The organism is Pseudodesulfovibrio sp. zrk46, from assembly GCF_012516435.1.
In the GTDB taxonomy this organism is placed as follows: Bacteria; Desulfobacterota; Desulfovibrionia; order Desulfovibrionales; family Desulfovibrionaceae; genus Pseudodesulfovibrio.
This window is the reverse complement of record NZ_CP051216.1, coordinates 2,918,555-2,976,225: the sequence shown is the minus strand read 5'-3', so window position 1 is coordinate 2,976,225 and position 57,671 is coordinate 2,918,555. Positions and strand designations below refer to the sequence as shown.

At 51.5% G+C, this 57,671-nt stretch carries 56 protein-coding genes (2 of these 56 running past the window's edge); 17 read left to right on the top strand and 39 right to left on the bottom strand.

Annotation, left to right across the window (positions count from 1 at the left end; all coding sequences use genetic code 11):
* The 3 genes in view from folE2 to HFN16_RS13395 are tightly spaced (at most 12 nt apart) and all read right to left on the bottom strand, a layout consistent with a single transcriptional unit that may run on beyond the window.
* Nucleotides 1-31: the start of a GTP cyclohydrolase FolE2 gene (folE2, locus tag HFN16_RS13405; protein WP_168891238.1), read on the bottom strand. The gene continues 740 nt to the left of window position 1, outside the view; only the first 31 of its 771 coding nucleotides appear in the window; it begins with the start codon at nt 29-31; its stop codon lies off the left edge, out of view.
* Nucleotides 31-450, bottom strand: a complete 420-nt coding sequence (gene nikR / locus HFN16_RS13400; RefSeq protein WP_168891237.1) for a nickel-responsive transcriptional regulator NikR — start codon at nt 448-450, stop codon at nt 31-33. The genes folE2 and nikR overlap by 1 nt, the downstream gene beginning before the upstream one ends.
* Nucleotides 451-462: 12 nt before the next feature.
* Entirely contained in the window at nt 463-1,158 is a 696-nt protein-coding gene (locus HFN16_RS13395) for a methyltransferase domain-containing protein (RefSeq protein WP_247648338.1), read from the bottom strand.
* Between the two features lie 317 nt (nt 1,159-1,475).
* On the opposite strand from HFN16_RS13395, the gene gcvH reads away from it, so the two are divergent.
* From gcvH to HFN16_RS13365, 6 genes are all read left to right on the top strand, one after another.
* Nucleotides 1,476-1,856, top strand: a complete 381-nt coding sequence (gene gcvH / locus HFN16_RS13390; protein ID WP_168891236.1) for a glycine cleavage system protein GcvH — start codon at nt 1,476-1,478, stop codon at nt 1,854-1,856.
* A gap of 134 nt (nt 1,857-1,990) precedes the next feature.
* Nucleotides 1,991-3,325, top strand: coding sequence for an aminomethyl-transferring glycine dehydrogenase subunit GcvPA (gene gcvPA / locus HFN16_RS13385; RefSeq protein ID WP_168891235.1), 1,335 nt, complete (start codon nt 1,991-1,993; stop codon nt 3,323-3,325).
* Complete coding sequence (gcvPB, locus tag HFN16_RS13380) at nt 3,325-4,767, top strand: aminomethyl-transferring glycine dehydrogenase subunit GcvPB (protein WP_168891234.1); 1,443 nt, start codon at nt 3,325-3,327, stop codon at nt 4,765-4,767. The genes gcvPA and gcvPB overlap by 1 nt, the downstream gene beginning before the upstream one ends.
* On the top strand, nt 4,757-6,121 hold the full coding sequence (gene lpdA, locus HFN16_RS13375; protein WP_168891233.1) for a dihydrolipoyl dehydrogenase: 1,365 nt from the start codon (nt 4,757-4,759) through the stop codon (nt 6,119-6,121). The genes gcvPB and lpdA overlap by 11 nt, the downstream gene beginning before the upstream one ends.
* The gene (locus HFN16_RS13370) at nt 6,118-6,564 is read left to right on the top strand and encodes a YhcH/YjgK/YiaL family protein (protein WP_168891232.1); all 447 of its coding nucleotides are present in this window, start codon (nt 6,118-6,120) and stop codon (nt 6,562-6,564) included. The genes lpdA and HFN16_RS13370 overlap by 4 nt, the downstream gene beginning before the upstream one ends.
* Before the next feature lie 172 nt (nt 6,565-6,736).
* Nucleotides 6,737-7,504: a transporter substrate-binding domain-containing protein gene (locus tag HFN16_RS13365; RefSeq protein ID WP_168891231.1), complete on the top strand. Its 768-nt coding sequence runs from the start codon at nt 6,737-6,739 to the stop codon at nt 7,502-7,504.
* 55 nt (nt 7,505-7,559) lie between these two features.
* On the opposite strand, the gene HFN16_RS13360 is transcribed toward HFN16_RS13365, so the two are convergent.
* The 3 genes from HFN16_RS13360 to HFN16_RS13350 form a co-directional block, all read right to left on the bottom strand.
* Nucleotides 7,560-8,108 (bottom strand): hypothetical protein, encoded by a 549-nt coding sequence (locus tag HFN16_RS13360; RefSeq protein WP_168891230.1) that lies wholly within the window; start codon nt 8,106-8,108, stop codon nt 7,560-7,562.
* 293 nt (nt 8,109-8,401) lie between these two features.
* The gene (locus HFN16_RS13355) at nt 8,402-8,920 is read right to left on the bottom strand and encodes a hypothetical protein (protein WP_168891229.1); all 519 of its coding nucleotides are present in this window, start codon (nt 8,918-8,920) and stop codon (nt 8,402-8,404) included.
* A 101-nt stretch (nt 8,921-9,021) separates the two neighbouring features.
* A complete protein-coding gene (locus HFN16_RS13350) occupies nt 9,022-10,773 on the bottom strand; it encodes a chloride channel protein (protein WP_168891228.1) in 1,752 nt (583 codons plus the stop codon).
* Nucleotides 10,774-10,958: 185 nt separating this feature from the next.
* Between HFN16_RS13350 and HFN16_RS13345 the strand changes: the two genes are divergently transcribed.
* Together HFN16_RS13345 and HFN16_RS13340 are read left to right on the top strand one after the other, a co-directional pair.
* Nucleotides 10,959-11,483, top strand: a complete 525-nt coding sequence (locus HFN16_RS13345) for a hypothetical protein (RefSeq protein ID WP_168891227.1) — start codon at nt 10,959-10,961, stop codon at nt 11,481-11,483.
* Between the two features lie 12 nt (nt 11,484-11,495).
* Nucleotides 11,496-12,809, top strand: a complete 1,314-nt coding sequence (locus tag HFN16_RS13340; protein ID WP_168891226.1) for an L-serine ammonia-lyase, iron-sulfur-dependent, subunit alpha — start codon at nt 11,496-11,498, stop codon at nt 12,807-12,809.
* Between the two features lie 83 nt (nt 12,810-12,892).
* Here the strand turns inward: HFN16_RS13340 and mnmA are convergent, their stop codons facing one another.
* Nucleotides 12,893-13,921: a tRNA 2-thiouridine(34) synthase MnmA gene (gene mnmA, locus HFN16_RS13335; RefSeq protein ID WP_168891225.1), complete on the bottom strand. Its 1,029-nt coding sequence runs from the start codon at nt 13,919-13,921 to the stop codon at nt 12,893-12,895.
* 127 nt (nt 13,922-14,048) lie between these two features.
* On the opposite strand from mnmA, the gene HFN16_RS13330 reads away from it, so the two are divergent.
* Nucleotides 14,049-15,788 carry a C69 family dipeptidase gene (locus HFN16_RS13330; RefSeq protein WP_210772193.1) on the top strand — a complete coding sequence of 580 codons (1,740 nt, stop codon included), beginning with the start codon at nt 14,049-14,051 and terminating at the stop codon, nt 15,786-15,788.
* Between the two features lie 79 nt (nt 15,789-15,867).
* Here HFN16_RS13330 and gatA read toward each other — a convergent pair whose 3' ends face one another.
* The 8 genes from gatA to HFN16_RS13290 all read right to left on the bottom strand — a co-directional run bounded on the left by gatA (nt 15,868) and on the right by HFN16_RS13290 (nt 26,045).
* The gene (gatA, locus tag HFN16_RS13325; RefSeq protein WP_168891224.1) at nt 15,868-17,325 is read right to left on the bottom strand and encodes an Asp-tRNA(Asn)/Glu-tRNA(Gln) amidotransferase subunit GatA; all 1,458 of its coding nucleotides are present in this window, start codon (nt 17,323-17,325) and stop codon (nt 15,868-15,870) included.
* 23 nt (nt 17,326-17,348) lie between these two features.
* Nucleotides 17,349-17,633, bottom strand: a complete 285-nt coding sequence (gene gatC / locus HFN16_RS13320) for an Asp-tRNA(Asn)/Glu-tRNA(Gln) amidotransferase subunit GatC (RefSeq protein ID WP_168891223.1) — start codon at nt 17,631-17,633, stop codon at nt 17,349-17,351.
* An 80-nt stretch (nt 17,634-17,713) separates the two neighbouring features.
* A complete protein-coding gene (locus tag HFN16_RS13315; RefSeq protein WP_168891222.1) occupies nt 17,714-19,744 on the bottom strand; it encodes a hypothetical protein in 2,031 nt (676 codons plus the stop codon).
* 264 nt (nt 19,745-20,008) lie between these two features.
* A complete protein-coding gene (gene dnaK, locus HFN16_RS13310; RefSeq protein ID WP_168891221.1) occupies nt 20,009-21,937 on the bottom strand; it encodes a molecular chaperone DnaK in 1,929 nt (642 codons plus the stop codon).
* Between the two features lie 115 nt (nt 21,938-22,052).
* Nucleotides 22,053-22,679, bottom strand: a complete 627-nt coding sequence (locus HFN16_RS13305) for a nucleotide exchange factor GrpE (protein ID WP_168891220.1) — start codon at nt 22,677-22,679, stop codon at nt 22,053-22,055.
* A gap of 200 nt (nt 22,680-22,879) precedes the next feature.
* A complete protein-coding gene (locus tag HFN16_RS13300) occupies nt 22,880-23,218 on the bottom strand; it encodes a hypothetical protein (RefSeq protein WP_168891219.1) in 339 nt (112 codons plus the stop codon).
* The gene (locus tag HFN16_RS13295) at nt 23,190-24,680 is read right to left on the bottom strand and encodes a tetratricopeptide repeat protein (protein ID WP_168891218.1); all 1,491 of its coding nucleotides are present in this window, start codon (nt 24,678-24,680) and stop codon (nt 23,190-23,192) included. Before HFN16_RS13295 ends, HFN16_RS13300 begins: the two co-directional genes overlap by 29 nt.
* Before the next feature lie 159 nt (nt 24,681-24,839).
* A complete protein-coding gene (locus tag HFN16_RS13290) occupies nt 24,840-26,045 on the bottom strand; it encodes an aminopeptidase (RefSeq protein WP_168891217.1) in 1,206 nt (401 codons plus the stop codon).
* Nucleotides 26,046-26,132: 87 nt separating this feature from the next.
* On the opposite strand from HFN16_RS13290, the gene HFN16_RS13285 reads away from it, so the two are divergent.
* A complete protein-coding gene (locus HFN16_RS13285; protein ID WP_247648337.1) occupies nt 26,133-27,149 on the top strand; it encodes an alpha/beta fold hydrolase in 1,017 nt (338 codons plus the stop codon).
* Here HFN16_RS13285 and HFN16_RS13280 read toward each other — a convergent pair.
* From HFN16_RS13280 to HFN16_RS13260, 5 genes are all read right to left on the bottom strand, one after another.
* Nucleotides 27,146-28,303, bottom strand: coding sequence for a multidrug effflux MFS transporter (locus HFN16_RS13280; RefSeq protein ID WP_168891216.1), 1,158 nt, complete (start codon nt 28,301-28,303; stop codon nt 27,146-27,148). The genes HFN16_RS13285 and HFN16_RS13280 overlap by 4 nt on opposite strands.
* A 116-nt stretch (nt 28,304-28,419) precedes the next feature.
* Nucleotides 28,420-29,283, bottom strand: coding sequence for a transporter substrate-binding domain-containing protein (locus tag HFN16_RS13275; protein WP_168891215.1), 864 nt, complete (start codon nt 29,281-29,283; stop codon nt 28,420-28,422).
* A gap of 106 nt (nt 29,284-29,389) precedes the next feature.
* Entirely contained in the window at nt 29,390-31,987 is a 2,598-nt protein-coding gene (gene clpB, locus HFN16_RS13270; RefSeq protein ID WP_168891214.1) for an ATP-dependent chaperone ClpB, read from the bottom strand.
* Between the two features lie 153 nt (nt 31,988-32,140).
* A complete protein-coding gene (locus HFN16_RS13265; protein WP_168891213.1) occupies nt 32,141-32,476 on the bottom strand; it encodes a chaperone modulator CbpM in 336 nt (111 codons plus the stop codon).
* 8 nt (nt 32,477-32,484) lie between these two features.
* Nucleotides 32,485-33,471, bottom strand: a complete 987-nt coding sequence (locus HFN16_RS13260) for a DnaJ C-terminal domain-containing protein (RefSeq protein ID WP_168891212.1) — start codon at nt 33,469-33,471, stop codon at nt 32,485-32,487.
* A gap of 150 nt (nt 33,472-33,621) precedes the next feature.
* On the opposite strand from HFN16_RS13260, the gene HFN16_RS13255 reads away from it, so the two are divergent.
* Complete coding sequence (locus HFN16_RS13255) at nt 33,622-34,179, top strand: BON domain-containing protein (RefSeq protein ID WP_168891211.1); 558 nt, start codon at nt 33,622-33,624, stop codon at nt 34,177-34,179.
* Here the strand turns inward: HFN16_RS13255 and HFN16_RS13250 are convergent, their stop codons facing one another.
* Nucleotides 34,180-34,791: a PHP domain-containing protein gene (locus HFN16_RS13250; RefSeq protein ID WP_168891210.1), complete on the bottom strand. Its 612-nt coding sequence runs from the start codon at nt 34,789-34,791 to the stop codon at nt 34,180-34,182.
* Nucleotides 34,792-34,923: 132 nt separating this feature from the next.
* Between HFN16_RS13250 and HFN16_RS13245 the strand changes: the two genes are divergently transcribed.
* On the top strand, nt 34,924-36,234 hold the full coding sequence (locus tag HFN16_RS13245; RefSeq protein WP_168891209.1) for an alkaline phosphatase family protein: 1,311 nt from the start codon (nt 34,924-34,926) through the stop codon (nt 36,232-36,234).
* Between the two features lie 6 nt (nt 36,235-36,240).
* Nucleotides 36,241-36,807 carry an adenylyltransferase/cytidyltransferase family protein gene (locus HFN16_RS13240; protein ID WP_168891208.1) on the top strand — a complete coding sequence of 189 codons (567 nt, stop codon included), beginning with the start codon at nt 36,241-36,243 and terminating at the stop codon, nt 36,805-36,807.
* Here the strand turns inward: HFN16_RS13240 and HFN16_RS13235 are convergent.
* Nucleotides 36,768-37,511: a rhomboid family intramembrane serine protease gene (locus HFN16_RS13235; RefSeq protein WP_168891207.1), complete on the bottom strand. Its 744-nt coding sequence runs from the start codon at nt 37,509-37,511 to the stop codon at nt 36,768-36,770. The genes HFN16_RS13240 and HFN16_RS13235 overlap by 40 nt on opposite strands.
* Nucleotides 37,508-39,178 carry a dephospho-CoA kinase gene (gene coaE, locus HFN16_RS13230; protein WP_168891206.1) on the bottom strand — a complete coding sequence of 557 codons (1,671 nt, stop codon included), beginning with the start codon at nt 39,176-39,178 and terminating at the stop codon, nt 37,508-37,510. The genes HFN16_RS13235 and coaE overlap by 4 nt, the downstream gene beginning before the upstream one ends.
* A 178-nt stretch (nt 39,179-39,356) precedes the next feature.
* On the opposite strand from coaE, the gene upp reads away from it, so the two are divergent.
* From upp to HFN16_RS13210, 4 genes are all read left to right on the top strand, one after another.
* Entirely contained in the window at nt 39,357-39,983 is a 627-nt protein-coding gene (gene upp / locus HFN16_RS13225) for a uracil phosphoribosyltransferase (protein WP_168891205.1), read from the top strand.
* Nucleotides 39,984-40,164: 181 nt separating this feature from the next.
* Nucleotides 40,165-41,535, top strand: coding sequence for a uracil-xanthine permease family protein (locus HFN16_RS13220; protein ID WP_168891204.1), 1,371 nt, complete (start codon nt 40,165-40,167; stop codon nt 41,533-41,535).
* Between the two features lie 234 nt (nt 41,536-41,769).
* On the top strand, nt 41,770-42,528 hold the full coding sequence (locus HFN16_RS13215) for a glycosyltransferase family 2 protein (protein WP_168891203.1): 759 nt from the start codon (nt 41,770-41,772) through the stop codon (nt 42,526-42,528).
* A gap of 90 nt (nt 42,529-42,618) precedes the next feature.
* Nucleotides 42,619-43,455, top strand: a complete 837-nt coding sequence (locus tag HFN16_RS13210) for a mechanosensitive ion channel domain-containing protein (RefSeq protein WP_168891202.1) — start codon at nt 42,619-42,621, stop codon at nt 43,453-43,455.
* A 165-nt stretch (nt 43,456-43,620) separates the two neighbouring features.
* Here HFN16_RS13210 and hisA read toward each other — a convergent pair whose 3' ends face one another.
* From hisA to HFN16_RS13130, 16 genes are all read right to left on the bottom strand, one after another.
* On the bottom strand, nt 43,621-44,349 hold the full coding sequence (gene hisA, locus HFN16_RS13205) for a 1-(5-phosphoribosyl)-5-[(5-phosphoribosylamino)methylideneamino]imidazole-4-carboxamide isomerase (protein WP_168891201.1): 729 nt from the start codon (nt 44,347-44,349) through the stop codon (nt 43,621-43,623).
* A complete protein-coding gene (locus HFN16_RS13200) occupies nt 44,346-44,999 on the bottom strand; it encodes a hypothetical protein (protein WP_168891200.1) in 654 nt (217 codons plus the stop codon). Before HFN16_RS13200 ends, hisA begins: the two co-directional genes overlap by 4 nt.
* Nucleotides 44,999-45,586 (bottom strand): imidazoleglycerol-phosphate dehydratase HisB, encoded by a 588-nt coding sequence (gene hisB / locus HFN16_RS13195; protein WP_168891199.1) that lies wholly within the window; start codon nt 45,584-45,586, stop codon nt 44,999-45,001. The genes HFN16_RS13200 and hisB overlap by 1 nt, the downstream gene beginning before the upstream one ends.
* A 122-nt stretch (nt 45,587-45,708) precedes the next feature.
* Nucleotides 45,709-46,935, bottom strand: a complete 1,227-nt coding sequence (tatC, locus tag HFN16_RS13190; protein ID WP_168891198.1) for a twin-arginine translocase subunit TatC — start codon at nt 46,933-46,935, stop codon at nt 45,709-45,711.
* Between the two features lie 6 nt (nt 46,936-46,941).
* Nucleotides 46,942-47,280 carry a Sec-independent protein translocase protein TatB gene (gene tatB, locus HFN16_RS13185; protein WP_168891197.1) on the bottom strand — a complete coding sequence of 113 codons (339 nt, stop codon included), beginning with the start codon at nt 47,278-47,280 and terminating at the stop codon, nt 46,942-46,944.
* Between the two features lie 64 nt (nt 47,281-47,344).
* Entirely contained in the window at nt 47,345-48,889 is a 1,545-nt protein-coding gene (gene guaA, locus HFN16_RS13180; protein ID WP_168891196.1) for a glutamine-hydrolyzing GMP synthase, read from the bottom strand.
* Nucleotides 48,890-49,227: 338 nt separating this feature from the next.
* Nucleotides 49,228-50,682 carry an IMP dehydrogenase gene (gene guaB, locus HFN16_RS13175; protein WP_168891195.1) on the bottom strand — a complete coding sequence of 485 codons (1,455 nt, stop codon included), beginning with the start codon at nt 50,680-50,682 and terminating at the stop codon, nt 49,228-49,230.
* Nucleotides 50,683-50,832: 150 nt separating this feature from the next.
* Nucleotides 50,833-51,540, bottom strand: a complete 708-nt coding sequence (locus HFN16_RS13170) for an ABC transporter ATP-binding protein (RefSeq protein WP_168892361.1) — start codon at nt 51,538-51,540, stop codon at nt 50,833-50,835.
* A 1-nt stretch (nt 51,541) separates the two neighbouring features.
* A complete protein-coding gene (locus HFN16_RS13165) occupies nt 51,542-52,336 on the bottom strand; it encodes an ABC transporter ATP-binding protein (RefSeq protein WP_168891194.1) in 795 nt (264 codons plus the stop codon).
* Nucleotides 52,329-53,630, bottom strand: coding sequence for a DUF3382 domain-containing protein (locus HFN16_RS13160; protein ID WP_168892362.1), 1,302 nt, complete (start codon nt 53,628-53,630; stop codon nt 52,329-52,331). The genes HFN16_RS13165 and HFN16_RS13160 overlap by 8 nt, the downstream gene beginning before the upstream one ends.
* Nucleotides 53,631-53,698: 68 nt before the next feature.
* Entirely contained in the window at nt 53,699-54,601 is a 903-nt protein-coding gene (locus HFN16_RS13155; RefSeq protein WP_168891193.1) for a branched-chain amino acid ABC transporter permease LivH, read from the bottom strand.
* Between the two features lie 80 nt (nt 54,602-54,681).
* Nucleotides 54,682-55,842 (bottom strand): branched-chain amino acid ABC transporter substrate-binding protein, encoded by a 1,161-nt coding sequence (locus tag HFN16_RS13150; protein ID WP_168891192.1) that lies wholly within the window; start codon nt 55,840-55,842, stop codon nt 54,682-54,684.
* Between the two features lie 192 nt (nt 55,843-56,034).
* The gene (locus HFN16_RS13145; protein ID WP_168891191.1) at nt 56,035-56,682 is read right to left on the bottom strand and encodes a tetratricopeptide repeat protein; all 648 of its coding nucleotides are present in this window, start codon (nt 56,680-56,682) and stop codon (nt 56,035-56,037) included.
* Nucleotides 56,672-56,818 carry a CcmD family protein gene (locus HFN16_RS13140; RefSeq protein ID WP_168891190.1) on the bottom strand — a complete coding sequence of 49 codons (147 nt, stop codon included), beginning with the start codon at nt 56,816-56,818 and terminating at the stop codon, nt 56,672-56,674. Before HFN16_RS13140 ends, HFN16_RS13145 begins: the two co-directional genes overlap by 11 nt.
* A 73-nt stretch (nt 56,819-56,891) precedes the next feature.
* The gene (gene ccsA, locus HFN16_RS13135; RefSeq protein WP_168891189.1) at nt 56,892-57,554 is read right to left on the bottom strand and encodes a cytochrome c biogenesis protein CcsA; all 663 of its coding nucleotides are present in this window, start codon (nt 57,552-57,554) and stop codon (nt 56,892-56,894) included.
* Between the two features lie 3 nt (nt 57,555-57,557).
* On the bottom strand, nt 57,558-57,671 hold the end of the coding sequence (locus HFN16_RS13130; protein WP_168891188.1) for a heme exporter protein CcmB. It continues 564 nt past the right edge of the window; the window shows 114 of its 678 coding nt (coding positions 565-678); the start codon falls outside the window, past its right edge; its stop codon occupies nt 57,558-57,560.

Genomic DNA, 57,671 nt, shown 5'->3' with positions numbered 1-57,671 from the left:
TCTCCGCCTGATGCTTCTGTACGTCTTCCATTAAATCAGGTCCTTGCCTGTGGTAGTAAGGGCGAGGTTGCCGTGTTTGACACCCTTGGTGGAAATAAGCTTTTGACCAAGAGTTTTGATTGCCTCACCGTCGCCTTTCAGAATTATCACCTCAAGACAGTTGTGGTGGTCGAGGTGGACATGCAGCGAAGACTGAATCACATCGTGATGGTCGTGCTGAATCTCGGTCAATCGCTGGGAAAGACCAGACTTGTGGTGATCGTAGACCAAGGTCAGTGTACCAGCCTGCTCACCTTCGGTTTCTTCCCACTCACGCTGCACCAGGGTATTTCGGATGAGGTCACGAATGGCTTCGGAACGAGTCTGGTAACTACGCTCTTCACAGTGCTGATCGAACTTGTCCAGCAGGTCAGAATCGAGAGAGACGCCAAATCGAATTGTTTTACCCATGCTTCCTCCTAATTAAGGAATTACAATTTCCCAGAGATTGACTGTAGCGTTTTGCCCACACAGGGCCACCTTCTCCACGGTCAACTTTTCAGGCACAAAGCCCTCTTCACGCAACTCATCCCATACAGGACGGGATACAGTGCGAACCGGTTCACCGATCCAAATCTTTCCACCAGGCGCAAGGGCATGGCGAAACAGCTTGATCAGCGGCTCGAAAAATCGTTTTTCATAAAGCACATCACCGCCCCATATGAAATCAAATGCTCCTGGCTGAACAGCAGGCTGCCGCCAATCCATAAGCATCCACAGAGGCTGCGGCACACCATTAAGCTCCGCGTTGTGATGAGCAAAACGGACAGCTGGCCATTCATAGTCGAAAGCGACCACCTCAGCACCAACAGACGCCGCAATCATGCCGGTCACCCCAAGACCACATCCCAAATCCAGACACGGACGCCCATTAAGGAGATCGGCATTACGCAGGATGTGACGTCCTAACAGAACGCTGGCAGGCCAGACTTCAGCCCAATATGGCAATCGTTCATCAGCGTCTAAATCCGCGTCATCCATAGAGTCCCAAAGGGCCTCCATGTCGGCAGCGCGATCAATTAGCCAGGTTCGTCCTTCGACCTCAACTTCAATCCGCGAACCAGGGTCCGGGGTGCTTAGACTTTTTCCAGCCATGCTGTTTAATTCATCATTATTCATACGCGAGCCACCAACTACACCCACAACGTGCCATCGTCAACACAGTTCGTAATACGTTTTAACGAATATGACAACGTAAAACGCACATATTTGTCACTACTACAAGATGATAAGCACCCATAATTTCAGTATCAAAAATTGTACATTATTCTATTTTTTGTCATAATTTTGACAGTTATAATAGACAAATCACGCAACCTTGTTTTTAGAGTAGAAAGCGTCATTTTTTTTACTATTTTCAACATTTTCATACCGTGTTAATGACTCCGTCAAAAGTGACTGATGGCAATTTTTTTCCATTATAAAGGAGTAGAGATATGATTCCCGAAGATCTGAAGTACGCCAAGTCCCACGAATGGGTGCTGGTTGAGGGTGATGTTGCCACTGTCGGCATCACTCACTTTGCCCAGGAACAGTTGGGCGACCTGACCTTTATCGAGATGCCCGAAGTTGGTGACACCTTCGAACAGGGTGCTGAAATGGGTTCCGTCGAATCCGTCAAGGCTGCCAGCGAAATTTACGCACCTGTGTCTGGCGAGGTCATCGAGATCAATGAAGAACTGGAAGACGCTCCAGAGAAGGTCAACGAAGAACCTTACGGTGACGGCTGGATTCTGAAGTTCAAGATCAAGGGCGAGCCCGAAGGCCTGCTGGATGCAGAAGCCTACGCCGCGGTCGTTGAGTCCGAAGGCCACTAGCACACGCTATCAAGGCCGAGGCTGTTGTCTCGGCCTTTTTTAATACGTCATTCCTAATAATAGGTTGCAATGCAGCTAATCCCCACAAACGGGGACTCTACAGTTGTTGCCGACAACCTCAAGGGAGAGAGAAAATGCCCTACGTTCCCCATACTGAAGAAGAAGTAAGGGAGATGCTCGCCACCATCGGCGTAAACTCCATCGAGGATCTTTTTGCTGAGATCACCGAGGATATGCGCCCCCAGAGCTTTGACCTTCCAGAAGGTCTGAGCGAAATGGAAGTACTCAACAAACTTGAAGCCATGGCAAACAAAAATGCCACGGACCGAGTAAGCTTCCTGGGTGCAGGCTTCTATGATCATTATATACCTGCTGCCGTAGACGCACTGACCATGCGCGGTGAATTCTACACTGCATATACCCCTTACCAGCCAGAAGCTTCTCAGGGGACGCTCCAGGCTATCTTCGAATACCAGACCGCCGTCACCCGCCTGCTTGGCATGGAGTGCTCCAACGCCTCTGTTTACGATGGTGGCACCGCTCTGTACGAAGCCCTGATGATGGCTGTGCGCAAGACGAAACGTCGTAAGATTGTGGTATCCGAAGCACTGAACCCCATCTACCGGGTCATGCTCGACTCCTACACCACCAACCTCGATATCGAGTTCATCACTGTACCTCACAAGAGCGGCATGACTGATATCGATGGCATCAAGGCTGCCATCGACGATGACACTGCTGCAGTGCTGGTTCAGAACCCGAACTTCTTTGGCTCCATCAACGACTTCACCGAGTTGTTTGCCGCCGCCAAGGCCAAGAAGGCCGTATCCATCATCTCCAGCTACCCGGTGCTCCAGAGCCTGCTCAAAACACCCGGCGAAATGGGTGCTGACATCGCAGTAGCTGAAGGCCAGTCCCTTGGTCTGCCCCTCTCCTTTGGAGGCCCTTACCTCGGCATCATGACCTGTACCAAAAAGATGGTACGCCAGATGCCCGGCCGCGTAGTTGGTCGCACCGAGGACAAGGACGGCAAAACTGGTTACGTTCTGACCCTCCAGGCTCGCGAACAGCACATCCGCCGCCAGAAAGCCACCTCCAACATCTGCTCCAACCAATCCTTGTGCGCTTTACGCGCTCTGGTTCACATGTGCGCCCTTGGCGAACTCGGTATGAAGCGTGCCGCTCGTCTCTCCATTGAACGAGCTCACATATGCGCTGAACGCCTCACTGCCATCGACGGCGTGGAGATGCTCACCAAAGGCCCCTTCGGCAACGAATTCGCCGTAACCCTTCCGGTAAATGCATACGACGCCATCGCCAAGCTCACCGAGCGAGGCTTTGTCCCCGGCTTCCCGCTGGGTCGCTACTACGAAGGACTGGAAAACGGCCTGCTCGTGGCCTGCACCGAAAAGACCAGTGAAGAACAGATCGGCATCTTCGCCGAGATGCTCAAAGGAGCGCTCAAGTAATGAAGACCATCTTTGAAAAATCCGTAGCCGGACGCGAAGGCTGCTGGCCTTGCGAAGGTATGGCTGAAGAAGCATACATCCCCAACGAACTTCTGCGTGATGGCGACATTGGTCTGCCCTCAGCCTCCGAACTGGACGTCGTTCGTCACTTCACCAAGCTCTCTCAGCGCAACATGGGCGTGGACGGTAATTTCTACCCCCTCGGCTCCTGCACCATGAAGTACAACCCCAAGTTCACTGAAACCGTTGCTGCTATGCCTGGTTTCACCCGACTGCATCCGGTACTGCCCCAGCTCCAAGGCGCTGGTGGTCTGTGTCAGGGCGCCCTTGAGGTAATGTACGAGACCGAGAAACTGCTGTGCGAAATCACCGGCATGGCAGCATATACCCTGCACCCCATGGCAGGCGCCCACGGTGAGCTGACCGGTGTCATGCTCATGGCTGCCTACCATCGCGACAAGGGCAACAAGAAGACCAAGATGATCGTGCCCGACTCCGCGCACGGCACCAACCCAGCATCAGCAGCCATCGCTGGCTACGACATCGTCTCTGTTGAATCTGTGGACGGCATCGTATCCCCCGAGGCTCTCGCCGAAGTGCTGGACGATGAAGTCGCTGGCATGATGATGACCTGCCCCAACACTTTGGGACTTTTCGAGACTCATCTTCCCAAGATCGTTAAGATGCTCCGCGAAGTAGATGCACTGCTCTACTATGATGGTGCAAACCTCAACGCCATCATGGGCAAGATGCGTGTGGGCGATGTCGGCTTCGACATCATTCACTGGAACGTGCACAAGACTCTGGCAACCCCGCACGGCGGTGGCGGCCCCGGCGCAGGACCGGTTGGCGTCTCTGAACGCCTGGTGGACTTCTTGCCCATCTCCCGCGTTTCCAAGTTGGAAGACGGCCAGTTCTTCCTCGACTACGACTACCCGAAATCAATCGGCTACGTAGCCCCGTTCTATGGCAACTTCGGTGTTTACCTGAAGGCTTACGCTTACATGCTCCGCCTCGGCGGTGTTGGCCTGACCCGCGCCACTGAGAACGCAGTTTTGGCCGCCAACTACATGCGCAAGCGTCTGTCCACTCACTTCGACATCCCCTACGATCGCATATGCATGCATGAATTCGTAGCCTCCGCTAACCGTCAGACCAAGAACGGCGTCCGCGCCCTCGACATTGGCAAAGCGCTGCTCGACAAGGGGCACCACGCTCCCACTGTCTACTTCCCGCTCATCGTACCGGAAGCAATCATGGTCGAACCCACGGAGACAGAAAACAAAACTACTCTCGACCAGTTCTGCGACGATCTGATCGCCATTGCCGAACTGGCCGAATCCAACCCGGAAGTCATTCAGGAAGCTCCGGTTACTCTGCCCGTCAAACGACTGGACGAAACCAAGGCCGCACGTGCCATGGAGCTGACAGATGACTTATGATCTCGTTGTCATAGGCGCGGGTCCAGGCGGATTTGATGCCGCTGTTGAAGCTGCCGGTTATGGCCTTAAGGTCGCGCTGGTTGAGAAAAACTTCCTCGGCGGCACCTGCCTCAATTGGGGCTGCATTCCGACCAAGCTCTGGCTTGGTGCTACTTCCGCTATTGAGGAGTTGCACAACCAATCCAAGATGAAAGTCGCTTCCGGTGAAGTAAACGTGGACTTCCCTGCTCTTCAGGGACGTGTACAGAAGCACTTGACCGGGACCCGTAAAGCTATGGGCATGCAGCTCAAAAAGCTCGGCATCGACCTGATTGAAGGAACGGGCAAGCTGGCTGGTGAAGACAAGGTCTCCGTTGTCACCGAAGAAGGCGACAAAGAACTCGAATACAAGGACCTGATCATTGCGACCGGGTCCAAGCCCATTTTCTTCCCTGGCCTTGAGCCAGATGGCAAGTGCGTGCTCGATTCGAACATGTTCCTCGCCATGGAAGAGATGCCTAAGTCGCTCATCGTTGTGGGTGCAGGATTCATCGGCTTGGAAATGGCTCAGGTGGCTCATCGCTTCGGCTCAAAAGTCACCGTCATTGACGCCATGGACCGCGTTGCACCGCTTGAAGATCCGGAAGTGTCCAAGGCACTCCGTTCTATCTTCAAACGTTGGAAATGGGATATCCAGCTTGAGAAGCGCGTAGCAGGTGTTCGTACTGTTGATGGCAAAGGCGAACTTACTCTCGATACCCGTGACAAGTTCGAAGCTGAGAAAATTCTGGTGGCAGTCGGCCGAGGCCCTGTCACTCAGGACATCGGCCTCGAAGAAGCAGGCATCGAGATGGAGTTCAACAAGGTCGTAGTGGACGAAAATCTGCAGGCTGCTCCCCACATCTACGCCATCGGCGACTGCAACGGTCAGATTCAGCTGGCTCACGCTGCGTCTCATCAGGCGCATTATGTTGCTGCCCGCATCGCTGGCAAGACTGATGCCGCTTATGAAGCCGGCCCGATTCCCAGCGTGCTCTATGGTTCTCCCGAAGTCATGCGCGTGGGGCTCACTGAAAACGAAGCATTCCTGGCTGACTACCAAACGACTGAGACCTCTAAGGCACAGCTGGCCGCCAACCCCATGGCTCAAGCGCACGCCTCCACTCAGGGATTTGTCAAAGTCGTCTGGTCCGCAGGAAAAGTCGTTGGCGTCACCGCTGTCGGTCACGACGTTTCCCGCCTCTGCATGGCCGCCACCATGATAGTACAGCAAGGCTGGACTGCTGAGGACATTCACAAGACCATCTTCCCGCACCCGTCCTTAGACGAGTCGCTACTGATGGCCTTGAAAGCCGAGAGGACAAAAATACAATGATCATCGATGTGCTCGAAAACGCGGATTTCTATACAAGCCTAAATCCACATCTGGCTACCGCCTTTGCCTTCTTGCGCCGCCCGAACCTCGCCGATTTGCCTGAGGGCAAACATGAGGTTGATGGCGTCAATGTATGGGCAGTGGTTGCCAAGGGCATAGGACGAAAGCCGGGTGAAGCGCTTATCGAGACACATGACGATTATCTGGACGTCCAATTCGTCCTGAAGGGTGTGGATAATATCGGATGGAAGGCTCGTAAGGATCTTGGCCCCGTGGTCGAAGCTCGACCTGCCACTGACGTTGCATTCTATGCGGATACGCCGAGCAGCTGGTCCCAAGTTGGTCCCGGCTCTTTTGGCATCTACTTCCCTAACGATGGACATTTACCCATGATATCAGACGAATGGCTTCACAAGGTCATCATGAAAGTAGCAGTAAAATAGCTACTTCCATACTAAAATCAAAAGGCGTCTCTGCAAGGAGACGCCTTTTTTTATGACGTCACTTTACACAAATTAATACAACACGTAGTCTTTGTTCTAACTATCCACTTTTGTCTGGATAGACATTTCTACAGCAGAGACAAGTGTAAAAAACGGAGAAGGAGGAGATAAGATGAAAAGCCTGATTATTTTGGCAGCCTCCATCGTACTCACGTTCAGCATCGCACGAGCAGACGATACTCAACTCGACTTCGTAACAATCACATGGGAGCCATACGCAGGAGAAATTATTCCCGGATACGGGATCGCCTCAACCATCATCTCGAAGGCATGCGCCAGAGTTGGTCTGACTGCCAAATTCCACTTTCTGCCATGGACCCGGGCCATGGATGAGACCAAGGCGGGCGACTTCGACGCTCTCTACAATGCTTATTACAGCCCACAAAGGGATGAGGATTATGGTGTGTCAGAATGCTATTTCCAAACGATCCTCACCCTCTGCACCAAATCTAGCAATAGCATTGATTATGACGGCACTACACAAAGTCTTCACAAGTATCGACTGGGAGTGGTCAGGGGCTTCGTCAATACAAAGGCGATTGACAGCGACAAGGAACTGAACAAAGACGAAGCAGAAAACGACGTTTTGAACTTACGCAAGCTCCTGCATGACCGAGTAGATCTGATTGTCATCGACAAATACCAGGCACTTCATCTAGTCAAAAACAGCCCGATAATTGAAGCAGACATGGCCGACATTCGCTTCATTTATCCAGCGCTAGAGCAAAAATCATTGCACGTAATGTTTTCAAAAAACAGAACTGGATGGCAACAAAAGCTGGAGCTTTTCAATAAAGGTCTCAAAGAAATCAAAAAAGACGGCACACTCAAGGCCATACTACTCTCTTACGGTTTTCCAACACAACCAATGGAAGAATAGAAAGACAGAAAGAAAATCGGGAAGCCTTGATTGTAGACTTCCCGATTTTTTCCAATCAGCCCATAGGCTGAAATACCGTTTGAGGTGTTCCCTCCACTGCCTCAAGACGGACTGCAGCCAAACGCCGCTTTTCCAACATCTTAAGCACCGGATCGATTTGCGCCCCTAACATATAGGCAGGAATCGAAACGGTATTACCGCTACTCAGCCAAGCCAAAGAGTATAGCAAGCGCCCTACTCCTGATGGAAACCTCGCACGCGCGGCCTTGTTAATCTCTACACGCAAAGTTCTCGCCCCCGGGATACCGCCTTGACGAAACGCAAGGACCTCGCCAAACCGCACCATGGCATACCCAAAAGGGGTGTAGACCGAAAAACGATCATCCAGCACCTTGAGCATCGGTTGTCTGGTGGCGGCTGCCACGGTTTTTAGAACATTGATAGTAAATGCCACCATACAAAAAAGCATGACGGCCATTTGCAGTCCTTTATCATTAAAATTAAGGAATGCAGCAACAGCCAACCCAACGAAAACAGCGGAACGCACTACGCAACTGCGCACACTACGTTCATTGGGATAGATTTGAATAGGAACGTACAACATAGGTGTACCTCGTTCGGTAATAAGTCCAGCGAACAGAACCGTCCGCTCCCGAAACCAGGCACTCCTCCCGCTGGCCCAATCGGCCGAGTCCTGAACACAACTTAAGAATGGAATGGACGACGCCATCCCCTGAATAAGAAACGCATGAAGGCGGCGCACGAAGCAGTCGTACGCGCTGTGTACGCATAGGTAGGAATTGAATAACAGACATTGTGCTCCTCCAGATAGTTGGAGGAAGCAGCCTTGAGCAAGGTGACTAACTATAGATCAGAGACGCAGAAATCGCAACAAGCCTAGTGGACGGCCCGCCCTTCAGGTTCGTGAGTGAAAAATCCGCTATGTTGAGGCATTTCAAGCGCCATCAAACCTTCAAAGGAAAGGCCGGGGCCACACCAAAGACTTCCTGTCGGTTTAAACTGACGAGCAAGACGTTTGGCATGATCCAAGGCGGTAGATATCTGCTGAAGGTAGTCTTCCTTGGTGAAATGGAATTCAGCATCATGCGCCCAGTCAGGCTTTGGTTCATTGGGAGGCCAGGAAATGGGATTTTTCAACCGCCAAATCACTTTTTCTGGAGTATGAGACACCATCACACCATCATCGATTCCCTGACAGGCAGGATTTCCACAGTCACAGGTGTAGATGAACGTCTCTCCCGACATGGTTGCTGAATTTACTAACGCCACCGGGTCAACGTAGACATTAACCTCATGCAGATACTGCCCGTCCACAGACAGGTTGAAATCGATATAGGCATCATCCGGATATTTCTCATCCAGAGAAAGGGTGGCGGTAATCCTGATTTCGTTCATTCAGCTAATTCCTTGCGTGATTTGCCGCATGGGTGCGGCTGACGGCACGCCATTAGCATATTACCCAGCGCACGACAACGACTAGCCACAGCCCCTCCTTGCTAGTCAGGCTTAAGAATCTCGTCCTTGATCAGAGCTGAGTTGTAGGCCGCGTTGATATCGGATTCAGTCAAGGTGCCAACCAACTTACGACCAGAACCGGAAGAGAGTACCGGCAATTGAGATACGCCGCGTTCGGTGATTCTATCCAAAGCATCCTGCAAAGTATCATCCGTAGAAACCACCACCAGATCACGAGTCGAAAGATCATGAGCAATAATCAATTGGAACAACTCCTCTTCATCCAGCACAGTTCTTATGTCACGAAAAGAGATAATGCCCGTTAATTTCTCTTCCTGATCGATCACATGTAAATAAGAAGCGTTCTGAGTCTTAAATGTCCAGATGATCTGTTCCAACGGCATGGACTCTGGAATGGAAACCACATTGCGACTCATGACCTCCTTCACCATGATGTGCTCAAGTAAATGTCGATCCCGGCCGGCCTCAATATCAATACCTCGACGCAACAGCTTGGTCGTATAAATGGAAGCCCGCCGTATTGTCGAATTCATAACCGTAGCGGTGATACATGTGAGCATCAGCGGCAGGATAATCGAATATGTACCCGACATTTCAAAAATGATCAGAATAGCAGTAATGGGAGCATATGTAGTTCCAGCAACCACACCGCCCATGGCAACAAGAGCATAGGCTCCGGGCAAAGCAGTCTGCCCCGGCAACAACGTGTGCAATACAAGGCCAAAAGCGCCACCGGTCATGGCCCCCATAAATAACGAAGGCGCAAAGATTCCGCCCGACCCTCCTGACCCTAGTGTTATGGACGAAGCTAAAATCTTTACAAATATGAGCACGAACAACAGCTTTAACTCCATCGAGTTGTTCAGCGCCTGATTCATTGCACCATAGCCTACACCAAACACCTCGGGGAAAATGGCAAAAACACAGCCGAGCAGTGCACCACCGATAGCAGGCTTAATCCAGTCCCTGATAGGAATGGCCTCAAACCAGTCCTCGAACTTGTACAGAATCTTGGTAAATGCCAACGCCACAAAACCTGTAATCACACCAAGAATAGGGTAAAAACAGAACTCCCAAAGTGAGACGATGGAGTAGGCAGGAATTTGAAAATGTGGAAAGTCACCGAAATAATATCGAGAAATGGTAGTAGCCGTGACCGACGACAATACAACGGGCGAGAATTGCATGACGCCGAAGTCACCAATAATGATTTCAAGGGCAAACAACACACCTGCAATAGGAGCATTGAAAGTAGCGGCAATTCCTGCTGCTGCGCCACACCCCACCATAGTCCGCATGTGAACACTCGGCACTTTGAAGAGTTGCCCCACGGACGACCCAATGGACGAGCCGATCTGAACCATGGGCCCTTCACGGCCGACCGAGCCACCAGAACCTATGGTAACGGCAGAAGCAAAAATTTTGGCAGCCGCCACTCTTTTCCGGATACGTCCTCCTCTGAGAGCGATTGCCTGAATAACCTCTGGCACTCCATGACCTTTTGCCTCACTGGCAAAATAGCTGACCACTAGTCCGACGACCACCCCGCCAACAGTAGGCATTACGATCTTCATCCACAACGGTATCTCGTCTGCAAACAAAAGCATATCACCGGAATGATGGTAGAAGATCCACTGCATGCTTTTCAGAACATATTTGAAAAGTACAGCACCATACCCAGCAAGAACGCCGATAAGAATGGCGAGGAACAGGTACTGAACATTGGGCCGCTTGAGACGCTCGAACAGGGGTTGGCCTGTCGTGTCGGGCATGGAAACTCCAGGGTTCGCGTTACGCACCGTGTTGACAATGGATGCGCCCGATATATTTCACCGTATTAACAACATACCCCGACTCGCTATTCCGTGCAACGAGAAGACGGAAAACTTGAGTCAATGCGTGAAAAAAGGTACTCAGACCGTCCCTATAGTAAACGAACCTTTTCAGGAGACTATACATGCCCAAATACTCAATCAATCCGCTTAAGCCCATGCCGGAATTCGACATTATGTACTTCATGGAAATTGCTGGTGAAAGCCGCATTCCTCAAGACATCATGGACGACTTCCAACCTTTCTGGGACAAATGGTCCCGCGAAAACCTCAAGGCCTACGAACTGGAGAACTCCGAAGGTGAAGGCAAATTCCTGCTTATTTTCCTTGATGAAGATGCCGAAGCTTCCATCGAGGGCATCTGGCAAGACTCGCCGACTCACGGTCTCTGGTTCCACGCTCTGGCTATCACCATGGTCATGAGTTCCGCTCAGGGTTTCGTACCGGAACTGCAGGATGGCAACTGCGCTCCTCTTCCCCGTCCGGGCGAAGGCGTACAGGGTGCATTCGCCGAACTGGGGCTCACTTGGAACGAAGAAGGTACCGTCAACCGCAAATACGCTGTTCTGACCCCCTACCCCTACACGGGCGGCTGTGAAATATGCTACATGAGTGAGACTTGTCCCAAGTCCACCGTCAAAAAACAGTAGCGAGGTAGCACCATGACCTTTACGGCCAAAGACGTTCTGAACCTTCAGGTTGCTCCAGCACTCGGGTGTACCGAGCCCGTGGCCATCGCTCTCGGCGCAGCAGCGGCAATGTCCCTGCTCCCCGGAGGCGATTTCGATTCCATTGAGCTGTCGTTAGACCCCAACGTATACAAGAACGCCCTTGCCGTTTCCATTCCCGGCACAAGTGGTCTGTCCGGTCTGGACATGGCCGCCGCACTTGGTGCAGTGGGAGGCGATGCAGACTTACGCCTTGAGGTACTAGCCTCTATCACTGACGATCATGTCAAAGAGGCCAAACAGCTCATCGCCGACAAGAAGGTCACGGTTCACCTCCTCAAGGAGCAGCGTGGTCTCCTCGTTAAGAATGTCATCAAATCCGGCAACGACGTGGCCGAATGTATCATCGAAGGTCTGCACGATAATATCGCATCCATGACCCTCAACGGTGCTGCTGTTGAAAGCCCCCTGCTGGCCGAACCGACCGAACAAGGCGAAAGCCCTGTAGCGGCCATGGAAGCATGGCTCAAGTCTCTCTCTCTGACCGACCTCATGGCAATGACCGATGAGTTGGATCAGGAAGATCTCGACTTCCTTCGTGAAGGTGTGGACGTTAACATGAGATTGGCAGATCAAGGCCTCAAGTATGGCCTTGGCCTCGGCGTTGGCAAAACTCTGGAACGATTGGTTCGCCAGGGGCTGATCAAAAAGGACATGATCCTCGCAGCCCGCATCCTGACGTCTGGCGCATCCGATGCACGCATGTCCGGCGCACCGCTGCCCGCCATGTCTTCTGCCGGGTCTGGCAATCATGGTCTCACCGCTATTCTGCCTATCTGGGCTGTGAAAGATTACGTGGAAGTGGACGACAAGACGGTTCTCGAAGCAATTGCTCTCTCCCATATAGTCACCGCATACGTTAAAGCGCACACCGGCCGTCTTTCCGCAATCTGTGGGTGTTCTGTAGCCGCAGGCGCAGGCGCCACAGCAGGTATCACTTTCCTGCTCGGCGGTGATGCACGCCATATCGCTGGTGCGATCAAAAACCTGCTTGAAGACCTGGCAGGTATCATTTGTGATGGCGCCAAAGCGGGCTGTGCTCTCAAGCTGGCCACCGCAGCAGGCACTGCTGTTCAGGCCGCACTCTTCTCGCTTCATGGCGTGAACGTGCACCACACCGACGGTATCATCGGCACCTCTTCCGAGGACACCATGCGCAACATCGGCACACTTGCTACCGATGGAATGATCGAGACCGATCAAACGATCCTCGACATCATGCTGCGAAAGCAGTTCTCAGACGTATAGTCAACGCTACTATTTACACAGAAAAAGAAAGCCCCCTTGAACGCATATGTTCAAGGGGGCTTTCTTAAGTAAAAAAATCTTCTTTACAAAATCACTCCACCACCAAGGACTGTACCATCTTCTGTGTAAACTGCAGCCACCTGTCCGGGAGTCGGACGAGTGTGGGGCTCAATAAAATGGAAATGAAGTTTGCCATCTCGCATTTCCACATTGGAAGGCTTGGCTTTCTGACGATACCGGGTTTGGACCATGACTGTTTCAGGCCAAAGAGAAGGATCAGCCATTAGGTTCACTTGGGCAGCCACACAACCATCAGCACTCAACTGATCCTTGGTGCCTACGATGAGAGTATTCCGCTCAACGTCCTTATCAAGAACATACAAAGCTTCCTTCCACGCAATGCCGAGTCCGCGCCGTTGCCCTTGAGTATGGCGCCATAATCCCTTGTGTTTGCCCACAACAGTGCCATCTGTAAGAACCGCTTTACCACCACCGGACATTTTTTCATTGGCGAGCAGAAAAGCCTGGTAGTCATCCTTTGGCACGAAGCAAATCTCCTGACTCTCGCTGGGGATAGGCGGTTCAAGATCGTGTTCGGCTAAAATATCAAGGACATCCCTTTTGAATGTCTCCGCCAACGGGAAATGGGCCTTGCGCAAAGTTTCTATAGGAACAAGAGAAAGAAAGTAGCTCTGGTCTTTGGACAAGTCAGTACCACGAACGAGCATAGATCCAAGCCCTTCGCGCTCCTCCATACGGACGTAATGCCCGGTAGCGATCTCATTCGCCCCCAGCTTCTGCATGGCATCAAAGAGAACACCAAACTTCATGCGCGGATTGCACACGGCGCACGGATTAGGGGTCAAACCGGCCTTGTAATCAGCGATGAAAGGCTTCACCACCTGACGGTTGAACTCCTCATGCAAATCCAAGGCATGAAAAGGTACGCCCATTTTTTTGCAAACGGCATCCAAGCCCGTTGCAACCTTCTCCCACTCCGGCCCGGGCTGAAGAAAGTGTCCATGCACGGCCACGACGTCATGCCCCTGTTCCTTCAGCAGCACTAAAGAAAGCAGGCTATCCATACCACCGCTGACGCCTACGCCGATCATATTATTCGCTCCTGTTGTTTCATGAGGTCACCTTAAAGGAGCGTGGCATTTAAGAAAAGGGTTTATAACGTACATCGGGTGTGAATATGATATGCTCAGTTATTCCTTTCAATCATAGGAGCAAAGCATGAATAACCGACACAGCCATATCTGCGCCTTAGTTCTGATCATGACACTGATCTCGCCCCAGGCCTTAGCCTGCACCACCATGATCATCACTCCGGGGGCCAGCGCTGACAATTCAATGATGGTGACCCATTCCGACGATGATGAACTAGGCGACCAAAGAATCATTTTTGTTCCGGCAAAACAGCAAACTGGCTCTCGAAAAATCTATTCCGACTCAATGAGCTATCCCCGAATCATTACTGATGACCGTGGTCCCGGTTACGCAACCGAAGGTGACCCAACCAAACCACTGGCTATGATCCCATATGACGAAATATGGGACCTTCTGGGACGCAAACAGGAAACGTCCTTCGCATACTTCGATGGCAACTACGGCATCATGAATGAAGCAAACCTGATGATAGGGGAATGCACAAACGGAGCGAATTATGAGCCTAGACCAGTTCCTCAACGTACGTCCAAGCAGCCCCAACGCATTTTCTATAGTTCTGAACTATCCCGTATCGCATTAGAGAACTGTGCCACTGCACGTGAAGCCGTAAAACTCATGGGAGCGCTCCTGGATAAATACGGATACTTCTCCACAGGTGAAACACTCTTGGTTGGTGATGAAAATGAAGCATGGGTCTTTGAAATGTGTGCTCTTCCAGACAAGAAATATCACTCTGCGTGGGTAGCCAAACGAGTCCCGGACGGCGATTACTTCGTGGCTGCCAACACATTTCGTATCCGCGATGTGATCAAGAACGATCCTGACAACTTTCAATATTCGAAACTTCTCATTCCGGGCCTCAAAAAACTGGGCTGGTGGGATGAAAAAAAACAAGGCCCTGTGGATTGGCTTCGAGCTGTCAGCCCGGGAGAGTACAACCACCCTTATTACTCCCTGCGTCGCATATGGCGGGCTATGGACCGCGTCAATCCTGACCTCGGCCTGTCTCCTTGGGTGAAGGATACCTATACTCGAGCCTACCCATTCTCCATCCGGCCACGCGCCAAGCTTTCTGTTAAGGACGTGTTTTCCCTCTACCGCGACCACTATGAGGGTACGCAATTTGACCTGACCAAGGGCATCGCAGCCGGTCCTTATGGAGATCCACACCGTTTCGTTGGCCCTTACGACGGCAATCAGAATAATGTCACTAAAGAGAAGAAATATTACGGAGCATGGGAGCGGGCCATTTCCGTTTTCTATCAAGGATACACGTACGTTTGCCAAACACGTCCGAAAGCTCCTGAGTCCACCAAGGGAGTTCTCTGGTTTGGACCGGATGTATCTTATACGACGGTATTTACGCCCTTCTTCTCCAAGATGCTGCAACTCCCCAAACCTTATCAAAAAGGTGACCCACAAAGATTCGACCCAGCATCAGCCTGGTGGCATTTCGATCTACTAGGTAATTGGTCACGCCTTAACTTCCAGCGCATGACCCGTGTGGATATCCAACCTATTCAGCAAGAATTGGAAGACAAAGCAGTCCGCGGCGTAGAAGCAATGGATATGGTGGTAGCTGACAAAACTCCTAAGCAAGCAAAAGAACTCATCACGGAATTCGGATACAACAACGCCAAGAAGGTACTGGATCGTTGGCGCGATCTAACCTTTACTCTCTTTGCCAAATACTCTGATGGATACATCAATTTGCCGGAGAAGGAAGCCACTCCTATTGGATACCCTGCGACGTGGCTAAAAGAAACCAATTACTGGAATGGACCAACAACATACGACATGAAGTAAACAATCAAATTACAATAATAAAGGCTGGTTGCAAATCGACATTTGCAACCAGCCTTTAATTAAATCTTTCAACTGTAATTTACAGTGCCGCCATGGGCATGGGATCAAGATGACGCTCCAGACATTCGGCGATGGACAGCATCTTGTCTTCGCAGAATGCAGGTCCCATGAACTGAAGACCAACAGGCATACCGGAGTCCTTACCAAGACCAACCGGTAAACTCATACCGGGCAGTCCTGCCAGGTTGCAGGAGATGGTGAAGATATCCATCAGGTACATCTGCAACGGGTCAGCCTTGTCGCCAGCCTTAAAGGCAGTGGTCGGACAAACAGGACCGGCAATCAAATCGCACTGCTCGAAAGCTTTGTCGAAGTCTTCACGCAACAAGCGACGGACCTTGGCCGCCTTGTTGTAGTAGGCGTCGTAGTAACCGGAGGAAAGTACGTAGGTACCCATGATGATACGACGCTGAACCTCATCGCCGAACCCTTCAGTACGGCTGGAGGTGTACATGTCGACCAGTTCCTCGGCATCTTTATTACGATGGCCAAATCGAACGCCGTCAAAACGAGACAGGTTGGAGGAAGCCTCGGCCATGGCGATGATGTAATAGGTAGCGATAGCGTAGTCAGTCAGGGAAAGCTTCACAGGAACAGTCTTAGCACCCAGGGCTTCCATCTTTGCGACAGCAGCCTTACAAGCTTCTTCGACTTCAGTGTCGAGGCCCTCACCCCAATACTCTTCGGGCAGACCAATAGTCACACCATTCAGATCTTCACGACCAAGAGCGGCGAGGTAGTCCGGCACTTCAACATCCACAGAGGTGGAATCCTTGGGATCGTGTCCGGCGATAACCTGCAGCACCCGAGCGGAGTCTTCAACGCTTCGAGTCATGGGACCGATCTGGTCCAAAGATGAACCGTATGCGATCAAACCAAAACGAGACACACGACCATAGGTGGGCTTGAGTCCAACAATACCACAAAATGAAGCAGGCAGACGGATAGAGCCACCGGTATCGGTACCAAGAGCTGCATAGCACTGACCGGCAGCAACGGTTGCACCGGAGCCACCGGAAGACCCGCCAGGGACACGATCGGTATCCCACGGATTCGCGGTCTGCATGAAAGCAGAGTTCTCAGTGGAAGAACCCATTGCAAACTCGTCCATGTTGGACTTTCCGATAATTACGGCACCAGCTTCTTTCAGCTTTGCCACGGCGGTACCATCATAAAAAGGTACGAAATCTTCAAGAATCTTGGATGCGCAAGTGGTCTTGGTGCCTTTGGTTGCCAACAGGTCCTTGAGAACGATGGGCACACCCCAGAGAGGCTTGTTGGCATCGGGGCCAGCTGCATCCAGAGTTTCAGCCTCTTTCATGGCCTCTTCACCCATTACGGTGATAAGAGCCTTTACCTGTGGCTCAGTAGCCTCAATGCGGCTCAGGCAGTCTTTGACAGCCTCGGCCACCTTCACTTCTCCGGACTGGAGCAGTCCAGCCATTTCGGAGAGGGTTTTCATATACAGATCAGACATGAATATATCCTGGAATTAGCGAGTTAGACGATTCTCGGAACAATGAAGAATTGGCCGTCCTGCTTGGGGGCGTTTGAAAGCACCTCTTCGCGGCTGTACTCCTTACGGACCTCATCCTTGCGCAGCACAGTGGTATGCTTCACCGGGCTGAACATGGGCTCAACGTTCTCCGTGTCCAGTTCACCCAGCTTGTCCATGTAATCGAGGATGTCGCCGAGCTGTCCGGCGAACAATTCCAGTTTGTCCTGCGGCAGATCGAGGCGCGAAAGCTTCGCAACCTTTGCCACTTCTTCGGGACTAATTTTCATTATGATACTCCTTGCGGGATTGCCTTCGACGTCACGCCAAATGGGAGTCAAGGCTTCTCTCTATTCAACTAAACGACAAACTAGAAAATGCTATTTTCCTGTTTGGCTTTTTCTTCTTCCATACGCTTTTCATAGGCCTCCACACGCTTTTCACGGCGGGCTTTGGCACGAACTACGCGGGCAGTAATCTTGTCAGCGTTCACCAACTGCTTTCCGTTGCGAACCGGACTGAAGAGAAACAACTCCTGACTGCCCACACCAGATTCATCCCAAGTCATGGGAGCCATGCTGAAATCCATATCCTGTGCGGCAGCGATGCGCTTATTAACCTCATCCGCATCCCACTTGGAAGGCATGGCTCCTAACTTCCCAGCAAAACGGAGAAAGTCATAGCCAAGTGCCACCCAAAAGTCAGCGTGTCCCAGACCTTCCTCGGTCAGAGCACTCTGAAGGGTACGGCCTCCTTCGCTATACTCCCACCACGCACCTGGGCAAACAGCGAGACGGTAGTAATGTTCATCAATGTCCTTCGCGCTATCCAAAGCTCGGCTCCACAGTCCGGGACCAAGAAAGACCAACTGGTCTCCTTCGTAGAAAAAGAAGTTGGGCAGCAGAGTCTGGGCCTGATTCCAGCCGTCGGGAAGGAAGACTGCACCAAAATCGGGCTGCTTCAAAGGAGCATCTTTGTTCTCGCTAAAATCAGCCGGAACTTTGAGCAGCTTACCAACCCGCTTACCCCATTTCTTGAGATCGCGGGAAGGATAAGACTGCATCCCCTTGATGCGGCCACCCAAAGGATAGGCTTCACGATAGAAAGTCTCTGCCATGGTGCGGCCGAACTTCTCTTCAGGGTAGAAAATTGCCAAATCCTTAATATTCAACTCGTTCACAGCCAGCTTGACCAAGCTACGGACCTCATCATTACGGCTGGTGAAGAAACGCCATGCATCTTTACCTTCTTCCAGATCTCCAAGAGTGGCGAGAAATGTGAAAAACGCACGTTGATCCAGCACTCGATCGCCAGGGGCAGCAGACTCATATAATTTCTTAAACGCATTAACTCGCAAAGGACCACCCACAACAGAGTAGTGACCGGGCAATTCAGCCAAACGCTTATCCCACCCCGTAACCTCAGTGTTAATGACGCGCATGTCGATGTCTATGCCTTCCTGAGCAAGACGCCATTGAGCGAGTCCGGCCCCACGCAAAATCTTAACGCCAACTTTTGCGTAAGGACCAGTAATAGGCAAGGCCAGAGCAAGTCCGATACGCGGCAAGCCGTACTCTTCTTCCAGCTCGGCGAGCTTATTTTCCAGAGGAGCAATGTCGGCCAAGTCTGCGTTGGCAGAAAGGTTACGCAGATTGCGCCATGCGGCAGACCACTGTTCTTTATCAGAGGCAAGTCGGACTTCCTTTTCAAAGCCAACCAAAGCATAGGGGAAGCGCCACAGGTTCTCGGCAGTCACCTGCTCGGCCAACGTGGTAACGATTTTGTCGCTATCCAAGCTTATCTGCTGAAGAAAGGCCTGCTCCATCCCCATACGGGAAGCGCGATCCGGAGCCTGCTTGTAAAAACCATCCAAGACGTCCAAGGCACGCTCATAGTCACCCTTCTCCATGAAGTAACCATTGAACCACTTGGCTACTTCCACACGGGTTCCCCACGGAACGGCCTTGTTTTCCAACACCCACTTGAGATGATTCTGAAGTCGCTCGGTCTTGCCCAACACGTTCATGGTGTTGAGATATGTCCGCTCCCACATGGGATTGTTCAGAGCAGCAGAATCGAGATTGGCCCATTTTTCCAAAGCGATACGGGCCTGATGATAATGCTTGTTCTGATAAGAAGCTTCGGCCAATCGGGTATAGATGATCGGCAACTCGCTTTTGACGAGATCCTGTCGCTCTAAAAGCTTACTGTAGTAGAGTTCGGCAGCCTCGTAATGCTTACTGTTCCATGCAGCATCAGCCTCGACTAACAGATTAGGAGTGGACAACATGTCCACACTCTTCAGAGTAGGTTGTTTCGGAGCACAACCCCATGCAAACATGATGAGAAAAGACATAAGCGCAGCGAGGCGCAGGAAATCATATCGTTTTTGTCGGCGCATTGTAGTCTCGTATAAGCAGTCTTGGCAGCCAGGAATAATCAGACAGGAACCTGCCTGACGGCAAAACCAAATGATTTCGCCTACGGCAGAAGGGCTCACACCCTTAGAACCTTCTTTGCACCATTGGTGCGGGCATATCAATAAGCACCCTACAATTGCACAACAACAGGGATGCTTCTCTTCGTTTCCCCAAAAGAAAACCCGGCCCGTATAATACGGGCCGGGTAATCCTATACTTCTCTTGGCTTGCTAACGCAAGTTGCTTTACTTGACTTCGGTGTAGTCGGCATCGACCACATCGTCGTCATCTTTGGCAGCACCTGCGCCAGCATCAGCACCAGCTGCGCCTGCGGCACCAGCGGCACCCATGTCGGGGCCTGCGCCTTCTGCAGACTGCTGTGCGTACAGCTGTTCAGCCAGCTTATGGGAAGACTGAGCCAATTCTTCGGTCTTGGCCTTAATCTCGTCGAGATCATCAGTCTCGAGAGCCTTCTTCAAGGTCTCGATCTTGCCTTCGATATCAGCCTTCAGTTCGGCGTCAACCTTGTCACCGAGGTCACGCAGGGACTTCTCGGAGGTGTAAACAAGGGTGTCAGCCTGATTGCGAGCTTCAATGAGCTCCTGCTTCTTCTTATCGTCGTCAGCATGGGCCTCGGCGTCCTTAACCATCTGATCGATTTCCTCATCGGAAAGACCGGAGGAAGCAGTGATCTGGATGGACTGTTCACGGCCAGTACCCATGTCTTTAGCGTTAACGTGAACGATACCGTTGGCGTCGATGTCGAAGGAGACTTCGATCTGCGGGACACCACGAGGTGCCGGCGGCAGACCGGTCAGCTCGAAGTTACCGAGCAGCTTGTTGTCTGCAGACATCGGACGCTCACCCTGGAAGACACGGATGGACACGGAGGGCTGGTTGTCAGCCGCAGTGGTGAACACCTGAGACTTCTTGGTCGGGATGGTGGTGTTCCGGTCGATGAGACGAGTCATCACTCCACCCATGGTTTCGATACCGAGGGACAGCGGAGTAACATCGAGGAGCAGAACGTCCTTAACATCACCAGCCAGGATACCACCCTGAATGGCTGCGCCCATGGACACAACTTCATCCGGGTTCACGGAGCGGTTGGGCTCCTTGCCGAAGAAGGCCTTAACCTTCTCCTGAACCAGAGGCATGCGGGTCATACCACCAACGAGGACAACTTCGTCGATGTCGGCAGCAGACAGACCGGCGTCCTTGAGGGCCTTCTTGCACGGTTCAACGGTTCGGTCGACCAGATCTTCGACGAGCTTCTCGAGCTTGCCACGGCTGATCTTGACCATCATGTGCTTAGGACCGTTCTGGTCAGCGGTAATGAACGGCAGGTTGACCTCGGATTCCATAGAGGAGGACAGCTCGTGCTTAGCCTTCTCTGCGGCTTCCTTCAGACGCTGCAGGGCCATGCGGTCCTGAGACAGGTCAATGCCGTTTTCCTTTTTAAATTCATCCACGAGGTATTCGATAATACGATGGTCGAAGTCCTCACCGCCGAGGAAAGTGTCGCCGTTGGTGGCGCGAACTTCCACGACATTATCGCCAACTTCCAGGATGGAGATATCGAAGGTACCACCACCGAGATCGAAGACAGCGATCTTCTCGTTGGCTTTCTTATCGAAGCCGTAAGCCAGAGAAGCTGCAGTAGGTTCGTTGATGATACGCTTCACTTCCAGACCAGCGATCTTGCCTGCGTCTTTGGTGGCCTGACGCTGAGAGTCGTTGAAGTAAGCAGGAACGGTGATAACTGCTTCGGTGACGGTTTCACCGAGGTAGGTCTCAGCATCCTTCTTCAACTTCTGCAACACCATGGCGGAGACTTCCGGCGGAGAATATTTCTTGCCGTCGATCTGCACCCATGCATCGTCGCCGTTACCGCCAACGATTTCGTACGGGCAGTGCTCCTTCCATTTTTTTACTTCAGGAGCATTGATGTTGCGACCCATCATGCGCTTGATGGCGAAGACGGTCTTTTCGGGATTGGTGACGGACTGGCGCTTGGCGATGTCGCCGACCAGACGTTCCTTATCAGTGAAAGCTACCACGGACGGGGTGGTACGACCACCTTCCGGGTTGGTGATGCACTTGGGGTCTTTACCCTCCATCACATAAACACAGGAGTTGGTGGTACCCAGATCGATACCGATAATTTTACCCATGTGTGAGTCCTCCTAATTCAATATTGAAATTTTCGCTTAACGCGTATGTTTTTCGTTCTTTCTTCAATAATCACGGGTTGAGCCTTGTAAAGGGCCGCACCCCAAAAAAATGTGTTTAGGCCTTGTTAACCATAACCTTGGCCGGACGAAGCAGGCGGCCTTTAAGGGTGTAACCACCCTGCACTACCTGCGTGATCTGGTTGTCATCGAGATCACCCTCTTCAGCAGTGCCTACGGCTTCATGGATTTCCGGATTAAACTCCATACCGCGTGCAGCTTCAACCACCACCAAGCCGTGATTCTTAACCGCATCCAGAAACAGTTTGCGGGTCATATCCACACCGATGACGAAGTTGTTACAAGCAGCATCCAGACCGTCAGTGTGAGCCAAAGCGAGATCCAGATTGTCGAGAATGGGAAGCAGGTCGGCCAGAATGGACTCGCCAGCATACTTCTTCATTTCCTCTGTTTCACGCAGCAAACGCTTCTTAACATTCTCAGCATCAGCCAGCGCGCGAAGACGGATAGCTTCTGCTTCTTTATGAACGTCACATTCGGGACAAACCGATTCACGACACAGGGCCTCAAGCTCTTCCTGACTCAGGGAGACTTCAGCTTCCTCTTCGATCTCCACCTCTTCGGTCACGGCTTCTTCAGCACTCTCTTCGGCTTCGCCAAACAGCTTGCCTTCGTCGTCGTACAATCCGTTGATGGGAACTTCAGTATTCTTGTTCTTCGCCATTCTCGTTTATTTCCTTACAAAGCACAGATTTGATCGTAAAAAAGCCCCGCCTTAAGCGAGGCTTGGATCACAAATAAGCATGGTGTTTGGGTTGTCAATGGATTCATGTGCAAGAAATCCACACAAATTTGCACTACGATAAAACATTCTTAAGGGAGCCATTCAATGTGAATGTTCGAATGCCTCATAATTAAGTATTGTCAGACTAGATCTTGCTCCTCAAGCCAACTCCGAAGGGCCTCAGGGGTCTCGCGAAACAGTGTTTCGAATTGCAGGCCAACGGTACGTTTATAAACCCACCGCACTTTGCCTACATCCCCCCGAAAAAGAGCTCTTGGGCCTGAGAGAATATCTCCCAACGCCACAAGATCGTCGACTTCAAGCAAATCTGGCATCTCGTCAGCCAAAGGCCATTCGATCTCTGCACTGTCCAGCCCGATACTGCGAACAATACAATAAGTAGAGACCCGCTTGGCAATCATGGAGCAGATCATGGCGGCGACCAATTCTTCACGCTGATATGTTTTCTGTGTTTCCATCGTATCCAGCCTGTCTCAACAATTCACTACATCCTGGGTAATTCGGGTCCAAAGAACGACAATGGGCCAGACAACGCAGGGCTTCCTTCTTTTTATCTCCCTTAACGAATATTTCCCCCATGCGAAGGGCCATGGCAGCTCTTCCTTTATATATCTCAGGATTAATCGACAGAGCTGTCAGCAACCGCTGCGCACTATCTTTGAAATGCTCGCCTTCCGCATAGGCCAGCGCCATATTGTATTGAATATTTTCGTCCTTGGGGGAATGCCGTGCCGCCTCGGCATAAGCCTCGATCGCTTCTTTCCATAACCCCTGCTTTCTCAAAGAAATACCAAGACGATTATAGATGGTCATTGCCAACCCACTCTTGGAACTTTTGATGAAATCCAAAGATTGCCGATAATATTTTGCGGCCATCTTGGGGTCATGCTTGGCAGCCATCTCAGCAATGTCGATTGACATTTCTCCTACAACTGCAAGAGCTTCCTGCTTGGCAGAAGAAATAGCATTGTCAAAATACTTCTCAGCGGTCAGCGAATCGCCCTGATCAAAATACAACTCAGCAATCTTGATTTTACGATTGCAATTAAGAGGAGAAAGACGATCAAGTTTGGTGAGATATTTGAGTGCTTCAGGCTTATTATCATCTTCAGCATGCATCATGACAATGCGCTGGAGAGGTTCAAGAAAATTCTTCGAGTTTCTCTCGGCCTTTTCATATGCGTGCAGAGCTTCCTGACGCTTTGCGAGCCCCTTCTTCGCATCACCGTACACAACCATTGCTGCGGCATTTTTGGGCCATCTAGATAGTACCTTCTCGGAAACAGCAAGCGCTTCTTCAAACCGATTTCTACGTATATGCTCACGCCCCTCTTCAACAAGAGCATCAGCCTCTCGCTGCGGCTTAAGCATGAAGGCAATCTTGGTGATAATCGCGTTAACGCTGGAGGGCTTTTTCAGGAAAGAGTCAGCTCCATCTTCAAAAAATTGAAAAAGACGATCGCGACTAAGCTCTCGAGACAAAACAGCGAGCTTGATATTTTTGAAAGATGCACGAATGAAACGAAGGTAAGAGAGTGTTAGCTCTCCATCAATCGAATGCTCCATGAAAATGCAAGGGGTGACTTTTTTATCATGAAAATACTGAACCAACTCCGAAGCGCGAGTTAGGCTTGAAACCACCTGAACATACTCAGACTCTATCCTAAGGTCGTGCACAATGGCATTTTTGAATGTCTGATAGAAATTTTTATCACGTGTTATCAGGATGAATACACCGGGCTGATCCACGAAATCATAGACAACATCACCATATTTATGCGTGACCTCGTCATCGGTTCGCACCACATAGAGGCTCTTGGTCTCGGACTTTTTCTTGGCCTCGAGATCCTTCAACTCTGTCTGGCAACTCTTAATAACATAGAGGCTCTTACTATTACGGGTCCTTTGTCGCTTGACCATCGTCTACCTCTTTTGAACTCACGCCTGACTATTATTCCACAATACGTAGTTAAGTACGGACCTCATTCAATAATCAACGCCACAACAGAACCACAACAAGTGTGTTTCAAAGAACTCCCCATTTGGGGAAATAGTACCAAAGAGATTGATCTGGCGGGATTATATTTTGAACGTTCCGTTCTCGTAGATAAGACGTGGACGACCCTCAGCGAGCATTGCCGTAACCCGCTTAGGCTGTGTATTGACGAGATCCCAATGCATTTCAGAGGAGTTGAAACCGAGTTCATAAGCAAGTTCCGCGGTCAGCATTTCTACCGGACCGGTAAAACTTTCCAGCACTGAACCACCAAGTGCAAGATGACAGTTACCGTTTGCGCCACCGTAATTTTCATCCAGCAACGTATGAGCCATAAATTGGTCCACGCGAGAAAAGCGCTTATCTGTAAGAGAAAATTCCCCAACTCGTCGTGCACCGGAATCGGAATAAAGCTGATTCTGCAGAAACACCTGTCCACGTTCAGCTTCCACTCGGGCCGCTATACCGTCGGAAAAGTCAATGGATGCCCCTATAACCAGATGACCGTATCGCAAGGAGGCCTGATCCGCGTAATAAGTTCCCTCCACTCCACGGGCATCTGGGGCAAAATATATTTCATACCCAGGGATGTTGGCACCAGAGACACCCACAAAACGACGGTTATCGCCAATGGGCACTTTCAGATTCACGTCCTCTGATTCCACACGAAGACTTTTGATATCCATTGCATCAAGCCAATTGCAGATATCACCAACTTCACGCTGAATACGTTTCCACTCCTTGAGAGGATCAGGCATATTCAGCCAGCAGGCGCGTTGTAGGGCATAGGCATAATCTTCCAAACTCATACCGGAAGCTTCGGCCAGTGCCTTTGTGGGATATACGCATGTGGTCCATCCAAGGGCCCGCGTGTTTTTGCGACGCTCGAGAATGCTACGATTGACTCCGTCTGCCTTGCGGGCCTCGGCAATGGTGCGCGGGTCGACCGTCTGCAGGTGAGTCAAATCCTCAGGTGCAAGGATTGTGATCACACCTGCCGCCTGAGAATACATCTCCGCCTGTCCAGGCGGTTGAAAAAGAAGCTGGCCGTAGCTTGAATTCAGATAGCGCTCCATCTCCATATACGGTGTGGGCATGGCTATAGGCACAGGCATAAGATGTGCGTCCATAAGCCGAGTATACACAGCTTCTGCTAAAGCCAATCCCGGGATGTCGTAGCGAATGAGCACCACATCACGATTTTTAAGCGGCTCCTGACGAGACTCATTCAAAGCCCAGAAAAGCACTTCTGCGTAATTCTCTATATCCACACGATCAAACAACGGCACAATGTCTCCTTTACGCCCAGCAGATCAGAGCGTCATACCAGTATATGCCCTTGCCAAACATAAGCCAAGGATTTCACCTGAAAAGGAATGCTTTACTTCCCGGAAACTCAGTCGTACACCTTTTCCATGCCCGTACTTCCTACTCCCGACTATTTGCCGCCCCTGCCCTTTCGCAATGCCGATCTAGCCACGCTCTACCCGCCGTTGTTCCGCACCTCCCCCTCCCTCCCCATCCCCGGAAGAGAGAGGATCGAGACTCCGGACAATGACTTTCTACTAATAGATCGCCATCGTTCTCGCACAGGTATTTCCCGCAAACTGGCAGTAATCAGCCATGGCCTTGAGGGGCATTCCCGTAAAAAATATGTCTTGGGGATGGCTCGCATGGCAACAGGGCTAGGCTACGATGCAGCATGCTGGTGTCAGCGTAGCTGTGGTGGTGAGGTCAATCGGCTTGTCCGCTCCTATCATTCGGGAGAAACCAACGATCTACACACGGTAATCTCCCACTGCCTTTCCAGCGACCGATACGACGAAGTCGTTCTCATCGGCTTCTCCATGGGAGGCAACCAGATACTGAAATACCTCGGAGAAGCCCCTGACCGAGTGCCTCAACAGGTCGCAGCCGCCGTCACCTTTTCAGTACCATGCGATCTCGCGGCAACAGAGCGTGTCATAGCTCGCCCATCCCGTCGCATATATTTCGAGTATTTCATGAGAGGACTCAGGGAAAAGATCCGCATCAAAGCGAAGCTCTTCCCCAATGAGGTAGACGCTACCCAATTAAACGGCATTCACTCTTTATTGGATTTCGACGATCGCTACACGGCCCCAGTCAATGGTTTCCGTGACGGTACAGATTATTACAAGAAATCCAGCAGTCGCCAGTTCCTTCCGTTCATCCGTATTCCCACGCTTCTGGTCAACGCACAGGACGATCCATTTCTCGCCCCAGAATGTTTCCCGGAACACGAGGCACAAACGAACTCAAATCTGTTTTTTGAAATGCCCAAGTATGGTGGTCATGTTGGCTTCGTGAGCAATGACGAAAACAACGTCTACTGGTCTGAATCACGTGCCCAAGCGTTTCTGGGAAACCTCTAGGCTAGTCGCTTTCCGGCCTGACGCATAATAGCCAATGCCACCAAAGGCACAGCAGCGCCTATCAAGGCAAACTGCCCCAGCGCCGCAACCTTCGAAGGCCACTCCAAAGAAATGAGTTCCATGGCAATTCCGCCAACCAGGAATATCTCAAAAGTCATGACAGACGAGGCCGCACCCACGTCGCTATCCACTTGATCCAGCACCATACTATTGCTGATGGGCCTGGAAAAGCCAACGGCAAAGGTCACACAGCACATGGGCAAAGCCACGGTCATGGGGGAGGTGCCACCAAGTAGCAACAGAAGCCCCCCTGCTATAAGCATCAACATCAGCGACCCGACAAGTATTCGCATTGGACTGATCGAACCGGCCAACCGTGTACATGCAAAGGAACCGAGCATGAGACCAAAGGCATTCAGGGCGAAATATAATCCGAAGACCTGCTCAGACAGCCCAAAACCAGTGATATAGATCGCTGGAGATCCTCCGATAAAACCAAAATGAGGCAAACCCATCATGGCAAAAGCAAGGGCCATGGCTGCAAATCGACCGTTTTTCAGTACTGCGACATAACGCCCTGCCACAGCCAATGCTCCGCCTTTGGTGAACTCAGTCAGAGGTTCCTTCAAACGAAGCGTTCCATAAAGCGCCACTAACGCCATTGCCCCCTGACTCACAAATATCCAACGCCAGGAACCGAACTCCAACAGCAATCCGCCGACGGAGGGAGCTATCATGGGACAAAAAGCCATGATCACTCCAATATATGCGAGAATCTTCTGGCGTTCGGTGCCTTCATACAGATCCTTGGAAAGAGCCAAAGCCAAAGCCGAGGCCGATGCAGCGCCTGCCGCCTGGACAACACGAGCGGCCACTAAAATCCAAATGGATGTAGATACTGCACACATCGCACAACCGGCGATAAACAACAGGATTCCGCCAATCAGTACCGGACGGCGCCCTATTCTGTCGGACAAAGGCCCATGAATGAGAAGGCATGCACTAAAGGCGATGAAAAAGACTACCAACGAGAGGTTGATCTCAGCCAAAGGAACGCCCCACTCGTTTTGAAGCGTTGGAATGGCGGGCAAATACATGTCGGTGGACAGCGGCGGAAAAGCTGCCAGCAAGGAAAGCAAAATCAGGTTAGGCATATCTGGTCCGGTTCAAAAATATGGGCTCGAAAACATATTGAGAGCGCAACAGTTGCCCAGTAGAGGCTGAAAATCAACATAAAGAATATTAATTCAAGGAGAGTGAAAACGAAAGGCTAGCGCCATTTCTGAGGCAACGGGAGACCAAAATATAGAATAACCAGACCGATAAGAAATCCCGCACATACCAAAACAAAAATGAGTACCCAATTACTTTCATCTTCTGCTGGAGGCACGAACCAGTGATCGTATATGTACTGGAGTTCAGATTTTGTTATCGCCCCAAACCCTTCATTAACAAGCTCTAACAACTTGTCATTCCCTTTAGCCACCGCAGCATGCAGCAGCCTTGGGTCGACGAATTCCAGTGGAACAAAATCGCCAACAGCCCCAAGTGATCCGCCCATATACATGATTGTGGGGTAATCCATAAAAACGGCCTCAACCTTCCTGTCAGCCAAGGCTCGGGCAGAATCAAGTACAGTGTTGAATGGGACGATCTTCGCCTGAGGGTGATGAGTATGAATATATTCTTCCGAAGCCCCACCTTTCAAAACGCCTATCGATCTTCCCGCGATTTCATCCATGTTTTTTATAGGCGAATCCTTCAAAACCACCAGACTCGTCTTCATTGCAAGATACCCTACAGAGTAATTCAGGAATTCATTACGCAATGGAGTCTTGAACAACCCACCATGAATGACGTTCCCACCAGCTCGAACTCTTTTAAGCGTCTCATCCCATTGTACGAGTTGAAACTCTACAGGCACACCTGTCTTCTCTGACCATTTACGCCAAACGTCGATAACAATGCCTTTGGGCTCTCCATTATATCCAATAGAACTGAGCGGGGCCATGGTCTTCGAGTGAACAACGATCACTCCTTCGCGGAAGCTTTCAGACAAGTCGGAAGCTTCACTGACAAAGGGCATGGCCACACACCATATTATCACCCATAGCAACAGCGATACTTGCTTCATAACGATGTCCTCATTCGTCAATGCCTCAATCCCCAAATCACAGACAGCCAAAAATAAAACGGGGGTACCGATTCTAATCGATACCCCGTCCTTAAGGATTTAACTATTATTTAAACGTCAACTCACCGTTATCCTCGTCGACTGTGACAGTATCCCCGTCAACCAACTCGCCTCCAATTAACTTCTTGGCCAACGGCGTTTCAAGATGAGCCTGAAGATACCTGTGCAATGGTCGCGCTCCGAAACTGGGGTCATACGCGGCTTCGGCAATGAACCCCTTAGCCGCATCGGTGAGCACCAGGTCGATCTTGCGATCTGCCAACCGCTCGCGAAGGCCGGCCACCAGCAGATCAATAATCTTGACCAATTGTTCGGCCTGAAGCGGTCTAAACAAGACACCCTCGTCCACGCGATTGAGGAACTCGGGGCGGAAGTGCCTGCGAAGGACCTCCATAACCTGTTCCTCCACGCCCTCTTTGAACTCACCGCTGTCGCTAATGCCGTCCAACATGTATTCGGCGCCCAAGTTGGAGGTCATGATGACAATGGTATTCTTGAAATCAACGGTTCGACCATGGGAATCAGTCAGGCGACCATCATCGAGAATCTGCAACAAAACGTTGAACACGTCGTGGTGCGCTTTCTCTATCTCATCAAAAAGAACGACAGAGTATGGCTTACGTCGTACAGCTTCAGTCAGTTGACCGCCCTCGTCATACCCCACATAGCCCGGAGGCGCTCCAATCAGTCGGGCCACGGTGTGCTTCTCCATGTACTCGGACATGTCGATGCGAACCATATTATCTTCAGAGTCGAACAATGCTTCAGCAAGGGTCTTACACAATTCCGTTTTACCGACACCGGTGGGACCGAGGAAAATAAAGGAACCAATGGGTCGCGACGGATCTTTCAATCCTGCTCGGGCGCGGAGAACAGCGTCAGCAACGGCCCGGACAGCTTCGTCCTGACCAACCACTCGCTGGTGGAGAATATCGTTCAATTTCAGCAGCTTTTCGCGCTCCCCTTCCAACAACTTGGACACAGGGATACCAGTCCACTTGGCAATAACCTGAGCCACATCATCCGGACCGACCTCTTCCTTGACCATGCGCGGCGTGTCGCCGGACTCTAAAGCTTCATTACGCTCATTGAGTTCCTTCTCGAGGTTGGCCAAGGTACCGTATTCCAATTCAGCTGCGCGGTTGTAATCATGCACGCGCTTGGCTTCTTCGATTTCCCGACGAATGGTCTCAATCTCTTCCTTAAGAGAACGAAGTCGCTCGATACCGCCCTTTTCATTCTCCCACTGAGCAATGAGGGCCGCCTGCTTTTCCTTGAGGTCCACCAGATCTTTTTCCAACTTCATCAAACGATCCTTGGATGCATCATCCGTTTCACGCTTAAGAGCCTCGCGCTCGATTTCGAGCTGCATGATCATACGATTTGCTTTGTCCAACTCATAAGGCTGAGAGTCTATCTCCGTGCGAATAAGGGCTGCGGCCTCATCAATGAGATCAATGGCTTTATCCGGCAACTGGCGGTCGGTGATATAGCGATGAGAGAGAACTGCGGCTTCAACCACTGCGCCGTCCGATATACGGACACCATGGTGCACTTCGAATCGTTCACGCAAACCGCGCAAAATGGAAATGGTGTCCTCGACAGAAGGCTCTTCCACATGCACAGTCTGGAAACGACGTTCCAAAGCCGGGTCCTTCTCGATATACTTTCGATACTCGTCTGTGGTGGTCGCACCGATACAATGCAACTCACCACGAGCCAACATGGGCTTGAGCAGATTACTCGCGTCCATGGCGCCGTCGGTCTTGCCTGCACCAACAATAGTGTGCAGCTCATCGATGAACATGATGATCTGGCCAGCAGACTCTTGCACTTCTTTCAGGACGGCCTTGAGACGCTCCTCGAATTCACCACGGTACTTGGCGCCTGCGATCAGAGCCCCCATATCCAGACTGAACACAGTCTTGTCCTTGAGGCCTTCGGGGACATCCTCAGCCACGATACGCTGAGCCAAGCCTTCGGCGATAGCGGTCTTACCGACACCGGCTTCACCGATGAGCACCGGGTTATTTTTGGTGCGGCGAGACAGAATGCGAATCACACGGCGAATCTCGGCGTCACGACCAATAACCGGATCGAGCTTACCTGAACGCGCTTCTTCTACCAGATCACGCCCATATTTCTTCAAAGAATCATAGGTCGCTTCCGGGTTGTCAGAGGTCACGCGCTGCTTGCCACGCACTTCGCTGAGAGCACCAAGCACCTTATCTTTGGTCAGCCCGAACTGTTTGTTGATGCGACCAACTCCAGTGCTGGAAGACTCATCCATAAGTGCAAGGAAAACGTGCTCTACCGAAACGAATTCGTCTTTCATGCGTCCTGCATGATCGTCTGCGGCGACCAGCACTTTCTGCAATCGCTGGGTAACTAGGATTTGATCTGGACGTGCCCCGGGTCCTGAGACTTTGGGCAGCTTGGCAATTTCAGCATCCACGGCACCAAGATAGGTGTCCGGAGCAACGCCGAGCTTGCGCAGGATTTGCGGCACCAGGCCCTGCTCCTGAATAACCAGAGCATGAAGCAAGTGCTCGCAATCTATCTGCTGATGACCGTTACGAATGGCAAGATTCTGTGCCTCGGAAACGGCATCCTGAGTTTTCTTGGTGAATTTGTTCGGATCCATACTAGAACCTCCTTAATCAATCTCTATATTGAAGCTGTCAAAAAGGTTCGAGTGTCGGGCGCAAGGGAAGATCAATCCCGCCGCGCACACCCCGTACACGAAGGATTGGTTCTCCCGTAACGCATTGGCATTCGGGCCTTTTCGGACAACCGGCTAGACAAGTCTTTTCAATTCCTCGACTTCCTTCTCAAGCTCCTCGACACGTTCCAGAAGGTCCACCACAATGGAACCACTGTTAAACGACATGTCGAGGTCATTGACCAGTCGCATGAGTTTGTGGATGCGGTAAACGTCCCGCAACCGGAAAAGATACTCCTCAGCGCTGGTTTTCTGGGGGCTGATCCAGCCGAGCTCAATCAACTCTGCCACTTCGCCGGGCTGAATAGCGGTCAGTTCCACCAGTTGCGTCCAGGCAACATATTCCGAGGGCTCCGGCAGATTCAGGCCGGGCAACTGCATCATCACTTCTCTGAGTCGCTTGGTCGTCATAACTACCCCTAAAACTCCCTCGGCTTGAAATTGGATACGCTCTGCAACTCCTCCCAGAGTTCCCGTTCCTTGTCGGTCGTAGGATTGGGAGCCTGGACCATGATGCGCACGTACTGATCTCCACGCTTGGCGCCGGAGCCAAGTCCCTTGCCCTTGATGCGCAGCTTTTTACCTGAACCAATGCCAGGAGGAATCTTCATCTCCACAGCCCCATCCAGGGTGGGTATACGCGTGGTCGTACCCAGCGCAGCTTCCCAAGGCGCAAGATTGAGGTCGAGGATAACATCGGTGTCGTTCACTTTGAACATGGGGTGCGGCATGAGCCTGATCTTCAGATAGAGATCCCCCTTGCTTCCACCAGACATTCCGGGATTTCCCTGACCAGCAAGCCTGATCTTCTGACCATCCTTGATACCCGGAGGAACATTAACCTCCAAAGTTTTGGTAGTCATACGGGGGATACCTTCAGGGCCAGTAACCTGTTCCTGCAACGTGATAGACTTGGAACCTCCGCGGAAGGCTTCATCAAGAGTCAACTCATAAGTAGCCTCGGAATCGGAACCGCGTCGTGGACGCTGCTGGTAGCCACCTGCACCGCCAAATCCGCCAGCTCCTCCGAAACCGCCCTGCTGAAAGCCACCACGAAATCCCGCGCCACCTGCGCCGCCGAAGATGGTTTCAAAAAAGTCTGAAAAGCCGCCTTGCTGGAAACCGCCACCGCCACCAAAATTCATATGCTCATAGCCTGGCGGGGGCTGGAAATTCTGACCGTGCTCCCAGTTGGAGCCGAACTGGTCATAGAGCTTACGCTTCTTCTCGTCCTTGAGAACTTCGTATGCCTCGTTAATTTCCTTAAACTTGGCCTCGGCAGCCTTGTTGTTAGGATTGAGGTCAGGATGGTACTTGCGAGCCAGCTTCTTAAACGCCTTGGCAATCTCGTCTTTAGAAGCGGAGCGCGATACACCGAGCAGTTTGTAGTAGTCTTTGTATTCCATTGATTGAGTGTTCCTCTCACTGGGCGAAAATCATTTCTCTATTCGTGCCAGATAAAGTAATATGCCAGAATCAAGTGTCAAGATGCAAAATGAAATGAGATTAAACTTTTTCCACAGCCTTTTCCACAAACCAACAAAAAGGAGCTCACAATGAAACTCTCACAACGAAAAATCTCCTGCTTGTTAATCCTCTGCCTCTCTTTCACCTGTATAGCATGGACGCCATGGGGCGCCATCTACGAATCCGCCAGAGATGAGCGCAGTGTTGGCCAGCAGGCTGATGACAAACGTATCTCACTGGACATCAAAGGCAAAATGGCAAACAAGGATAAAGGCAAAGCTCTCCAGATTCACTCATACTGCTTTGTAGGCCACGTCTTCTTGGTAGGGGCGATAAATGACAAATCATTCCGCAACTTCGCAGTTAAAACTGCCAAGTCTATTGAAGGAGTGAAAAAAGTCACTACTCATTTCGTAAAAGAAAGCGACACCACACAGGACGACCTGAAAGTTGCGGCCAAGGTACGCGCAGCACTCATTGCCGAAGGCGACTTAAGCGCAACTCAAATTGAAACTGAGACTTTGAACGGTGAAGTTGTGATGGTTGGAATGGTACGAAGCAAGGCCGACGCAAAACTCGCAGTCAAGATTGCCAAGGGCGTCGAGGGTGTCAGAAAGGTCACATCCTACTTGATACCACCCAAGTAATCAGGAAGCTGTTTCCAATAAATGGTATTCAGGCAGCAATTCGAATTTACCGGCTTTGAGTGCCGCCACGAGATCTTCGCGACTTGCAATAGGCGTCGTGAAATTGGTGGGGAACCGCGCCAACTCATCCAGACGATGCGCATCCGACCCAGCGACACCGAGCATGGATTGTTCACGGGAAAAAACATGTGCCTGCGTATTCTCAAAGAGAGTGTTTCGGCCGTTCTCAACCTCCACTGCCACACAGGAACGTGGCGTGATGACCGAGGTGTCAGACGGTCTCCAACCTCGAAATGGGTGGGCAGCTATCACGACTCCGCCCATTTCACTGACAGTTGTCATGAGCAGGTGTGCGTCCATACCCGGTTTTAGAGATTCAACCGGGCCATGGACAAGATAGTCGCCTTGAGGAGTCGTATATTCCATTCCTACGAGAACAAGCAGTCCGTCAGACTGGAAACCTTCGCGAATTTGTGACAAAATACCGGTGGTGTCGTGATCGGTAATGCAAACACCGTCCAACCCGAATGAGCGAGCATTATCCAGGATGTCATCTACGGAGAGCACACTGCATCGGGAAACGTCGGAATGAACGTGCAAATCGATAAGCATGGATTTAGGATGCCTCGTGGTCACCTATGTGACAAGCAGTTTGTATTTATCATAACTTTGACACCTATAGATAACACTGATTTCAACATTGGCAAGCGTCAATAGATAACGCGCCAAAAACCGGAGGCATACGTGCCAGATACCTGCGTACTCATCCTTCTTGATGGTCTGGGCGACAGGGCCCACTTCCAGCTTGGCAACCGCACCCCGCTCCAGACGGCAGAAACTCCCTGCCTGGACAGACTGGCAAGTCTCGGTTCTACCGGCTTGTACCATGCCGGCAAGCTTGGCAAACCTCTGCCCAGCGAGAACGCTCATTTCGCCATGTTCGGCAATTCAATGCGAAATTTCCCGGGACGTGGGCCTTTGGAGGCTTTGGGCGCCGACATCGAATTGGCCGAAAACGACGTGGCCATGCTGGCTCACTTTTGCAGTGTTCTGACTACGTTGGAAAACCACATGGTCCTCAAGTATGACCGGATCTGCGGCACACCTCAGGAAATCGACGCCCTGTACGCCGCTCTGGGACCTTACGAACAGGACGGCGTTGTTGTAGAACTCCACCGGACCGAAGGTCTGTTCTCAGTGTTGACCATGAAAGGAGACGTCTCTCCTCACATCACTGACTCCAACCCCATGGTAGACGGTCGCTTCGTCTCTCAGATTCATCCTCTTTACGACCATAGAAACGATCCGGCGGCTCAACGCACCGCCCAAGTACTCAGTGATTACCACCGCTGGGCACATCACCGCCTCAATGAGGTAAAAGAGAATCAGACACGCATCCGCCAAACCCTGCCCGCCATTAACGGACTGGTAACTCAACGTGCTGGCCAGCTGTGCGAATGCCGCTCCATGCGCGACAAGCTCGGCATGCGCGGTCTCTCCACCACAAGTGGGCACATGTACAAGGGATTGGCCAAATTTCTGGGTATGGACTTCCACCACGTTCGCGACACTCGTGACCCTGGCAATGACATTGCTGAACGCGTTCGTTTCGCCACAGAAAACCTGGGAGATTACGACTTCATCCATGTCCATACCAAGGCTCCTGACCGTGCAGCCCACACCAAGAGCCCAAAGGGTAAGGTCAAAGCCATCGAAGCGCTGGACCGCGGCTTGGCTGAGTCCATTGAGCCGCTCCTCAAAAACGAGGATGTACTGTTGGTAGTAACATCTGACCACTCTACGCCCAGCTCCGGTAACTTGATCCATTCTGGCGAGCCCGTACCGGTCATGTTCATTGGTGACGGTGTTCGTCGAGACAACGTTGAACAGTTCGACGAAATAAGTGTCGCAAGTGGCGCATTGAGCTGTTTACGCGGAGACGAGTTGATGCACATGATCCTCAACTACACAGACCGTGCACGACTCGGTGGCATTCACGATTCACCCCGCCCGCAACTTTTCTGGCCTGGCGACTACGACCCGTTCACCGTCTAGGTACGTATGCCACATCCGCTCGGCTTCATTCACGGCAGGTTTCAGGTGGTCCACAACGACCACCTTCGATACCTGCTGGCGGGCAAGTCGTTGTGCGATCATCTAATAATCGGTGTAACAAATCCCACACCGGAACTCACTGCGGACGAAGCCACAGATCCGCAACGCTCAAACAGTGCGAACAATCCTCTCACCTATGAAGAAAGAGAGGAGATGATTCGTGATGCACTCATTGAGGCTGGCGTGGATGAAGCGGCGTTTGAAATCATTCCTTTCCCTATCAATAGGCCGGAGCTCCTCGCCGACATAGCGCCGCGTGAGGCCATCTATTACCTCACCATTTATGATGAATGGGGGCGGGAAAAGAAAAAGCGATTCGAAGCATTAGGTTTGACCACGCATGTGATGTGGGAAAAATCCACTGATGAAAAGGGCCTCACAGGCACACAGGTACGCGCAGCTATCCGCAATAGGCTTGCCTACCATGATGCCACCCCACCATCGGTGGCAAAAAAAATTGAAGCGTGGAATCTTCAGGAGCGATTGGGCGGAACAGAATCTTCCGGATCGTAATCCTTGGTGTCGGGATTGTAGCAGTACCGACAATGCCCGCGCCTACGAAACCATTGAATCAGCACAATCCCGGCAACAAAGCCGCCCACATGAGCCCACCAGGCAACTTCGCTCACATCCTTCACTTGCGAAATGATACCGGATGTCACCTGTGACAGGAACCACACTCCGAGAAACAGCACTGAAGGAATCCGTAAAATCAACGGAATGAAAACAATAGGGACGAGCGTCAAAACACGACCGTGGGGATAGAGGATGATGTACGCCCCCATGACGCCGCCGACAGCACCAGACGCCCCCACAACCGGGACTGATGAAGCCTGCTCAAAAGCCATGTGCAGTCCAACTGCGGCCATCCCACATAAAAGATAGAACGCCACGAATCCCCAATGCCCGGTAACATCTTCGATATTGTCACCAAAGATCCAGAGCATCCACATGTTGAGAATAACATGAAGCCAGCCGCTGTGCAGAAACATGTATGTGACCAACGGCAGTCCGAAAGAATCCGGATACCCCGCCCACGAAGCCCAATCCGGATTGAAAAATCGTGCAGGGACTACTCCATAGACATGAAAAAGATGAAACAGTGAACGAAAATCAAGCCCCTTGCTGAAAAGGAATACCAGCAAATTGAGTATGATAATGGACGTCACCGCCACCGGTGGGGTGACGCGCGGCACATTATCCCTCAGGGGAATCACTTGGCGACCTCATTATCAAATTCGTCAGCCAATTGAGGCCACAGTTTCTCCAACCAAAGCTTGAACGCATCATTATCGGCCTGAAAACGAGCTTCAGCCCACAGCCGCATGGTGCGGGTTCCCTTCGCCAGTTCATCCAGACCGCCGCAATTCTCAATAAAGGTATCACAGGCTGCCAGCTTCTTTTCTTCCGGCCACTGCCAAGAATCAAAGATAGCCAACATGCTTTCATCTAAACCGCGAATCTCACGCAATTCGCCGGTTCGTTTTTCATGAGGGCAACGCACTCCGGCCACCGCATCCACATGCCCTTTTTCATGCCAGCCGCCTTCGAGCAAAAGAGGAATCTCGGCATAAGCCACTGGCTCGTCACGATGCGCTTTGAAAAACACTTCGCAAGCATGACGCACCATTGGATGAACCATATCCATAATCTCGCGCCGAAGCCCATCCGACTCACACATCGCTTTGAAGAGGCTCGCCTTATCCACACTACCGTCTTCAAGAGAATGCTCACCGCCAAAACGCTGCATGATCATGGCAGCCCCGTCGCCATCGGAAGCGTACAGTTCCGCCACACACTCATCCGCACTGAAACATGGCAAGCCCTCTTCACGCAGGTGTCGCAATACTGTGGACTTGCCACTCCCCGGCATGCCGACGATTCCCACGCGCAGACATTCACGATTCAGTCCAGCCAGCAACGTAAGAAAATCCTTGGACGGCTGTCGCCACAAGGTAATGTTCTCGCCGTTTTCAGGATGGTTAAAAGAAAGATAAAACGCATGGAGCATCTGACGCGGAGCCAATTCCGCAATCCTGTCTGATCGACGACACCATTCGGCATGTTCACGAGAGCCATAGACTGCATCACCTAAAAGAGGATGCCCTATGTGAGCCATATGAACACGAATCTGATGTGTTCTTCCGGTATGAATACGTACTGCCACCAAAGACGCCAGACCACGGGGCCCAGTCCAGAGCACGCGGTAATCACTCTTGGCCTCCCGTCCGCCTTTTTCCAGCACCGCCATACGAGTTTTTTGCTGCGGGTGCCTGCCGATAGGAGCCTCTATAGTACCACTTTCCTTTTCTGGCTTTCCATGAACGATGGCGAGGTACACCTTGCGCACGCGACGCTCTGCGAAATCGGAAGCAAGAGTGAGACGATCCGCTTCAGTGCGAACAGCTGCAATAAGGCCAGAGGTATCCTTATCCAGTCGATGAACGATGCCTGGACGCAGAGAGTCCATCCCCGAATGTTTCGAAGAGATATCAGGATACTTGTGAAGCAGGTGATTGACCAAGGTTGGCCCGGGTTCACCGGGAGCTGGGTGCGTGGTCAGTCCAGCAGCTTTGTCCACGACAACGACATGATCATCTTCGTAGACGATATCCAGATCACCTTCCATAGGCTGGGCCGCATCTTCTGAAGCCTCATTCTCTGCCGCTCCAATGGCTACCTTGTCAAAACTGGCGAGTTTATGTTTACCCTTGGTAACAGGCTCCCCATTTACCAAAGCCAGACCGGATTCGATCCAAGATTTGACCCTTCCACGCGATACTCCTTCATCCTTGAGTTCGCGTCCCCAAAATTTATCCAACCGGATACCGGCATCAGTCGAAGGAACGGTCAATTCCCAGCTATTTTTTTTATCATCGTTCATAGGCAGAAGGATATACCGGGAATCATTGGAAAGTAAATTTCTATCTAAGGTATAATCTACCGGGACCGTGCAATTGCCTCTTGACCCCAACGGCCTCTCAGACTAAAAAAAGAAAGTTTTACACGTTCACAAGATTATCAAGACTATATTTTACAAAACCTCAAGGAAGGATAGAACATTGGCACTACACGTAGTTGACCATCCTCTCATTCGCCATAAAATCGGCATTCTGCGCAAGCACGACATCTCCACCAGCCGCTTCCGTCAGCTGGCAAACGAGATCACCCGTCTGCTCACCTACGAAGCAACCAAGGACTTCGAGACCGAGAAGGTCACCATCGAAGGCTGGGCCGGCGATGTAGAAGTCGATTCCATCAAAGGCAAGAAGGTAACCGTGGTTCCCATTCTGCGCGCCGGTCTCGGCATGCTGGATGGTGTATATGACATGATCCCCGGAGCAAAAGCTTCCGTGGTCGGTTTCTACCGCGATGAAGAAACCCTTCAGCCTGTCGAATACTACGTCAAGCTTGCCAGCCAGATGAAAGACCGCATGGCACTGATCCTCGATCCCATGTTGGCTACTGGTGGCACTCTTGAAGCCACCATTAAGCTGCTCAAGGAGTCCGGCTGCACCTCTATTCGCGGCCTGTTCCTTTGTGCTGCACCTGAGGGCGTAAAGCGTATCCTGGATGCACACCCTGATGTAGAAATCTACGTAGCAGCGGTAGACGAGAAACTAAACGACGTTGGATACATCATCCCCGGTCTCGGAGACGCGGGAGATAAAATATTCGGAACCAAATAGTTGGTTGAAGGCACGCTTCACAGCGTGCCTTTTTTTGGGACACATTTACAAACGGCATACGGGAATCGTCCGATGGGGGCATGGGACGATGGTAGCGAGAATCGGGATTGCCGAGCAATTGCATACACAGGCATGCGACTGGGCTTGCGGGCAAGACCAAAAAGAGAGGAGTTGAGTAGAGATGAGTAACATCCATTCCACTGATTACAATTTTAGACCCAAAGACGCCCTGCTGGGCGCACAAATGCTATTCGTTGCTTTCGGCGCGCTGGTCCTGGTACCTCTGCTGACCGGGCTTGACGCCAACGTGGCACTTTTCACCGCCGGTGCAGGCACCCTTGTCTTCCAGGTTATCACTAAAGGTAAAGTGCCCGTTTTCCTGGCATCGAGCTTCGCCTTTATCGCCCCCATCATCTACGGCGTACAGACTTGGGGTATCCCGGCCACCATGTGCGGCCTTCTTGGTGCAGGCCTGCTCTATGTTGTTCTGAGCTTCCTGATCTCCATTTACGGCTCCGATATGCTTCGCCGAGTACTTCCTCCAGTAGTTACCGGTCCTGTTATCATGGTTATTGGCCTGATCTTGGCTCCTGTTGCTGTGCATATGGCCATGGGCCGCACCGGTGACGGTTCTGCTTGGCTGGTCCCCAACACCACCGCCATGATTATTGCTGGCGTAGCTCTTATCACCACCATCTTTACTTCTCTGCTCGGCAAGGGCTGGATCAAGCTGATCCCCATCCTGCTCGGCATCGTTGCTGGATATGTCACTTCCCTGATTCTGGACGCCACCGGCTTCTCCGCTGCACAGCAGGCCGCATTTGATCCCGGCCAGCTCCAGAACTGGACCGCTCCGGTCTTGGTCAGCTTTGACAAAATAGCTTCTGCCCCAGTGCTGGCAATCCCCAACTTCACGTTCCCCGAATGGAACCTGGAAGCTATCCTCTTCATCGTTCCGGTCGCCATTGCTCCGGCAATTGAACACTTCGGTGATGTTCTTGCCATCAGCGGTATCTCCGGCAAAGACTACGTGAAAGATCCCGGCATCAACAAAACCATGCTCGGCGACGGTGTCGCTACCTCTCTGGCAGCCGTCCTCGGTGGCCCCCCGAACACCACCTACTCCGAGGTTTCCGGTGCCGTAGCTTTGACACGCGCCTTCAACCCGGCCATTATGACCTGGGCTGCCATCACCGCTATCATCCTCGCCTTCGTAGGCAAGCTCGGTGCATTCCTGAACACCATCCCGGTTCCGGTTATGGGCGGCATCATGATCCTGCTGTTCGGCGCTATCACCGTCATCGGCATCAACACCCTAGTGCGCGCAGGCAATGACCTGATGCTCCCCCGCAACCTCGCTATCGTGGCCATCATTCTGGTCTTCGGTATCGGCGGCATGAGCTTCGATCTGGTCATCGTCAAACTCGGCGGCATCGGCCTGGCCGGTATCATAGGTGTGGTTCTGAACCTGATTCTCCCCTGCAAGGATTGCAACGATCCTCTGCCGGACGAAGTCAATCCCCGCGACGCTGATCACAGCACCGACCTGTAGGTCTTAGCCAAACAGACAAAAACAAGGGCCCTGCTTCCACTGGAAGCAGGGCCCTTTCTTCATGGGCTCTTTACTATCCAAAAAGGATCTTCGTAATATCCTGTTTGAAGTGCAAAAGGGTATAATCCATATACAGATGACAACAAGTAAGCACGATCCCCCCATACAATCTTTCATTGGACCAGACAGCCCGAACCCGTTACCATGCGCCAGCTTCAATTCTGGGAGAAAACAATGCGCGAAACCGTGACCGGACTGGTCCTTACACTCAATGGCGAACGTTGGCTCGACGACTGCCTCAAATCGCTCGATTTCTGCGATGAAATACTGGTGGTGGACTCTCAATCCACTGACAGAACCATTGAAATTGCCGAAGCCAATGGAGCACGAGTCATCGTCAATCCATGGCCTGGCCCAGTGGCCCAGTTCGAACTCGCCCTCTCTGAGATCAAAACCGATTGGGTCGTTTCCCTTGATCAGGATGAAATGCTGACGGATGAACTCCGCAATAATATTCAAGTCAAACTTTCGGCCAATGAGCCTGTGGCCGGTTACTACACTCCCCGAAGCTCATACTACTTTAATCGCTTCATGAAGCACTCTGGGTGGTACCCCGATTACCTGTTTCGCGTGTTTCGCCTTGACAAGATGAAGGTGACGGCTTCTGGAGCGCATTATCACTTTGAAGCTCTCGGCAAGACTGACAAGCTGTCCGGAGACATCCTTCACTACCCATATGAATCCTTCGAGCAACATATGGATAAAATCAACTATTATGCCGAAGAAGGTGCCAAGTCTTTACGCGAAAAGGGCCGCAAGGGAGGACTGCTCCAGGGACTCCTTCATGGCACCATACGCTTCATCAAACTCTATTTTCTCAAAGCAGGCCTACTGGATGGAAAGGCAGGATTCTACAACGCAATGGCTGGATTCTACTATACATTCCAAAAATACATCCGAGTAGAAGAAACCGAGAAATGGGGCAAACTGTAGCCTATATTCAAACACCTTTTTGATTCCCCCCTCAGTATCAATATGATATTGGTTCCCAATCACGAAACTAATTTCATTTGAGGAGGATATATGAATCTACTCGATCCCCAGACTGTTCAGGGATTATTGGAAGAAGCCATTGCTATGGTGACCACCCATGGTCTCAACATACTCGTCGCTCTTCTAATTTTTGTCATCGGACGACTTATCGCCAAGCGTCTGTCCATGCTCACCCACAAACTCCTAAGCAAATCCAGAGTGGACGAGACCCTCTGCTCATTCCTGCGCAACATCATCTACTACGCACTGTTAGCCGCCATTATTATCATGGCGTTAGGACAGGCCGGGATCAATGTAACCTCATTTCTTGCTGTCCTCGGTGCTGCCGGCCTTGCTGTTGGCCTTGCTCTCAAGGACTCCCTTTCTAACTTTGCTGCAGGCGTCATGCTCATCATGTTAGGCTTCTTCAAGAAGGGAGACTACGTTACTGCAGGTGGTGAAAGTGGAACCGTCACATCCATAAAGATCTTCAACACTGTTTTGACTACTCCTGATAACAAAGTCATCATCGTACCAAACTCTTCGATCCTCTCAGGTAATATCATTAACGTTACTGCCAATGATACCCGTCGAGTAGACCTTGTTATGGGCATCGGATACGATGACGATCTTCTCAAGGCCAAGCAAGTGCTTGAGCGAATTGTTTCCGAAGAACCCCGTGTACTCAAGGAACCAGCACCACAGATCATGGTTTCGGCACTCGCGGACTCATCAGTCAATATCAATGTCCGCCCTTGGGTCAAGACTGAAGACTATTGGGGTGTGTACTTCGCTCTCACAGAAAAAGTAAAACTCGTATTTGATCAGGAAGGCATCTCCATCCCCTATCCGCAAACCGATGTTCACCTGTTCAAAGCCGACAAGTAAAAGACAAGATCATTAGTGTTAAGGGAAGCGTTTACGAGCGCTTCCCTTTTTTTGCATTGAATGCTGCGCTGTCACAACAGGTCAACAAATCTCCCCACACAACACCAAAGAAGGCCTCTTCCTGTTGGGAAGAGGCCTTCGCATTAATCATATGGTCAGATAGACTTACTGTTCGTCAATCCAAGTATTTGCTTCCTTCACATCCAGAGTACCAACATAGATGGCACGACCGGAAATTGCACCCTCCAAACCTTTCTTGGACAGTGGGTACAAGTTCTTGATGTCATCCATGGTGTGCACGCCACCTGCAGCAATGACAGGAATGGAAGTTTTGGCACACAAGTCAGCCAATCCTTGCACGTTCACACCAGTCTGCATGCCGTCGCGAGAGATGTCGGTGTATACGATGAAACGGATGCCGTCTTTTTCAAGACGCGGCAGCACATCATCCATGGTCAACCCGGCATCTTCCACCCAGCCTTTGGTCTTCAACTGACCGTCAACGGCGTCAAGAGACACGCCAATACGACCAGGCAGGGCCTTGCAGAGATCAGAGAACAAATCCGGCTCCTCCAATGCCATAGTACCAATAATCAGACGATGTACGCCGGCTTCAATATATTTCTCTGCAGTTGCGATATCGCGAATACCACCGCCAAGCTGAACCGGAATATCAATCTCGGTGCAGATGGACTTAATCAGTTCGAAGTTCTTGGGCATGCCCGAGAAGGCACCGTCCAGATCAACTACGTGCAGGTAGCGAGCGCCAAGGGAAGCCCAGTGACGGGCCTGCGCAACAGGGTCACTACCGAATACGGTGACCTGATCTTCCTTGCCCTGTGCAAGGCGGACGCACTCACCGTTCTTGATGTCAACAGCGGGAAAAAGAATCATAATCCGAGTTCCATAAGTTTTTCGTCTATGCCATCCGAGGCCAACCGAGTCGCAGTTACCCACTTACCACCACGTGAATCATACTTTTTGGCGGTAAACAGGTTCTCAATGAGCGACACCTGGGTTTCCTCGTAACGAGCACGAGTCATTCGTTCGTTCTTTACATCAATAAGATAAAATTCCAGCGATACAGACGCCGGGGTCTCAACGCCATAGTCGCTACCAACACGCTCTCGCCAGTAGGTAACTTGTGGCACGAGAAGCAAATCAGCCTGTGCGCATTTGCCTACACCAAGCCAGTACTTCCATGCAGAGACCTTGGGCAAACCGGATTCTTCGAATACCACAACCTCTTCACACGGGCGAACCGCATCCGGAGTGATGTAATCAAAGACCTGATGACTAGCCAGAGTGTCGGTCAACACCTGATTCAGCGTCTCAAGAGTGCCATCAGGGACAGGCTGACCTTCCTGGTCAAGGTAACCAGCCAGAATCTGCCAGTTGTAAACAGGATTGTTGAAACCTGCGACAGCAAGCTTACCCTCAGGACGCGGGACAGCTGCGGTACGCTTCTTGGTGCCACAACCGGCGACCGACATAAGCGACAGGCACAGGACCAACAACAGGAAGATGGAGAATTTGCGTTGCATTAGTCGAGGCTCCCTTTGGTGCTGGAAACACCTTTACGTCCAATACGACTGGCCTGGCCCAAAGCGATGCCCATGGCCTTGAACGCGGCTTCCAGCAGGTGATGGCCATTCTGGCCGTACTCAAACTTGACGTGCAGATTCATGCCCGCCTTGAAAGCAAAAGACTTCAAAAATTCACGCCAAACGTCCTTCTCATCGCCAGCAATAATTGCTGGCAGCAGTTCGTCATTGTAGACGATATAAGGACGGCCGGAAATATCGATGACAACTTCTGCAAGAGCTTCGTCCATGGGCACTTTGGCAGATGCCACACGAACAATGCCTTTCTTGTCGCCCAAGGCTTCGGACAGTGCTTGTCCAAGACAAAGGCCGATGTCTTCAAGAGTATGATGGCTGTCAATCTCCAGGTCGCCTTTGCAAGTGAGGTCCAGATCGAATCCGGCCCAGAAGGCAAACAGGGTCAGCATGTGGTCGGCAAACCCCACGCCTGTATCAACATTGACACGCCCCTCGCCCTCAAGATTGAGAGAAAGTTTGATGTCAGTTTCATTGGTGGTACGTTCCACCGTGGCTTTGCGCCCAGCCATAGCGCTCTCCTTTCTTAGTAAAGAATACAATTGCTCTTTGAGCGCGACTGTATACAAAAACTCTAGAAAAAGAAACCGGGCAGGAGTCGCCAATTTTGGCAATCCCGCCCGGATCATTGTTTTTATGCCTTATCAGCCTGCTCTTCAGGCTCGTCCTCTTTAGCTTTTGCTTCAGCGGCGGCGGCATCCAATTCAGCCTGCTTGGCTGCTTCCTCGGCCTCACGCTTTTGCTGGTGACGTTTCTCATTCTTACCGAAGAAGAATGCCACCCAGATGCCGAGCTCATAAAGGATGATCAGCGGCCCCGCCATGAGGCACTGGGTAAATGGATCAGGCGGCGTCAGGATAGCTGCCAAAACAAAACCGATAAGGATGGCATACTTACGCTTTTCACGCAGCCCCTTGGAGGATACCATGCCCATCCGTGCAAGGAAAAATATGAACAACGGCAGTTCGAATACAAACCCGAATGCAAACAGCAACTTCAGACAGAAGCTCAAATACTCATTGAGTTTCGGTGTAAACTGAATACCCTCGGTAGAGAAGCTCGCGAAGAACTCGAAACCAAACGGGAAAACGACGAAGTAGCCGAACCCTGCACCAGCTGTGAAGAAGATGGCCGAGATAAGCGCCATCGGAATCATCCACTTGCGTTCATGAGCGTAAAGACCGGGAGCAATAAAACCCCAGATCTGAGCAAACACATATGGGCTGACAAGGAACAGACCCGCTACGATAGAAATTTTGATATGAGAGAAGAAAGCTTCTGCAGGATAGGTATACTGAAAGTGCCCTTCCTGAGCGACTTGCATCAGGGACTTTTGGAGAGCATCAACGAACAGGTCCACCTGATCGGTGGGCAGTCCTCTCTCACCCATAAGGCCAGTCAGTAAATTGCGGAATTGATCGTAGAACTCACCCGACAGGATGGGATTGTTCGCGGCCTGCTTCTGGAACACCTTGATCATCGGTTCCATGAGGATGTCGAACATCTTGTCAGCAAAGCTGTAACAGGCAAGCATACCGACAGCTATGGCAATGAAACTGCGCGTCAAGCGCAGACGAAGTTCGCCAAGATGATCAAGAAGAGACATATGCCCTTCTTCGTCTTCTTCGAACTCTTCGCCGTCAGATTCTTCAGGTGTATCCTCAGCAGAATCAGTACCGTTATCGCTAGCGTCACCATCGGCAACAGCAAGGTTCTGTTCAGCTTCGGCAATTTCCTCTTCAGAAGCTACAGGCATGCCTGCATCTTCAAGAGAGGGGTCGTCATCCGGGGTTTCGTCAGGAGAGTTCACCACCGGCTCTTCGGAGGTGATTTCCTTCTTCTCGTCTTTTTCGGAACTCATGCGAAATTAGGCCTTGTCATTGGCGGCTTCGGTGACAGCCTCTGCCTGGGCCTTTTCCAGTTCAGCCTTGGCGGTTTCCGCTTCTGCCTTTGCAGTCTCGGCTTCCATCTTGGCCTTTTCAGCTTTACGGCGGGCGAGTTCCTCGTCCACTTCACGCTTGCGGGCTTCAGTTTCGGCCTTGCTCACTTCGTCGTCTAGGGTGGACTTAACGTCGTTCCCCACGCGCTTAAACTCGGCAACCCCCTTGCCCAGAGAACGCAGCATCTCAGGCAATTTTTTGGGGCCGATGACGATGAGCGCCACCACACAGATGATCAACAGTTCCGGTCCACCAACTCCAAACATATGCAATTCCTTTCAAATTGCCGGGAAGACATGACGCCTTCCCGGCAACGTCACTTTTGAGTGCCTATTCCCACTCGATGGTGCTCGGCGGCTTGGAAGAGATATCCAAGACAACTCGGTTGACGCCCTTGACCTCGTTGATGATCCTGTTTGACATGCGGGCCAGCAGTTCGCTGGGCAGTCGAGACCAGTCAGCGGTCATGGCATCGATGGAATCAACGACGCGCAGGGCAATAACATTCTCGTAGGTGCGGTCATCACCCATGACACCAACGGTCTTGAGCGGCAACAGCACGGCAAAGCCCTGCCATACCTTACGATACCAGTCGGAGGCAACCATTTCGTTCTGAACTATCTTATCTGCGAGGCGCAGAATCTCCAGACGCTCCTCGGTAACCTCACCGATAATGCGGATAGACAGGCCCGGACCGGGGAACGGCTGACGCCAGATGATGTGCTCAGGCAGACCCAGTTCGTAGGCTGCGCGGCGCACTTCGTCTTTGAACAGTTCACGCAGCGGTTCAACCAGCTTGAGATTCATCTTCTCAGGCAGGCCACCAACGTTGTGGTGAGATTTGATAACAGCAGAGGGGCCCTTGAAAGACTCGGACTCAATAACATCCGGGTACAGGGTGCCCTGACCGAGCCACTTTACGCCATCAATGGCCTTGGCTTCACGGTCAAAAACTTCGATGAACTTGTAACCGATGAGCTTGCGCTTCTTCTCGGGATCTTCAACGCCCTTGAGGTCGTCCAGGAATTCCTGGGCTGCATCAACGAACTTGACGTTGAGATCAAAGTGTTCGGCCAGGAAGCCGACGACTTCTTCTTTCTCGCCCATACGAAGCAGACCATTATCTACGAAGATGCAGTGCAAGTTCTTGCCAATGGCGCGATGCAGGAGCACTGCGGCCACGGTGGAATCAATACCGCCGGACAGGCCCAGAACTACCTTGTCATCACCAACCTGCTTCTTCAGATCCTCAATGCAGGTTTCCACGAAGGAAGACATGGACCAGGAAGATTCCAGACCAGCGACCTTGAACAGGAAGTTCTGGATGATCTTCTCGCCGTGCTCGGTGTGAGCAACTTCCGGGTGGAACTGAAGAGCATAAATTTTCTTTTCGTCATTACCCATGGCGCCGAACTCAATGGAGTCGGTCTTGCCCATGGGCAGGAAGCCTTCAGGCAGACCTTCAACGCGGTCACCATGGGACATCCAAACGGTCAGGTCTTCTTTCTCATCAATACCGTCAAACAGTACGCAGTCGTTCAATGCGGAGAACTGTGCGCGACCGTATTCGCGGTCGGTGGAGGATACAACCTTACCGCCGAGTTTGTGGGCCAGGAGCTGCATGCCGTAGCAAATGCCAAGCACCGGGATGCCCATTTCCATATATTCCATGTTCAGGTCCGGACATCCGCCTTCCAGAACGCTGGAAGGACCACCCGACAAAATCAGTGCGGACGGTTTGAACGCCTTGACCCGTTCGGGATCGACGTTACACGGATGGATCTCGGAATAGATACCCGCTTCGCGCACGCGACGTGCGATCAGCTGGGTGAACTGGCTGCCAAAATCAAGAATGAGTACTCTATTGTCGTGCATGCGTACCTCTCTAATTCACATCACAAAAAATGAAAAGAAGAAGATGTCTACGCCCCCCGATCCCCTCTCACCTATCAATACAATCGGAAATGCGCCTTGCGCTGGGTGAAGAGAGGTGGGAAGCAGCGCTGCCTGCCGCACCTATACGGCTTAGGCCCGCTATTGGGAAATACACTGAACTTACGTTCATTTCAGCAGTCGCCCTTCTGACAGGACGACTATACACCGCTATTTGAATTATTGCCGCCACTCCCGCTTCAGGTTTCTCTACCAAAATATGGAATGAGGCTGGGGGAAAAACCTCATCAGAGGCTTCTCCCCCATACTAATTGCTTTATTTAGCCATCGCCACGGTAGTTCGGAGACTCCTTGGTGATGGTCACGTCATGGACGTGGGACTCACGGAGACCAGCCGGGGAAATGGGAACCATCTGAGAATTTTCGTACAGGTCGTTAAGAGTAGCAGAACCGGTGTAGCCCATACCGGAACGCAGACCACCGATGAACTGGAAGATAGTATCACCCACAATACCACGGTAAGGCACACGGCCAACGATGCCTTCAGGGACGAGCTTCTTGGACTTCTCCTGGAAGTAACGATCAGAGCTACCCTTCTTCATGGCGTCGATGGAGCCCATACCGCGGTACTGCTTATAAGTACGGCCTTGGTACAAGATGGTTTCACCCGGGGACTCATCGGTGCCTGCGAGAACAGAACCCATCATGCAGACATTGGCACCCACAGCGAGAGCCTTGACCACGTCGCCGGAGTATTTGATGCCACCATCAGCGATGATGCACTTGTCAGCTTCACGAGCTGCGCGATTGGCTTCCATTACTGCGGTAATCTGCGGGACGCCGACACCGGCTACCACACGAGTGGTGCAGATGGAACCGGGGCCGATACCAACCTTGACGGTATCTACACCAGCCTCGATCAGCGCCTTGGCACCTTCATAAGTAGCAATGTTACCACCGATCAGCTGGACATTCGGGAAAGCGGCACGCAGTTCGCGAGCGGACTTCAGGATATTCTCGGAATGACCATGGGCAGAATCCAGTACCAGGAAGTCAACACCAGCATGCAACAGAGCCTCAGAACGACTCAGGCAGTCAGGTCCGATGCCAATGGCTGCACCACAAATCAGGCGCCCTCTGCCATCCTTAACAGCATCAGGATACTTCTTGTGCTTGTTGATATCCTTGATGGTGATGAGACCTTTAAGGCGTCCATCCTCATCAACCACCAACAGCTTTTCGATGCGGTGCTGGTGCAGCTTACGCTTGGCCTCATCGTTATCGATGCCCTCGGGCACGGTGACGAGGTTGCGGCTGGTCATCAACTCGGAAACCAGCGGGTTTTCATCTTTCACGAACCGGATGTCACGGTTGGTGATGATACCCACCAGATGGTCGCCCTTAACAACAGGCAGACCGGAAATACGGTACTCAGCCATAATGGCCTTCACCTTGCCCAGATCATCGTCGGGATGAACGGTGAGGGGATCGGAGATCATACCGGATTCAGACTTTTTGACGCGATCAATCTCACGCGCCTGCTCACGCACGGACATGTTCTTGTGAATGACACCTGCACCACCGTAACGTGCCATGGAAATAGCCATACGGGATTCAGTGACAGTGTCCATGGCCGCAGATATGAGCGGAATGTTCAGCTTGATCTGTGGCGTCAGGTAAGTGGAAACATCCACTGCGTCGGGCAGCACATTGGAATAGCCCGGCAACAACAGTACGTCGTCGAAAGTCAGTGCCTTATCAAGTATCTTGCTCATATCGTCCTCCAGAGCGTTAGTGTTCTACGTATATAAATGAATGTTCTGATCAATACGATTATAAGCCGCTCACACAGCTTGTGATTGTCGGAACAAACTACCTATTATGAAGAAGGCCGGGCGTTTCCGCCCGGCCTTCGCCTTTTCTTTTTACAGCCCCAAGTAGGCCTTTTTCACCTGCTCGTCCGCAAGCAGCTTGTCGCAGGAGTCGGTGAGCACTATCCGCCCATTCTCCATGACATAGCCTCGGTGCCCGATCTTGAGAGCAAGGTTCGCGTTCTGCTCCACCAGGAAAATAGTGGTACCGCTTTCCGCGTTAACCTTTTTAATGATCTCAAAGATCTGCTTCACCACCAATGGGGCAAGGCCCATCGACGGTTCATCGAGGAGCAACAACTTGGGACGGGCCATAAGGGCGCGGCCAATAGCCAACATCTGTTGCTCACCACCGGACAGATTGCCGCCCGGCTGCTTACGACGTTCCGCTAAAATGGGGAACAGGTCGTAACAATATTCCATATCGCGCGCAATGCCTTCTTTATCGCTCCGCATAAACGCGCCCATATCCAGATTTTCCTGAACGGTAAGTTCGGGAAAAATCAAACGACCTTCCGGCACCTGGCAAACACCTTTGGCCACGATCTGATTCGGAGCCACCTTGGTGATCTCCTCGTCCTGATAGACGACCGAACCATTTCTGGCCTGAACCACACCGCATACGGTCATGAGGGTGGTGGACTTGCCTGCGCCATTTGCGCCGATCAAGGTAACAATTTCACCACGATCGATATGGAGGTTAACGTCGTACAGAGCCTGAATGTTGCCATAAAAGCTGTCGACGTTACTGAGTTCTAATATTTTAGTCATCATGCTCCTCCCCGAGGTAAGCCTTGATGACATCCTCGTTCGCCGCGATTTGTTGCGGCGTACCCTCGGCGATCATGCGCCCATAGTCAAGCACATAAATGCGATCGGACATGGACATGACCATTTTCATGTCATGTTCGATGAGCATAATGGAGATATCGAACTTCTCGCGGATGTCCACGATGAGCTCTTCCAAATCGAGGGTTTCCTGAGGATTCATGCCTGCTGCGGGCTCATCCAGCAACAACAGGAAAGGATCAGTGGCAAGGGCTCGAGCTATCTCCAGCCTTCGCTGCTTACCATACGCTATATTCGAGGCAACTTCGTTGCAGTATTGATCCAACCCCACCAATTCTAGCAATTCATAACTGCGCTGAATCACTGCCTGCTCTTCTTCACGAGTGGCCTTGTTGCGGGAGACAGCTCCCCAGACCGAAGACTTGGTGCGGCAGTGGGTTCCGATCATGACATTTTCAAGTGCAGTCATGGACGGAAATAAGCGGATGTTCTGAAAGGTACGCGCCATGCCCAGTTCGGTGACTATATTCGGCTTCTTGCCGTTAATTCGACGGGGCTTACCTGTTGAATCAGGGTCAATAAGCACATCGCCACTGGTCGGAGTATATATACCTGTAATGCAGTTAAAGAAGGTGGTCTTTCCTGCACCATTTGGCCCAATGAGGGCCACAATTTCCTTGTCGTGCACTACGAGATCGACTTCATCCAGAGCACGGATGCCTCCGAAGTCCTTACTCACGGCATTAACGTTGAGAACTGGATTACTCATTAGGTGCACCCGCAGTCTTTGTAGCTTTGTATTCGTAGATCTTACGCTTGGCACTGATCAGGCCCTGAGGTCGGAAGACCATAACCAAGACCATGATGGCACCGAACAGGAGCATGCGGAATTCAGCGAAGTCACGCAGGTATTCCGGAACGAGAATCAGGATGACAGCGCCAGCGATAACACCACGAACCGACCCCATACCACCGATAACGACGATGGAAAGGATGATCGCAGATTCCCAGAAGGTGAAAGACGCCGGATTGATGAAGGTCGTCTTTGCGGCAAACACAACACCAGCCATACCGGCCCAGGTTGCCCCCAAGGAGAATGCCATAAGCTTGGTCTTCATCTTGTCGATGCCCATTGCCTGACAGGCAATCTCATCCTCGCGCAGGGCAAGCCAGGCTCGTCCAATGCGGGAATTCTGGAGTCTATTGACGCAGAAGATGGTGAACAGAACCATACCAATCATGATGTAATACATGTAGTTGGTAGAACCGATTACACCGAGCTTCATATCGAAGAAGCCAGGACGGGCGATGGAAGAAATACCGGAGGGGCCCATGGTGACCTCGCCCCAGTTTTCCAGGACCAGTCGGATAATTTCACCGAATCCCAATGTTACAATAGCGAGGTAGTCACCCCGCAACCTAAGGACCGGGAAACCGAGGATGACACCACAGATGGCACCAAGAGCGGCACCAACCGGAAGCATGTACCAGAAACCGATATCCCAGTGCATGTTGCATAAGGCGTAGGCATAGGCACCTACAGCATAGAAAGCAACAAAGCCCAGATCAAGCAGACCAGCCAAACCGACAACAATGTTCAGCCCCAGACCCAGTACGATGTACAGGAGGCAGGAGATCATGATGTTGGTTTGATAGAGATTGAAGAGCTGAAACTTGTCGCCCATGATGTTGAATTTCAGCGGAGCGATGGCAGCGACGACACCGATAATGACAAGCAGAGTGTACTTGATGGCCGGAGTCGTCTGAATCATCGTCAGAAACGATTCGACTTTCGTCTCCTGCTTAACTTCATCCTTTTTGAGCTCTTTTCGAGCCAACATCCACCGCCACAAGAACGAACCGAAAAATACGGCAAGGGCGATATACGCCATATTTTCCCAACGCCACACCACAGTCTTGTCGATGGTATCGACCTTGATCACCATGATGGGGAAGGTCAGGAAAACGAACCAGACAGCAGCCAATGCAGACTTCTTGAGCGCCTCTGCGAAATTCTCGCATCCGGCGGCCAGAAAGGACTGCACAAAGCCCTGCTGATCCATTGTTTTGCTTAAGTTAGTCACGATATATTCCTCTCAGGCTCTTCTTTCGAGTAGCCTTATCGTCAAAGTTACACCTTCTGGACCTTTTCCTTACCCATGATTCCAGAGGGGCGGAAAATCAGAATGAGAACGAGCAGGCAGAATGCAAAGACATCCTCATAGTCAGAGGAGACGTAGCCGGTGGCAAACGCCTCGGTCAGACCGAGCACAAGGGCTCCAAGCATGGCGCCGGGGATGGAGCCAATGCCGCCAAGCACTGCAGCGGTGAAAGCCTTAATGCCTGCGATGAACCCGATAAAGTAGTTGATCTGGCCGATATGGGAGGCGATGAGAACGCCGCCAACAGCTGCCAGGCTCGAACCGATGACGAAGGTGGCAGAGATGACCATGTCGACGTTAATGCCGACCAACATAGCCATCTTGCGGTTCTGGGCAGTGGCACGCATGGCCTTACCCAGCTTGGTGTACTTGATAAACAGAGTCAGACCGATGCAGACCATGATGGTGGTCACAACAATGACCATCTCAGAGGAACTGAGCATGGAGCCCATACCCTTCATAAATTCGAACTCAGGAATGAGTTCCGGGAAGGGAAGGAAGTCAGAGGTCTGAGAGAGCATCACGTAGTTCTGCAGGAAAATGGACATACCGATGGCAGAAATCAGAGGAGAAAGACGCGGAGCGCCACGCAGGGGCTTGTACGCAACTTTCTCAATGGTATAGCCATAGGCTGCGGCCCAGATGACCGCACAGATCATGGCGATAATCAGGATTGAGTAGCCAGGGAAACCAAGCATGGTCAGCAGCCCAGCCACGATCAATCCAGTGAATGCGCCGATCATGTAGATTTCGCCGTGGGCGAAATTGATAAGCTCAATGATGCCGTAGACCATAGTGTAGCCAAGGGCGATGAGAGCATAGATGCTGCCTCGGGTCAGTCCGCCGAAGAGCAATTCCAGAAAATAATCCATAAATTAGTCCGTCTATTAATATGACACCAGGGGACAGGCATACACCTGCCCCCTGGCCGTTCATAGTCTTAAATCAACAATTACTTAACTTCCACGTACTTGCCGTCTTTAACCTGGTAGATGGCGAAGCCAACACCTTCAGCATCACCCTTGGCGTCGAACTTGATCTTGCCAACAGGGGTGTCAACGTACTTGGTGCGCAGAGCGTCAACGATCTTTGCGTAGTCGGTGGAACCAGCGTTCTCAACAGCCTTCATCAGAGCCAGAGCGGCGGAGTAAGCTTCGGGGAAGAACGGACCGGGATCGGAACCGAATTCTTTCTTGTGAGCTTCAACGGCTTCCTGGAACAGGGCGTTGGAAGAGAAGTCCATCGGACCGGTAGCGTAAACGCCTTCAGCGTACTTGCCGGCAACCTTGATGAAGGTATCATCCTTCACACCGTCATCAGACAGGAAGGGAATCTCAAGGCCCTTCTTGCGCATACCAGTGACGATCTTGGAAGCTTCAGGATGGTAACCACCGAAGATGACGCCGTCAGCACCGGAGGATTTGATCTTCTGAACAACGGCGGAGTAATCAACTGCGCCGGGGGTAACGCCTTCAAACAGAGCGACGTTGATGCCATCTTCCTGCTCAATGAACTGCTTGCAGAAAGAAGCAAAACCCTTACCGTAGTCACCCTTATCGTGGATAACTGCGATGTTCTTGAGACCAAGCCCCTTGGCAAAGGCAACTTCGAGAGCAGCCTGTGCATCATCAGGAGCGATGGTACGGAAGAAGTTCGGGTACTCGCCGGACTGAGTCAGAGGCGGGTTGGTAGCAGAAGGAGATATAACAACGATCTCGGATTCGAGATAGATGGGCAGAGCAGACTTGGTGGCGCCGGAGCAGATGTGACCGAGAACGATCTTCACGTCGTCGGAAACCATCTTGGTGGCGGCGTTGGTAGCCAACTCGGGCTTGCACTGATCGTCCTGTGCGACGACTTCAACCATGGCGCCATTGACACCACCGGCAGCGTTGATTTTGGCTGCGGCGAGCTTAGCGGCATTAACAGTAGGCAGGCCATAGGAGGCCAGGTCGCCAGAATGAGCACCGGCTACGCCAAGAACAATTTTTTCAGCGGTAGCTTCGCCGGTTTCTACGTCAGCTTCGTTGTCTTTTTTGCGTTCTTCACCGCCGCATGCGGCGAGCATGAAGGCCATAACGAGGCTCAACGCGATCAGAGACAGTTTTCTCATACTTCCTCTCCTAAATGTATAAGGGTTCCAACAGTCACAACTAGAAGTTGCAAAAATGCTTCAGAGACTTGAAAACGCGTCTCCCCACGCTTTTCCAAGTGCAATGAAGCATTGTATTTAATTTGCAAATCTTGTCAATACGATATGACAGATCAGCTGTCACACCAACAACTTGATTTTTAATTATTTTTTCTACTCGAGCTCCTGCTTGGCCATCTTTATGATTTCCTGGTCATCCTTTTCAACGGCAATAACCTTCTCGAAATAAGTTCGGGCTTCATCAGGCTTTTCGAAATAATGTTTGTAAATGACCCCTGAATTGAACAATGCCAGAGAATCGTTCGGTTCGATCTCCAGGATCTCCTTATAGACGTCAGCAGCTTTCTGAAACTCCTGCTTATTGAAGTGGACAATGCCAATAGCTTTGAGCAGACCGATGTTTCCGGGATCAATTTCATTAGCCTTCTGGAGCGGCTCAAGAGCACGGTCCCATGCACGCATCATCAAGAACGCGTTACCGAGGTTTACGAGCGCTTTGGTGTCATTGGGATTGGCCTCAACTGCAGCCATGAATTCCCTGATCTGTCCCATGCTACCGCCCATGCCTTGGCCCATGACGTCAGAAGTCCGCTTTCCCGCATTGGGGCCATCATCCTGAATTCCATCGCCATCGTGATCATGATCAACAGGTTGCTGAGGCCCCTGCTGTTTCTTCACCTGCACAAACAGATTCGGATTATTCATTCGATAGACAAAGCTGGTAACAAACATGGCGGCCACGGAAATGATAACCGCCAAAATGACCGACTTACGGCCGAAAGATACAGTGCTAGCTGTCATCGCCGCCTCCCAAGAGCTCAATCTGTTGCTCACGCTTTTTCAATTCCGATGCCCTGGAAGCCAGGAAACCAAGGTATCCCGCGATGCCAATCCAGACGAGGCTGTTGGCTATGATGAGATAAGTGGTTGCAGACATATTTTCTCCCTATTCTACGGGTAGTTAATCTATATGAAAATTACGGACTTACTCTTGAAAATTCGACCAAACTCTATTCTTCGTCCCAAACGAGCTTTGCTTCCAACTCTGCCTGACGGCCCAACTGCTTCACACGAGCAAGCAAAATGGAACCCCAGACAAACCCGAAAGCGATGAGACCGGCGAATACAGTGTGCCACATTTTGACGGCCATGCCGGAGCTCTGGCGCGCCACACCATCAGGGTGAGCACTGCCCCACAGCTTTGCGGCAAAGAAGACCAATGGGACATCAAGGAAAGCGACGATACCCAGCACGGCACAAACAAGAGCCTTGCGATCGCGGCCCATGGGGGTGACTCGCAGGACGAGATACGCCGCGTAAACATACCACATGATCAAAGCAGTGGTGAGCTTGGGATCCCAGATCCACCAATGCCCCCACTCGGCGCGAGCCCAAACAGAACCTGTTGCGAGAGCCAAGGTGGCAAACAACACACCAAGTTCGGCGGCTCCACCAGCGATACGGTCGTACTTATCATCTCGTTTGAAGAGATAGAGGATGGAGGACACGAACACCACGAAGAAAGACATGAGCGCCCACCAGGAACACGGCAGGTGCATGTAGAATATCTTCTGCACCGGTCCAGACTGGGCTATGGGTGCATAGAACCAGATCATATACTGGTGAACCAAAATGGCGAGAACTGCCAATGCGGTGAGAACCTTCACTTTCATACTCTACTCTTCCCCACTGTAGACGAACGGGAACAGGAACAGGCCAGCCCCTGCAAACAAACAATCAAAAGCAAAAATTAATCCGAGCCAATTATCCGTACCTTCCACGGCTTCGGG

What these genes read in the sequence shown, in the direction of transcription:
- gatC (WP_168891223.1), bottom strand. Translation starts at nt 17,633, where the DNA reads ATGAAAATTAGTCCCGAAGAAGTGGCAAAGGTTGCGAAGCTTTCGCGC.
- HFN16_RS13165 (WP_168891194.1), bottom strand. Translation starts at nt 52,336, where the DNA reads ATGAGTAATCCAGTTCTCAACGTTAATGCCGTGAGTAAGGACTTCGGA.
- HFN16_RS13350 (WP_168891228.1), bottom strand. Translation starts at nt 10,773, where the DNA reads ATGCCCGACACGACAGGCCAACCCCTGTTCGAGCGTCTCAAGCGGCCC.
- HFN16_RS13215 (WP_168891203.1), top strand. Translation starts at nt 41,770, where the DNA reads ATGCGCGAAACCGTGACCGGACTGGTCCTTACACTCAATGGCGAACGT.
- lpdA (WP_168891233.1), top strand. Translation starts at nt 4,757, where the DNA reads ATGACTTATGATCTCGTTGTCATAGGCGCGGGTCCAGGCGGATTTGAT.
- HFN16_RS13300 (WP_168891219.1), bottom strand. Translation starts at nt 23,218, where the DNA reads ATGGAAACACAGAAAACATATCAGCGTGAAGAATTGGTCGCCGCCATG.
- HFN16_RS13210 (WP_168891202.1), top strand. Translation starts at nt 42,619, where the DNA reads ATGAATCTACTCGATCCCCAGACTGTTCAGGGATTATTGGAAGAAGCC.
- tatC (WP_168891198.1), bottom strand. Translation starts at nt 46,935, where the DNA reads ATGAGTTCCGAAAAAGACGAGAAGAAGGAAATCACCTCCGAAGAGCCG.
- HFN16_RS13340 (WP_168891226.1), top strand. Translation starts at nt 11,496, where the DNA reads ATGACCTTTACGGCCAAAGACGTTCTGAACCTTCAGGTTGCTCCAGCA.
- HFN16_RS13345 (WP_168891227.1), top strand. Translation starts at nt 10,959, where the DNA reads ATGCCCAAATACTCAATCAATCCGCTTAAGCCCATGCCGGAATTCGAC.
- HFN16_RS13365 (WP_168891231.1), top strand. Translation starts at nt 6,737, where the DNA reads ATGAAAAGCCTGATTATTTTGGCAGCCTCCATCGTACTCACGTTCAGC.
- HFN16_RS13140 (WP_168891190.1), bottom strand. Translation starts at nt 56,818, where the DNA reads ATGTCTGCAACCACTTATCTCATCATAGCCAACAGCCTCGTCTGGATT.
- HFN16_RS13255 (WP_168891211.1), top strand. Translation starts at nt 33,622, where the DNA reads ATGAAACTCTCACAACGAAAAATCTCCTGCTTGTTAATCCTCTGCCTC.
- HFN16_RS13220 (WP_168891204.1), top strand. Translation starts at nt 40,165, where the DNA reads ATGAGTAACATCCATTCCACTGATTACAATTTTAGACCCAAAGACGCC.
- HFN16_RS13160 (WP_168892362.1), bottom strand. Translation starts at nt 53,630, where the DNA reads ATGGATCAGCAGGGCTTTGTGCAGTCCTTTCTGGCCGCCGGATGCGAG.
- HFN16_RS13330 (WP_210772193.1), top strand. Translation starts at nt 14,049, where the DNA reads ATGAATAACCGACACAGCCATATCTGCGCCTTAGTTCTGATCATGACA.
- guaB (WP_168891195.1), bottom strand. Translation starts at nt 50,682, where the DNA reads ATGAGCAAGATACTTGATAAGGCACTGACTTTCGACGACGTACTGTTG.
- hisB (WP_168891199.1), bottom strand. Translation starts at nt 45,586, where the DNA reads ATGGCTGGGCGCAAAGCCACGGTGGAACGTACCACCAATGAAACTGAC.
- HFN16_RS13355 (WP_168891229.1), bottom strand. Translation starts at nt 8,920, where the DNA reads ATGAACGAAATCAGGATTACCGCCACCCTTTCTCTGGATGAGAAATAT.
- HFN16_RS13250 (WP_168891210.1), bottom strand. Translation starts at nt 34,791, where the DNA reads ATGCTTATCGATTTGCACGTTCATTCCGACGTTTCCCGATGCAGTGTG.
- hisA (WP_168891201.1), bottom strand. Translation starts at nt 44,349, where the DNA reads ATGATTCTTTTTCCCGCTGTTGACATCAAGAACGGTGAGTGCGTCCGC.
- HFN16_RS13315 (WP_168891222.1), bottom strand. Translation starts at nt 19,744, where the DNA reads ATGCGCCGACAAAAACGATATGATTTCCTGCGCCTCGCTGCGCTTATG.
- HFN16_RS13275 (WP_168891215.1), bottom strand. Translation starts at nt 29,283, where the DNA reads ATGAAGCAAGTATCGCTGTTGCTATGGGTGATAATATGGTGTGTGGCC.
- HFN16_RS13280 (WP_168891216.1), bottom strand. Translation starts at nt 28,303, where the DNA reads ATGCCTAACCTGATTTTGCTTTCCTTGCTGGCAGCTTTTCCGCCGCTG.
- clpB (WP_168891214.1), bottom strand. Translation starts at nt 31,987, where the DNA reads ATGGATCCGAACAAATTCACCAAGAAAACTCAGGATGCCGTTTCCGAG.
- coaE (WP_168891206.1), bottom strand. Translation starts at nt 39,178, where the DNA reads ATGAACGATGATAAAAAAAATAGCTGGGAATTGACCGTTCCTTCGACT.
- gatA (WP_168891224.1), bottom strand. Translation starts at nt 17,325, where the DNA reads ATGTCTGATCTGTATATGAAAACCCTCTCCGAAATGGCTGGACTGCTC.
- gcvPB (WP_168891234.1), top strand. Translation starts at nt 3,325, where the DNA reads ATGAAGACCATCTTTGAAAAATCCGTAGCCGGACGCGAAGGCTGCTGG.
- HFN16_RS13155 (WP_168891193.1), bottom strand. Translation starts at nt 54,601, where the DNA reads ATGGATTATTTTCTGGAATTGCTCTTCGGCGGACTGACCCGAGGCAGC.
- mnmA (WP_168891225.1), bottom strand. Translation starts at nt 13,921, where the DNA reads ATGATCGGCGTAGGCGTCAGCGGTGGTATGGATAGCCTGCTTTCTTTA.
- HFN16_RS13145 (WP_168891191.1), bottom strand. Translation starts at nt 56,682, where the DNA reads ATGACAGCTAGCACTGTATCTTTCGGCCGTAAGTCGGTCATTTTGGCG.
- gcvPA (WP_168891235.1), top strand. Translation starts at nt 1,991, where the DNA reads ATGCCCTACGTTCCCCATACTGAAGAAGAAGTAAGGGAGATGCTCGCC.
- HFN16_RS13395 (WP_247648338.1), bottom strand. Translation starts at nt 1,158, where the DNA reads ATGAATAATGATGAATTAAACAGCATGGCTGGAAAAAGTCTAAGCACC.
- HFN16_RS13285 (WP_247648337.1), top strand. Translation starts at nt 26,133, where the DNA reads ATGCTTTACTTCCCGGAAACTCAGTCGTACACCTTTTCCATGCCCGTA.
- HFN16_RS13200 (WP_168891200.1), bottom strand. Translation starts at nt 44,999, where the DNA reads ATGCAACGCAAATTCTCCATCTTCCTGTTGTTGGTCCTGTGCCTGTCG.
- HFN16_RS13295 (WP_168891218.1), bottom strand. Translation starts at nt 24,680, where the DNA reads ATGGTCAAGCGACAAAGGACCCGTAATAGTAAGAGCCTCTATGTTATT.
- ccsA (WP_168891189.1), bottom strand. Translation starts at nt 57,554, where the DNA reads ATGAAAGTGAAGGTTCTCACCGCATTGGCAGTTCTCGCCATTTTGGTT.
- HFN16_RS13265 (WP_168891213.1), bottom strand. Translation starts at nt 32,476, where the DNA reads ATGACGACCAAGCGACTCAGAGAAGTGATGATGCAGTTGCCCGGCCTG.
- HFN16_RS13370 (WP_168891232.1), top strand. Translation starts at nt 6,118, where the DNA reads ATGATCATCGATGTGCTCGAAAACGCGGATTTCTATACAAGCCTAAAT.
- tatB (WP_168891197.1), bottom strand. Translation starts at nt 47,280, where the DNA reads ATGTTTGGAGTTGGTGGACCGGAACTGTTGATCATCTGTGTGGTGGCG.
- HFN16_RS13260 (WP_168891212.1), bottom strand. Translation starts at nt 33,471, where the DNA reads ATGGAATACAAAGACTACTACAAACTGCTCGGTGTATCGCGCTCCGCT.
- HFN16_RS13305 (WP_168891220.1), bottom strand. Translation starts at nt 22,679, where the DNA reads ATGGCGAAGAACAAGAATACTGAAGTTCCCATCAACGGATTGTACGAC.
- HFN16_RS13360 (WP_168891230.1), bottom strand. Translation starts at nt 8,108, where the DNA reads ATGTTGTACGTTCCTATTCAAATCTATCCCAATGAACGTAGTGTGCGC.
- dnaK (WP_168891221.1), bottom strand. Translation starts at nt 21,937, where the DNA reads ATGGGTAAAATTATCGGTATCGATCTGGGTACCACCAACTCCTGTGTT.
- guaA (WP_168891196.1), bottom strand. Translation starts at nt 48,889, where the DNA reads ATGCACGACAATAGAGTACTCATTCTTGATTTTGGCAGCCAGTTCACC.
- nikR (WP_168891237.1), bottom strand. Translation starts at nt 450, where the DNA reads ATGGGTAAAACAATTCGATTTGGCGTCTCTCTCGATTCTGACCTGCTG.
- gcvH (WP_168891236.1), top strand. Translation starts at nt 1,476, where the DNA reads ATGATTCCCGAAGATCTGAAGTACGCCAAGTCCCACGAATGGGTGCTG.
- HFN16_RS13150 (WP_168891192.1), bottom strand. Translation starts at nt 55,842, where the DNA reads ATGAGAAAACTGTCTCTGATCGCGTTGAGCCTCGTTATGGCCTTCATG.
- HFN16_RS13240 (WP_168891208.1), top strand. Translation starts at nt 36,241, where the DNA reads ATGCCACATCCGCTCGGCTTCATTCACGGCAGGTTTCAGGTGGTCCAC.